This is a genomic window from Streptomyces sp. NPDC036815 (assembly GCF_055609205.1).
The window spans coordinates 1,302,089-1,356,285 of sequence record NZ_JBVJPW010000001.1; the positions used below are offsets into that span (position 1 = coordinate 1,302,089).

Annotated in this window: 58 protein-coding genes; 32 read left to right on the plus strand and 26 right to left on the minus strand. The window is 71.3% G+C overall.

Going from position 1 to position 54,197, the window contains the following annotated elements; genetic code table 11:
- Positions 1-17 precede the first annotated feature (17 nt).
- Positions 18-821, plus strand: coding sequence for an enoyl-CoA hydratase/isomerase family protein (locus ACZ69I_RS05840; RefSeq protein WP_467681989.1), 804 nt, complete (start codon positions 18-20; stop codon positions 819-821).
- Between the two features lie 35 nt (positions 822-856).
- On the opposite strand, the gene ACZ69I_RS05845 is transcribed toward ACZ69I_RS05840, so the two are convergent.
- Complete coding sequence (locus ACZ69I_RS05845; RefSeq protein ID WP_470830594.1) at positions 857-1,639, minus strand: nucleopolyhedrovirus P10 family protein; 783 nt, start codon at positions 1,637-1,639, stop codon at positions 857-859.
- A gap of 113 nt (positions 1,640-1,752) precedes the next feature.
- On the opposite strand from ACZ69I_RS05845, the gene ACZ69I_RS05850 reads away from it, so the two are divergent.
- Genes ACZ69I_RS05850 through amaP form a run of 5 tightly spaced genes read left to right on the plus strand, consistent with a single transcriptional unit; the run spans position 1,753 to position 4,052 of the window.
- The gene (locus ACZ69I_RS05850) at positions 1,753-2,238 is read left to right on the plus strand and encodes an Asp23/Gls24 family envelope stress response protein (RefSeq protein ID WP_467681985.1); all 486 of its coding nucleotides are present in this window, start codon (positions 1,753-1,755) and stop codon (positions 2,236-2,238) included.
- 34 nt (positions 2,239-2,272) lie between these two features.
- Positions 2,273-2,458 carry a hypothetical protein gene (locus tag ACZ69I_RS05855; protein WP_404756833.1) on the plus strand — a complete coding sequence of 62 codons (186 nt, stop codon included), beginning with the start codon at positions 2,273-2,275 and terminating at the stop codon, positions 2,456-2,458.
- 3 nt (positions 2,459-2,461) lie between these two features.
- Complete coding sequence (locus ACZ69I_RS05860; protein ID WP_467681983.1) at positions 2,462-2,806, plus strand: Asp23/Gls24 family envelope stress response protein; 345 nt, start codon at positions 2,462-2,464, stop codon at positions 2,804-2,806.
- The gene (locus ACZ69I_RS05865; RefSeq protein WP_470830595.1) at positions 2,803-3,468 is read left to right on the plus strand and encodes a DUF6286 domain-containing protein; all 666 of its coding nucleotides are present in this window, start codon (positions 2,803-2,805) and stop codon (positions 3,466-3,468) included. The genes ACZ69I_RS05860 and ACZ69I_RS05865 overlap by 4 nt, the downstream gene beginning before the upstream one ends.
- Before the next feature lie 5 nt (positions 3,469-3,473).
- The gene (amaP, locus tag ACZ69I_RS05870) at positions 3,474-4,052 is read left to right on the plus strand and encodes an alkaline shock response membrane anchor protein AmaP (protein WP_470830596.1); all 579 of its coding nucleotides are present in this window, start codon (positions 3,474-3,476) and stop codon (positions 4,050-4,052) included.
- A gap of 63 nt (positions 4,053-4,115) precedes the next feature.
- On the opposite strand, the gene ACZ69I_RS05875 is transcribed toward amaP, so the two are convergent.
- The 6 genes from ACZ69I_RS05875 to ACZ69I_RS05900 form a co-directional block, all read right to left on the minus strand.
- A complete protein-coding gene (locus ACZ69I_RS05875; RefSeq protein WP_470830597.1) occupies positions 4,116-4,871 on the minus strand; it encodes an SDR family oxidoreductase in 756 nt (251 codons plus the stop codon).
- Positions 4,872-4,876: 5 nt separating this feature from the next.
- On the minus strand, positions 4,877-6,661 hold the full coding sequence (locus ACZ69I_RS05880; RefSeq protein WP_470830598.1) for a glycoside hydrolase family 15 protein: 1,785 nt from the start codon (positions 6,659-6,661) through the stop codon (positions 4,877-4,879).
- 87 nt (positions 6,662-6,748) lie between these two features.
- Entirely contained in the window at positions 6,749-7,537 is a 789-nt protein-coding gene (locus tag ACZ69I_RS05885) for an SURF1 family cytochrome oxidase biogenesis protein (protein WP_470830599.1), read from the minus strand.
- Between the two features lie 81 nt (positions 7,538-7,618).
- Positions 7,619-7,852, minus strand: coding sequence for a hypothetical protein (locus ACZ69I_RS05890; RefSeq protein WP_361727257.1), 234 nt, complete (start codon positions 7,850-7,852; stop codon positions 7,619-7,621).
- 114 nt (positions 7,853-7,966) lie between these two features.
- On the minus strand, positions 7,967-8,962 hold the full coding sequence (locus ACZ69I_RS05895; protein ID WP_470830600.1) for a DEDDh family exonuclease: 996 nt from the start codon (positions 8,960-8,962) through the stop codon (positions 7,967-7,969).
- Between the two features lie 31 nt (positions 8,963-8,993).
- Positions 8,994-9,668 (minus strand): TetR/AcrR family transcriptional regulator, encoded by a 675-nt coding sequence (locus ACZ69I_RS05900; RefSeq protein WP_467681968.1) that lies wholly within the window; start codon positions 9,666-9,668, stop codon positions 8,994-8,996.
- Positions 9,669-9,750: 82 nt separating this feature from the next.
- On the opposite strand from ACZ69I_RS05900, the gene ACZ69I_RS05905 reads away from it, so the two are divergent.
- From ACZ69I_RS05905 to ACZ69I_RS05930, 6 genes are all read left to right on the plus strand, one after another.
- Positions 9,751-10,548: an acetoacetate decarboxylase family protein gene (locus ACZ69I_RS05905; protein ID WP_470830601.1), complete on the plus strand. Its 798-nt coding sequence runs from the start codon at positions 9,751-9,753 to the stop codon at positions 10,546-10,548.
- Between the two features lies 1 nt (position 10,549).
- Entirely contained in the window at positions 10,550-11,434 is an 885-nt protein-coding gene (locus tag ACZ69I_RS05910; protein WP_470830602.1) for an SDR family NAD(P)-dependent oxidoreductase, read from the plus strand.
- A 10-nt stretch (positions 11,435-11,444) separates the two neighbouring features.
- A complete protein-coding gene (locus tag ACZ69I_RS05915) occupies positions 11,445-12,728 on the plus strand; it encodes an amidohydrolase family protein (protein ID WP_470830603.1) in 1,284 nt (427 codons plus the stop codon).
- Complete coding sequence (locus ACZ69I_RS05920) at positions 12,725-13,963, plus strand: amidohydrolase family protein (RefSeq protein WP_467681960.1); 1,239 nt, start codon at positions 12,725-12,727, stop codon at positions 13,961-13,963. Before ACZ69I_RS05915 ends, ACZ69I_RS05920 begins: the two co-directional genes overlap by 4 nt.
- A 177-nt stretch (positions 13,964-14,140) precedes the next feature.
- Positions 14,141-15,037 carry a sterol desaturase family protein gene (locus ACZ69I_RS05925; RefSeq protein ID WP_467681958.1) on the plus strand — a complete coding sequence of 299 codons (897 nt, stop codon included), beginning with the start codon at positions 14,141-14,143 and terminating at the stop codon, positions 15,035-15,037.
- Complete coding sequence (locus ACZ69I_RS05930) at positions 15,034-15,753, plus strand: lysoplasmalogenase (protein ID WP_470830604.1); 720 nt, start codon at positions 15,034-15,036, stop codon at positions 15,751-15,753. The genes ACZ69I_RS05925 and ACZ69I_RS05930 overlap by 4 nt, the downstream gene beginning before the upstream one ends.
- Here the strand turns inward: ACZ69I_RS05930 and ACZ69I_RS05935 are convergent.
- The 4 genes from ACZ69I_RS05935 to ACZ69I_RS05950 all read right to left on the minus strand — a co-directional run bounded on the left by ACZ69I_RS05935 (position 15,722) and on the right by ACZ69I_RS05950 (position 20,659).
- The gene (locus tag ACZ69I_RS05935; protein WP_470830605.1) at positions 15,722-16,777 is read right to left on the minus strand and encodes a CopD family protein; all 1,056 of its coding nucleotides are present in this window, start codon (positions 16,775-16,777) and stop codon (positions 15,722-15,724) included. The genes ACZ69I_RS05930 and ACZ69I_RS05935 overlap by 32 nt on opposite strands.
- Positions 16,778-16,878: 101 nt before the next feature.
- Positions 16,879-17,448: a hypothetical protein gene (locus tag ACZ69I_RS05940; protein ID WP_470830606.1), complete on the minus strand. Its 570-nt coding sequence runs from the start codon at positions 17,446-17,448 to the stop codon at positions 16,879-16,881.
- An 80-nt stretch (positions 17,449-17,528) separates the two neighbouring features.
- A complete protein-coding gene (locus ACZ69I_RS05945) occupies positions 17,529-19,025 on the minus strand; it encodes a S8 family peptidase (protein ID WP_470830668.1) in 1,497 nt (498 codons plus the stop codon).
- 89 nt (positions 19,026-19,114) lie between these two features.
- Complete coding sequence (locus tag ACZ69I_RS05950) at positions 19,115-20,659, minus strand: S8 family peptidase (protein ID WP_470830607.1); 1,545 nt, start codon at positions 20,657-20,659, stop codon at positions 19,115-19,117.
- A 354-nt stretch (positions 20,660-21,013) separates the two neighbouring features.
- Here ACZ69I_RS05950 and ACZ69I_RS05955 point away from each other — a divergent pair, with 354 nt between their 5' ends.
- The 3 genes from ACZ69I_RS05955 to moaA all read left to right on the plus strand — a co-directional run bounded on the left by ACZ69I_RS05955 (position 21,014) and on the right by moaA (position 24,200).
- Entirely contained in the window at positions 21,014-21,400 is a 387-nt protein-coding gene (locus tag ACZ69I_RS05955) for a DUF485 domain-containing protein (RefSeq protein ID WP_467681948.1), read from the plus strand.
- Positions 21,397-23,034, plus strand: coding sequence for a solute symporter family protein (locus tag ACZ69I_RS05960; RefSeq protein WP_470830608.1), 1,638 nt, complete (start codon positions 21,397-21,399; stop codon positions 23,032-23,034). Before ACZ69I_RS05955 ends, ACZ69I_RS05960 begins: the two co-directional genes overlap by 4 nt.
- A gap of 158 nt (positions 23,035-23,192) precedes the next feature.
- Positions 23,193-24,200 carry a GTP 3',8-cyclase MoaA gene (gene moaA / locus ACZ69I_RS05965; RefSeq protein WP_470830609.1) on the plus strand — a complete coding sequence of 336 codons (1,008 nt, stop codon included), beginning with the start codon at positions 23,193-23,195 and terminating at the stop codon, positions 24,198-24,200.
- Here moaA and ACZ69I_RS05970 read toward each other — a convergent pair.
- Together ACZ69I_RS05970 and ACZ69I_RS05975 are read right to left on the minus strand one after the other, a co-directional pair.
- Positions 24,197-24,427, minus strand: coding sequence for a hypothetical protein (locus tag ACZ69I_RS05970; protein ID WP_470830610.1), 231 nt, complete (start codon positions 24,425-24,427; stop codon positions 24,197-24,199). The genes moaA and ACZ69I_RS05970 overlap by 4 nt on opposite strands.
- 187 nt (positions 24,428-24,614) lie before the next feature.
- Positions 24,615-25,001, minus strand: coding sequence for a DUF3099 domain-containing protein (locus tag ACZ69I_RS05975; RefSeq protein WP_389712490.1), 387 nt, complete (start codon positions 24,999-25,001; stop codon positions 24,615-24,617).
- A 223-nt stretch (positions 25,002-25,224) separates the two neighbouring features.
- Between ACZ69I_RS05975 and ACZ69I_RS05980 the strand changes: the two genes are divergently transcribed.
- Complete coding sequence (locus tag ACZ69I_RS05980) at positions 25,225-25,500, plus strand: GlsB/YeaQ/YmgE family stress response membrane protein (RefSeq protein WP_389712489.1); 276 nt, start codon at positions 25,225-25,227, stop codon at positions 25,498-25,500.
- 61 nt (positions 25,501-25,561) lie between these two features.
- Here the strand turns inward: ACZ69I_RS05980 and tyrS are convergent, their stop codons facing one another.
- The 5 genes from tyrS to ACZ69I_RS06005 all read right to left on the minus strand — a co-directional run bounded on the left by tyrS (position 25,562) and on the right by ACZ69I_RS06005 (position 31,877).
- Complete coding sequence (gene tyrS, locus ACZ69I_RS05985; RefSeq protein WP_470830611.1) at positions 25,562-26,830, minus strand: tyrosine--tRNA ligase; 1,269 nt, start codon at positions 26,828-26,830, stop codon at positions 25,562-25,564.
- Between the two features lie 56 nt (positions 26,831-26,886).
- On the minus strand, positions 26,887-28,287 hold the full coding sequence (locus ACZ69I_RS05990) for a metallopeptidase TldD-related protein (protein WP_470830612.1): 1,401 nt from the start codon (positions 28,285-28,287) through the stop codon (positions 26,887-26,889).
- A 195-nt stretch (positions 28,288-28,482) separates the two neighbouring features.
- Positions 28,483-29,229, minus strand: coding sequence for a GAF and ANTAR domain-containing protein (locus tag ACZ69I_RS05995; protein ID WP_470830613.1), 747 nt, complete (start codon positions 29,227-29,229; stop codon positions 28,483-28,485).
- Between the two features lie 65 nt (positions 29,230-29,294).
- Complete coding sequence (locus ACZ69I_RS06000) at positions 29,295-29,975, minus strand: ANTAR domain-containing protein (protein ID WP_470830614.1); 681 nt, start codon at positions 29,973-29,975, stop codon at positions 29,295-29,297.
- 375 nt (positions 29,976-30,350) lie between these two features.
- Complete coding sequence (locus tag ACZ69I_RS06005) at positions 30,351-31,877, minus strand: TldD/PmbA family protein (protein ID WP_470830615.1); 1,527 nt, start codon at positions 31,875-31,877, stop codon at positions 30,351-30,353.
- A 208-nt stretch (positions 31,878-32,085) separates the two neighbouring features.
- On the opposite strand from ACZ69I_RS06005, the gene fabG reads away from it, so the two are divergent.
- The 3 genes from fabG (at position 32,086) to ACZ69I_RS06020 (ending at position 34,056) form a co-directional block, all read left to right on the plus strand.
- Positions 32,086-32,805, plus strand: coding sequence for a 3-oxoacyl-[acyl-carrier-protein] reductase (fabG, locus tag ACZ69I_RS06010; protein ID WP_389712483.1), 720 nt, complete (start codon positions 32,086-32,088; stop codon positions 32,803-32,805).
- A 5-nt stretch (positions 32,806-32,810) separates the two neighbouring features.
- On the plus strand, positions 32,811-33,572 hold the full coding sequence (fabI, locus tag ACZ69I_RS06015) for an enoyl-ACP reductase FabI (RefSeq protein WP_467681930.1): 762 nt from the start codon (positions 32,811-32,813) through the stop codon (positions 33,570-33,572).
- A 160-nt stretch (positions 33,573-33,732) separates the two neighbouring features.
- Positions 33,733-34,056 (plus strand): hypothetical protein, encoded by a 324-nt coding sequence (locus tag ACZ69I_RS06020; RefSeq protein WP_467681928.1) that lies wholly within the window; start codon positions 33,733-33,735, stop codon positions 34,054-34,056.
- Here ACZ69I_RS06020 and ACZ69I_RS06025 read toward each other — a convergent pair.
- Complete coding sequence (locus ACZ69I_RS06025) at positions 34,040-34,750, minus strand: FadR/GntR family transcriptional regulator (RefSeq protein ID WP_470830616.1); 711 nt, start codon at positions 34,748-34,750, stop codon at positions 34,040-34,042. The genes ACZ69I_RS06020 and ACZ69I_RS06025 overlap by 17 nt on opposite strands.
- A gap of 120 nt (positions 34,751-34,870) precedes the next feature.
- Here ACZ69I_RS06025 and ACZ69I_RS06030 point away from each other — a divergent pair, with 120 nt between their 5' ends.
- The 4 genes from ACZ69I_RS06030 to ACZ69I_RS06045 all read left to right on the plus strand — a co-directional run bounded on the left by ACZ69I_RS06030 (position 34,871) and on the right by ACZ69I_RS06045 (position 37,352).
- The gene (locus ACZ69I_RS06030; RefSeq protein WP_470830617.1) at positions 34,871-36,178 is read left to right on the plus strand and encodes a CynX/NimT family MFS transporter; all 1,308 of its coding nucleotides are present in this window, start codon (positions 34,871-34,873) and stop codon (positions 36,176-36,178) included.
- A 43-nt stretch (positions 36,179-36,221) separates the two neighbouring features.
- Positions 36,222-36,338 (plus strand): SGM_5486 family transporter-associated protein, encoded by a 117-nt coding sequence (locus ACZ69I_RS06035; protein WP_107059069.1) that lies wholly within the window; start codon positions 36,222-36,224, stop codon positions 36,336-36,338.
- Positions 36,339-36,496: 158 nt separating this feature from the next.
- Entirely contained in the window at positions 36,497-36,712 is a 216-nt protein-coding gene (locus ACZ69I_RS06040; protein WP_467681922.1) for a hypothetical protein, read from the plus strand.
- Positions 36,713-36,833: 121 nt separating this feature from the next.
- On the plus strand, positions 36,834-37,352 hold the full coding sequence (locus tag ACZ69I_RS06045) for a SixA phosphatase family protein (RefSeq protein ID WP_467681920.1): 519 nt from the start codon (positions 36,834-36,836) through the stop codon (positions 37,350-37,352).
- A 70-nt stretch (positions 37,353-37,422) separates the two neighbouring features.
- Here the strand turns inward: ACZ69I_RS06045 and serB are convergent, their stop codons facing one another.
- Together serB and ACZ69I_RS06055 are read right to left on the minus strand one after the other, a co-directional pair.
- Positions 37,423-38,637: a phosphoserine phosphatase SerB gene (gene serB, locus ACZ69I_RS06050; protein WP_467681918.1), complete on the minus strand. Its 1,215-nt coding sequence runs from the start codon at positions 38,635-38,637 to the stop codon at positions 37,423-37,425.
- A 172-nt stretch (positions 38,638-38,809) separates the two neighbouring features.
- Positions 38,810-40,579 carry a streptophobe family protein gene (locus ACZ69I_RS06055; RefSeq protein WP_470830618.1) on the minus strand — a complete coding sequence of 590 codons (1,770 nt, stop codon included), beginning with the start codon at positions 40,577-40,579 and terminating at the stop codon, positions 38,810-38,812.
- A 330-nt stretch (positions 40,580-40,909) separates the two neighbouring features.
- On the opposite strand from ACZ69I_RS06055, the gene ACZ69I_RS06060 reads away from it, so the two are divergent.
- Complete coding sequence (locus tag ACZ69I_RS06060) at positions 40,910-43,579, plus strand: ABC transporter ATP-binding protein/permease (protein ID WP_470830619.1); 2,670 nt, start codon at positions 40,910-40,912, stop codon at positions 43,577-43,579.
- A gap of 156 nt (positions 43,580-43,735) precedes the next feature.
- Here the strand turns inward: ACZ69I_RS06060 and ACZ69I_RS06065 are convergent, their stop codons facing one another.
- Complete coding sequence (locus ACZ69I_RS06065) at positions 43,736-44,455, minus strand: transglycosylase SLT domain-containing protein (RefSeq protein ID WP_467681912.1); 720 nt, start codon at positions 44,453-44,455, stop codon at positions 43,736-43,738.
- Positions 44,456-44,938: 483 nt separating this feature from the next.
- On the opposite strand from ACZ69I_RS06065, the gene ACZ69I_RS06070 reads away from it, so the two are divergent.
- The 4 genes from ACZ69I_RS06070 (at position 44,939) to ACZ69I_RS06085 (ending at position 47,523) form a co-directional block, all read left to right on the plus strand.
- A complete protein-coding gene (locus tag ACZ69I_RS06070; RefSeq protein ID WP_467681910.1) occupies positions 44,939-46,084 on the plus strand; it encodes a GAF domain-containing sensor histidine kinase in 1,146 nt (381 codons plus the stop codon).
- Positions 46,077-46,739 (plus strand): response regulator, encoded by a 663-nt coding sequence (locus tag ACZ69I_RS06075; RefSeq protein ID WP_467681908.1) that lies wholly within the window; start codon positions 46,077-46,079, stop codon positions 46,737-46,739. Before ACZ69I_RS06070 ends, ACZ69I_RS06075 begins: the two co-directional genes overlap by 8 nt.
- Positions 46,740-46,889: 150 nt before the next feature.
- On the plus strand, positions 46,890-47,135 hold the full coding sequence (locus tag ACZ69I_RS06080) for a chaplin (RefSeq protein WP_467681906.1): 246 nt from the start codon (positions 46,890-46,892) through the stop codon (positions 47,133-47,135).
- A 139-nt stretch (positions 47,136-47,274) separates the two neighbouring features.
- Positions 47,275-47,523, plus strand: a complete 249-nt coding sequence (locus ACZ69I_RS06085; protein WP_467681904.1) for a chaplin — start codon at positions 47,275-47,277, stop codon at positions 47,521-47,523.
- Positions 47,524-47,649: 126 nt separating this feature from the next.
- Here the strand turns inward: ACZ69I_RS06085 and ACZ69I_RS06090 are convergent, their stop codons facing one another.
- Positions 47,650-48,438 (minus strand): hypothetical protein, encoded by a 789-nt coding sequence (locus ACZ69I_RS06090; RefSeq protein ID WP_470830620.1) that lies wholly within the window; start codon positions 48,436-48,438, stop codon positions 47,650-47,652.
- Positions 48,439-48,559: 121 nt separating this feature from the next.
- Between ACZ69I_RS06090 and ACZ69I_RS06095 the strand changes: the two genes are divergently transcribed.
- The 3 genes from ACZ69I_RS06095 (at position 48,560) to ACZ69I_RS06105 (ending at position 50,869) form a co-directional block, all read left to right on the plus strand.
- Complete coding sequence (locus tag ACZ69I_RS06095) at positions 48,560-49,357, plus strand: ABC transporter ATP-binding protein (protein WP_467681900.1); 798 nt, start codon at positions 48,560-48,562, stop codon at positions 49,355-49,357.
- A 45-nt stretch (positions 49,358-49,402) separates the two neighbouring features.
- Positions 49,403-49,831, plus strand: coding sequence for an NfeD family protein (locus ACZ69I_RS06100; RefSeq protein ID WP_467681898.1), 429 nt, complete (start codon positions 49,403-49,405; stop codon positions 49,829-49,831).
- 99 nt (positions 49,832-49,930) lie between these two features.
- On the plus strand, positions 49,931-50,869 hold the full coding sequence (locus tag ACZ69I_RS06105) for an SPFH domain-containing protein (protein WP_389712465.1): 939 nt from the start codon (positions 49,931-49,933) through the stop codon (positions 50,867-50,869).
- A gap of 65 nt (positions 50,870-50,934) precedes the next feature.
- Here ACZ69I_RS06105 and ACZ69I_RS06110 read toward each other — a convergent pair whose 3' ends face one another.
- From ACZ69I_RS06110 to ACZ69I_RS06120, 3 genes are all read right to left on the minus strand, one after another.
- On the minus strand, positions 50,935-51,441 hold the full coding sequence (locus tag ACZ69I_RS06110) for an HNH endonuclease (RefSeq protein ID WP_467681896.1): 507 nt from the start codon (positions 51,439-51,441) through the stop codon (positions 50,935-50,937).
- 163 nt (positions 51,442-51,604) lie between these two features.
- The gene (locus ACZ69I_RS06115; RefSeq protein WP_467681894.1) at positions 51,605-52,144 is read right to left on the minus strand and encodes a YbhB/YbcL family Raf kinase inhibitor-like protein; all 540 of its coding nucleotides are present in this window, start codon (positions 52,142-52,144) and stop codon (positions 51,605-51,607) included.
- A 37-nt stretch (positions 52,145-52,181) separates the two neighbouring features.
- A complete protein-coding gene (locus ACZ69I_RS06120; protein WP_467681892.1) occupies positions 52,182-52,964 on the minus strand; it encodes a sporulation protein in 783 nt (260 codons plus the stop codon).
- A gap of 162 nt (positions 52,965-53,126) precedes the next feature.
- Here ACZ69I_RS06120 and ACZ69I_RS06125 point away from each other — a divergent pair, with 162 nt between their 5' ends.
- Positions 53,127-53,768, plus strand: a complete 642-nt coding sequence (locus ACZ69I_RS06125) for a DNA-3-methyladenine glycosylase (protein ID WP_467681890.1) — start codon at positions 53,127-53,129, stop codon at positions 53,766-53,768.
- Positions 53,769-54,197 lie beyond the last annotated feature (429 nt).

A 54,197-nucleotide genomic window follows, 5' to 3' on the forward strand; every position in this document is an offset into this window, starting at 1 on the left:
CCCCATCGGAGGCACCCATGGCTTCGTCCGACAGCGAGCTCGCACCGGTTCTCGACAAGGACGGCGTACGCCTCACCATCGACGAGGCCGTCGCCACGGTGACGCTGACCAATCCGGCCAAGCGCAACGCCCAATCTCCCGCGCTGTGGAGGGCGTTGACGGAGGCAGGTCAGCTGCTGCCGGGCAGTGTCCGCGTCGTGGTGCTGCGCGGTGAGGGCAAGTCCTTCTCCGCGGGCCTCGACCGGCAGGCGTTCACGCCCGAGGGCTTCGACGGCGAGCCGTCCTTCATCGATCTGGCACGCGGTGAGGACGGCCTCCTCGACGCCACGATCACCGAGTACCAAGAGGCGTTCACCTGGTGGCGGCGGAGCGACATCGTGTCCATCGCCGCCGTCCAGGGCCACGCCATCGGCGCCGGCTTCCAGCTCGCGCTCGCCTGTGATCTGCGGATCGCGGCGGACGACGTGCAGTTCGCCATGCGCGAGACCAGCCTGGGCCTGGTCCCCGACCTCACGGGCACGCATCCGCTGGTGGGGCTCGTCGGCTATGCCCGCGCGCTGGAGATCTGCGCCACCGGCCGCTTCGTCCACGCGGACGAGGCCGAGCGGACGGGCCTCGCCAACCTCGTCGTACCCGTGGACCAGCTCGACGCGACCGCCAAGGACCTGGCCGCCGCGCTCATCGCCGCGCCGCGCGACGCGGTCATCGAGACCAAGGCGCTGCTGCAGGGCGCCGCGGGGCGCACCTACGAGGAGCAGCGCGTCGCCGAGCGCGCCGCCCAGGGCCGCCGTCTGCGCGACCTCGCGGGCCTCGGCGACTGAGGTACGGACCACGCCGCTGACGACGACGGACCGCTTCAGGCCCCGCCCACCCCGGTGACGAGCACGGCCACCGTCGGGTGGTCGGGCAGGGCGGCGCCGACCGCCGCGCGCACCGCGAGCGCCACGTCCAGCGGGCGGTGCCCGCGGTCCGTCGCGAGCTCCACGCGCGCGTGGCGGCGCGGCAGTGCGCCCGTCGCCGGGCGCTCCTCGATGTGGACCGCCCGCCCGAGCACGCCGGTCAGCCGGGCCACGCCGGGCACGGACAGGACGGCCCGCCCGACGCGCGCCGCGTCTTCGTCGCCCGCGTCGTCGCCCGGCCCTGCGTCCGGCCCCTCGCTCGTCCCGCCGTCCGGTCCGCCACCCGTCTCGCCACCCGTGCCGTCGCCCGTGGCGTCCTCGGCGGGCGGCTTCGGGGCGTCGGCGCCCTCGTCGAGCAGGGCCGTCACCTTCAGATCCACCGCCTCGGTCACCAGGCCGAGCCGGTCCGCCGCTCCGGTCAGCGCGGCACGCAGCCGGTCCGCCGCCGCGGGCAGCGGACCGGTCGCCGCGGCCGCGAACTCCGCGGTGATCCGCAGCGGCCCCGGCGCCAGCGCGCTCGGCGGCGCCGGTACCGCCGCCACGTACACCCGGTCCGGCCGGGCCGACGCGATGCGGACGGTGCCCAGGCGCACGCCGACGACCCCGTCAGCCATCTGGCGCAACGCGGCGTTCACCGCCGATTCCGTCACCCAGGCGCCGTCCTGCGCGCCGCCCAGCGGCAGCACCCGGCCGAGCCCCAGCTGTCGTCGTACCGCCTGGGTCCATCCCTCGCCCGTCATGGCTTCAGCCTGCCCCATCCCGGGCGCGCGAGCGCGGGGCCGCGCTTAATGTGGGCGCAGAAGCAGCCTCATTCGACGGAGCAGATCCCCCTGTCGAAAGGAACGGGACGGCGATGACCGACACCGGACAGCGCAAGGCGTCTCAGACGCTGGAGAAGAACTCCCCCGACGAGAGCGCGGCGAAGTCCGCGCCGGGACGGGGCGGCGGTGATCCCGCGAGCCGGGGCCGCACCACCATCGCGGACGGCGTCGTCGAGAAGATCGCCGGGCTCGCCGCACGCGACGTCGAGGGCGTGCACGCCATGGGCGGCGGCCTCGCACGGACCTTCGGGGCCGTGCGCGACCGGGTCCCCGGCGGCTCGAAGTCCGTCTCGCGCGGCGTGAAGGCCGAGGTCGGCGAGGTACAGACCGCCCTCGACCTGGAGATCGTCGTCGAGTACGGCGTATCGATCGCGGACGTCGCGCAGGACGTACGCGAGAACGTGATCACGGCCGTCGAGCGCATGACCGGGCTCGAGGTCGTCGAGGTCAACATCGCCGTCAGCGATGTGAAACTGCCGGACGAGGACGACGACGAGCCCCAGGGACGCCTTCAGTAGGACGTACCGCTGACGTACCGCTAAGGAGCGCACGATGAGCATGGCCGTGATCGGCATGGTGGCCGGAATGGCCCTCGGGTTCGCCGGATACTTCGGCGGATTCGGGGCGTTCCTGCTGGTGGCCGCCTTGGGCGCCATCGGTTTCGTGGCCGGCAGGTTCCTCGAGGGGGACCTGGAGCCCGGCGACTTCTTCCGCGGCCGCGGCGACCGGGGGCGGTGAGAGGTGGCGGAACAGGTCGCACCGGGCGAGCGCGGCGCGACCCGGATCGCCGACCGGGTCGTCGCGAAGATCGCCGCGCAGGCGGCCCGCGAGGCGGTGGACGCGGTTCCGCCCGACGGCCCGCCGCCGCGCGCCACGGTCTCCGTCCGCCATGAGGCGGCCCGCGTCCGGGTCAGCCTCGAACTGGACTACCCCTGCGACATCGGCGGTCAGTGCGGCGCGGTGCGTCGCCACGTCGCCGAGCGGGTAAAGGCGTTGGCGGGGATGGACGTGCCGGAGGTGGCCGTCCAGGTGGAGCGGCTGCACTCGGCGCAGGTACGCGCCGCGGCACAGGGGAGGATCCGATGAGTGAACCCCAGGGCGGCGCCACCCGACCGCTGCCGGTCGTCGAGCAGGCCGGGAGTGACCTCGACCAGTCGGCCTCCGCCTCCGCCTACCAGCCGCTGCCCACGCTCCCCGAGGGGGAGAAGGCCCGCCGCTTCTGGTCGGCCCGCCGGGTGCCCGCGGCCGTCCTCGCGCTCCTCGTGCTCGGCGGCTGCGGGCTGCTCCTGTACGACGTCGTCGCGGTCCGGGCCGACCATCCGGCGATGCGGTGGCGGCGCGAACTGGCCCGCCAGCTCGGCGAGCGGCCCCTCGACGACACCACCGTGCTCGTCGGCGCCGCTGTGGCGACCCTCGCCGGACTCTGGCTCCTGGTGCTCGCGGTGACGCCCGGACAGCGTGCCGTCCTGCCGATGCGACGCACGCACTCCGACGTGCGCGCGGGTCTGTACCGGGGCGCGGCCGCCATGGTCCTGCGCGACCGGGCCATGGACGTGCCGGGCGTGCAGTCGGTGCGGGTCCGCATGAAGCGTTCCAAGGTGGACGTGCACGCCGTGTCGCACTTCCGCGAACTCGACGACGTACGCCGCGACCTGGACACCACACTCACCGACGGCATCCACGAACTGGGCCTCGCGCGGGCCCCCGGCCTCTCCGTCCACGTCGCCCGGCCCGGCAGGAAGGGGTGAGCGCGATGCCGCGCACCGTCAACCGCGTGGTCCTCGCCCTCGCCGGGCTCGTACTGCTCGTCCTCGGGGGCTCCGTGCTCGCGGTGGGCCTCGGCGCGTCCCCGCCCTCGTGGTGGATCCACGACGGGCGGCACGACGTGCTGGTCAGCGCCGCCGACCGGGCGCGTTGGCGGGACGAGGACTGGTTCTGGCCCACGGTCATCGCCGTCCTCGCGGTGGTCGTCCTGCTCGCGCTCTGGTGGCTCTCCGCCCAGCTGCGCAGGCGCCGTCTCGCCGAGGTCCTGGTGGAGACCGGGGACGGCGAGGGCGCGCTGCTGCGCGGCCGGGCCATGGAGAACGTACTGGCGGGCGAGGCCGAGGCGCTGGACGGCGTCGACCGCGCCCGGGTCGCCCTGACCGGGCGGCGCCGCACACCGAAGGCGCGCGTGGAGCTCGTCCTGGAACCCCACGCGACACCGTCCGACGCGCTGCACCGGCTCTCCGCCCAGGCCCTCGCGCACGCCCGTGACTCGGCGGGGCTCGCGAGCCTGCCGGCCACGGTGCGGCTGCGCGGGGTCAAGCACCGCGCCGAACGCGTGAGTTGAGCCACGCGGCCGAGACCGCGGCGGATTCCCGGCGCGGACTCTCTGCGCGGATCTCCGGCGCGGTCAGAAGCCGCTGCGCGATCCGCCGTCCACCGGCACCATGATGCCGGTCAGGTACGAGGCGGCGGGCGAGAGCAGGAACGCCGCCGTGCGGCCGAACTCCTCGGGAGTGCCGTAGCGGCGCAGCGGGATGCCCGCCTCGTTCGCGGCGCGGGTGGCCTCCGGGTCGGGGGAGAGACCGTCCAGCTGGCGCATGCGGTCGGTGGCGATCCGGCCGGGGAGCACGCCGAGGACACGGATGCCGCGCGGGCCGAGCTCGTCGGCGAGGGACTTGGCGAATCCGGCGAGGCCCGGGCGCAGGCCGTTCGAGATCGTCAGGCCCGCGATCGGCTCGTACACCGAACCCGAGAGCACGAAGCCGATGACGCCGCCCTCGCCGAGTTCGGCGGCCGCGGCGCGGGCGAGTCGCACGGCGCCGAGGAAGACCGACTCGAAGGCCGCCTGCCACTGCTCGTCGGTGTTGTCCGCGACGAAGCCCGGGGCGGGCCCGCCGACGCTGATCAGTACGCCGTCGAAGCGGCCGAAGCGCTCGCGGGCCGCGGCGACGAGCGTGGCCGCCGAGGCCGGGTCGGCGTTGTCGGCGGCGACGCCCACGGCCCGCTCGCCGAGCTCGGCGGCCGCCTCGGCGACGGTCTTCTCGTCGCGGCCCGTGATCACGACCTTCGCGCCGTCCGCGACCAGTTCGCGGGCGGTGGCGTTGCCCAGGCCGCGGGTGGCGCCGGTGACTACGTACACACGGTCCTTCAGTCCAAGATCCATGGCCCCTATCCTCCCGCGTCCTCCCCGAAGAGCGCGAGGGCGGTGTTGACCAGACCGATGTGGCTGAACGCCTGCGGGAAGTTGCCCAGCTGGAGGCCGGACGCGGGGTCGAACTCCTCGGCGAGCAGCCCCACGTCGTTGCGGAGCGAGAGGAGGCGGTCGAAGAGGTCGCGTGCCTCCTTGGTGCGGCCCGTCATGTGCAGGGCGTCCGCCAGCCAGAACGAGCAGACCAGGAAGACGCCCTCCTGGCCGGGCAGCCCGTCGATGGCGGTCTGGTCCGCGGTGTAGCGGCGCAGGAAGCCGTTGTGGCCGAGCTCGGCGTGGACCGCGTCGATGGTGCCGATGACGCGCGGGTCGTCGGGGGGCAGGAAGCCCACGCGCGGGATGAGGAGCAGCGAGGCGTCCAGTTCGGCGGAGCCGTAGGACTGCGTGAAGGTGTTGCGGGCCGGGTCGTAGCCGCGCTCGCAGACCTCCTGGTGGACCTCGTCGCGGAGCCGGCGCCAGCGGTCGACGTCGCCGCGCAGCTTCGGGTTCTCCTCCAGGGCGCGCACCGTGCGGTCGACGGCGACCCACACCATCACCTTCGAGTACACGAAGTGGCGGCGCGGGCCGCGCACCTCCCACAGCCCCTGGTCCGGTTCCCGCCACTTCTCGTGCAGGAATTCGAGCAGGGACAGCTGGAGGTGCCAGGCGTGGGGAGGCGTGTCGAGGCCCGAACGGTCCGCGAGGGCGAGGGAGTCGACGACCTCGCCGTACACGTCGAGCTGGAGCTGTTCGACGGCTTCGTTGCCGATGCGCACCGGGGCGGAGTCCGCGTAGCCGGGCAGCCAGGGGATCTCGTACTCGGGCAGGCGCCGCTCTCCGGAGAGGCCGTACACGATCTGCAGGTCGGCCGGGTCGCCCGCGACCGCGCGCAGCAGCCAGTCGCGCCACGCCTCGGCCTCCTCGGAGTAGCCGGCCGCGAGGAGTGCGCCCAGGGTGAGGGTGGAGTCGCGCAGCCAGCAGAAGCGGTAGTCCCAGTTGCGGACGCCGCCGGGCTCCTCGGGGAGCGAGGTGGTCGGGGCGGCCACGATGCCGCCCGTGGGGGCGTAGGTGAGGGCCTTGAGGGTGATGAGGGAGCGGACGACGGCGTCGCGGTGCGGGCCGTCGTAGTCGCAGCGCGCCGCCCAGGCCTGCCAGTCGGCCAGGCTGTCGCGCAGCGACTCGTACGGGTCGACGAGCGGTGGGCGCGGCTCGTGCGAGGGGTGCCAGGTGAGGACGAACGCGACCTTCTCGCCCTCCTCGACGGTGAACTCGGAGTGGGTGCCGAAGTCGTGGCCCCAGGTGTGCACGGCCGGTTCGCTGCGCAGCCACACGGAGTCGGGGCCCGCCACCGCGATGCGGTGGCCGTCCCTCTTGCGCATCCACGGCACGACCGAGCCGTAGTCGAAGCGGAGCCGCAGCGTGCTGCGCAGGGTGACGGTGCCCTTGAGGCCCTCGACGATGCGGATGACGTCGGGGGCGCGGTCGCGCTGCGGCATGAAGTCCGTGACGCGGACGGAGCCGTCCTCGGTGTCCCACTCCGTGTCCAGGACGAGGGAGTCGGGGCGGTAGGCGCGGCGGGTGCAGGCGCCCGCTCCCTCGGGGGCGAGGCGCCAGTGGCCGTTCTCCTCGTCGCCGAGCAGCGCGGCGAAGCAGGCGGGGGAGTCGAATCGGGGCAGGCAGAGCCAGTCCAGGGAGCCGTCCCTGCCGATCAGGGCGGTGGTCTGGTGGTCGCCGATGAGCGCGTAGTCCTCGATGGGGTGATGCACGGGGAACGGTTTCCCGGGAAGGGGCCCGGCCAATCCGGGCGGTGATCCGGTCCCGTGGCGGCCCCGCGGGGGTGCCGGGCGGCCGGTTCAGGCGCCGGCGGGCACGGCCTCGTCGGCGGTGGTCTGCGCGGCGGCCGCGCGGTCGCGCCGCTCCCTGCGCACGAGGATGACCCAGCCGATGGGCACGCCGGAGGCGAACAGCCACCACTGGACCGCGTACGCCATGTGCGGGCCGATGCCGCTGTGGTCGGGCTCGGCGATCAGCTGGGGCGAGTTGTCGGGCGGCTCGGGCGAGGTCTGCTCGACGTATCCGCCGAGGACCTGCTTGCCGAGGCTGTCGGCCTGCTGCCCGCTGCTGATCAGCATGATCTGACGGTCCGGCAGGCCGCGTACATTCTTGATGCCGCTGGCCGCGGAGGTCTCGTCGGCCTTCAGCCTGCCGGTGATGGTGACCTCGCCCCTGGGGGCGGCGGGGATCTTCGGGAAGGCGGTCTGCGGGCCGTCCGCGGGGATCCAGCCGCGGTTGACGAGCAGGACCTTGCCGTCGGCCAGGACGAACGGGGTCAGGACGTGGAAGCCGACCTCGTCGTCGGAGTTGGTGCGGCGGCGCACGACGACCTCGTGCTTCGTGTCGTACGTCCCCTTGGCGCTCACCCGGCGGTACAGGTCCGACTTGGGCACTTCGTGGCCGGGCGAGGTGATCTTCTCGGCGGGCACCGGGTCGGCGGCCAGCGCCTCGGTGACCCGCTGGTTCTGCGCGACGCGGTGCTCATGACGGTGCAGCTGCCAGAAGCCGAGCTCGACCATCACGGGGATGAGGACGAGGGCGATGAGGGTGAGGATCACCCACTGCCGGGACAACAGGAAGCGGTACACCCCACGACCGTACATCCAGGGTCGTGGGGTGCCGGGAGAGGGGTCGGGATGAGCGCGGGACCGGCCCGGACGGTGTCCGGCTCAGACGTTGTCGACGATGCCCACCATCCCCTCCGCGCGCGAGCAGTGGGCGCCGCAGTACCAGTGACCCTCCACCTCGACGCCCTGGCCGATGATGCGGCACCGGCAGTGCTCGCAGATGGGCGCCATGCGGTGGATGGCGCAGGAGAAGCAGTCGAAGACGTGCACCGCACCTTGTGCGTGCACCTCGAAGGACATGCCGTAGTCGTTTCCGCAGACCTCGCAACGTGCCATGCGCCACAGGGTGGGGCGCGGCGGTGGTGCGGGGCGAGCGGTCGGCGGGCGAGTCGTGCGGCAATCACCCGTCTGACACCGGGCGGCGTGCCCTGTCGAGGAACGCCTGTGCGGTTACGGCTCCGTGGCGGGTGTCACGTCCTGGAGGAGCTGTCCGAAGGCCGCCTCGTCGATCACCGGCGTGCCGAACGAGCGCGCCTTGACGGTCTTGGAGGTGCCGGACTCCGGGTCGTTGGTGACGAGGAGGCTCGTGAGGCGGGACACACTCGTCGCGATGTGCAGCCCGGCCTCCACCGCCCGGTCCTCCAGGAGTTCGCGCTCCACGGAGGTGTCCCCGGAAAAGGCCACTCGCATGCCCTGCTTGAGTGGTTTGCCCGGTTCGTACCGCCCCGGGTTCGGGTACGGGCACGGCTGCCGCTTGCGCGAGGGGCGCCAACTCCCTGGCCGGTACGAGGAGGCGGGCGCCGGACCCGTCGACTGGCGGCCGATGCGGGGCGCGCCGTCGGACCACTCGGTGAGCGGCCGGCACTCCAGGAGCGGCAGGCGGACGTTGCCGCCCGCCGCCGCGAGCAGGCTGGGCCTGAACGCCTCGGCGAGCACGCGCGCGTCGTCCAGGGCGTTGTGCGCGTGGCGCTGCTCGACGCCGAAGTGCGCGGCCAGCGACTCCAGCTTGTGGTTGGGCAGCGGGAGCGCGAGCTCCTTGGAGAGCGCGATGGTGCACAGCCGCTGGCGCACCGGGGCGGTGCGCTCCGCGCGTGCGTACTCCCTGGAGATCATCGACCAGTCGAAGACGGCGTTGTGCGCGACGAGGACGCGGCCGTCGAGGCGGGCGGCGAACTCCTCGGCGATGTCCCCGAAGAGAGGGGCGTCGGCGAGCATGGCGGTCGTGAGGCCGTGGATCCAGACCGGGCCCGGATCGCGCTGGGGGTTGACCAGCGTGTACCAGTGGTCCTCGATCTCGCCCCGGGCGTCCACGCGGTAGACGGCGGCCGACACTATGCGGTCGTCGCGGGCCAGGCCGGTGGTCTCCACGTCGACGACCGCGTACCCCGTTGGGTACGCGGCCGGCCAGGGGGCTGCGGACGCTGCGGTCGTGCGGTCTTCGAGCATGGTCCATGAGGATACGGGCCGCGACTGACAGTCAGGGCGCCGGTCCGAGCAGTCCGGTCACCAGAGCCTTGACGGAGACGTCGAACAGTGCGGCCGGATCGTGCGGTCCGGCCAGCGCGCGGGCGAGCGCGCCGTCCTCCTCCGCGGTCCGCGCCGTCCACAGCTCCTCCTCGCCCGGGTGCTGTTCCGGGGCGCGTTCGCGGTTGCGCTCGACCAGGACATGGCCGACGACATGGACCTGCACGGCGCGCACGGCATCGGCGGCACGGGCGCCGCGCAGCCCCGCCCCGTGCACCTCGTGCACGAGGGTCCGCTGGGCGGGCAGGAACATCCGTTCCGTCAGGCCCCTTTCGTGGACCATCGCGACGAGGTGCGGGTGGTCCAGGAGCTGGTGGCGCAGGGCGCGGGCCACGGAGGCGACGCGCTGCACGGGGGTGCGGCCGGTGGCGCGGATCTCACCGAGGTCGGCGAGGGTGCGCTCGACGAGGGCGTCCAGGAGCGACTCGCGGTTGCCGACGTGCCAGTAGATCGAGGTGACGGCGGTGCCGAGCTCGGCGGCGAGCGCCCGCATCGTGAGGGCCTCGGGGCCGTGCCGCTTGACGAGGCGCGCCGCGGTGGCGAGGACCTGCTCCCGGTCCAGATGCCCGCGGGCCTCCTTGGCCGGACGGGTCCGCGGTTCCTCGCGCTCTGTCTCTTTACCCTTCACGCGTCCTGTTGTAACTGTGTTACAGAACCGCCGCAAGTCCCGGCCGCGGACCCGATTCCGCGCTGACGAAGGGTGGTACGACATGGCACGCGTTCGCTACGGAGCGCGCGACGAGGCGGAGATCGCCGCCGCGCGCACCGCGAGTTCCAAGCTCCCCGACATCTGGTCGACGGGGGTGGTGGCCCTCTGGGAGAGCGATCCGGACGCGGTCGCGGCGGTCCTGCCGCCGCCGCTGAAACCCACCGGGCGCCCCCTGGTGCGGGCGAACATCAGCAAGGTCGACCTGCCCGGCTATCCGCTGGGCGCGGGCTCGGTCGCCGTCGCCGCCGAGCACGGGGGAGTGCGGGGCTGGTACCCGCTGGTGATGCCCATGACCCACGAGCGGGCGCTGATCGGGGGGCGCGAGGTCTTCGGGGAGCCGAAGAAGCTCGGCGAGGTGGAGGTCGAGCGCGACGGTCTGGTCGTACGGGCCCGCCTCGCCCGCCACGGCATCGCGTTCGTGGAGGTGCGCGGCGCGGTCGGCGGCGCCCTGCCGCTGCCCGAGCCGACCCGGAAGACCGACTTCTACTTCAAGTTCCTGCCCGCGGTGGACGGTTCGGGCTTCGACGCGGACCCGGTGCTCGTGCACTGCGTACGCAACGAGAAGGTCCGCAAGCTGGAGGCCGTCACCGGCGACGTCGTCCTGCGCGAGTCGATGTACGACCCGGTGGCCGACCTGCCCGTGCTCGCGCTCGTCGAGATCACCATCGGCGAGAAGACCACCGACCAGCGGGGCCGCGTCGTCGAGCGCGTCGACGCCCAGGCCCTGCTGCCCTACATCCACCAGCGCTACGACGACCCCGCGCAGATCCTCGACGGGCCGCCCGAGGGGAGCGCCTGAGATGGAGCTGCGCGCGGGACAGGTCGCCGTCGTCACCGGCGCGGCGGGCGGCATCGGACTCGCCATGGCCCGGCGGTTCGCCGCGGACGGCCTGAAGGTGGTCCTCGCGGACGTCGAGGAGGGCGTCCTGGAGAAAGCGGCCGCCGCCCTGCGGGAGGACGGGGCGACGGTGCACGCGCGCGTGGTCGACGTCGGGGCGCGCGAGCAGGTCTTCGCCCTCGCCGAGGAGGCGTACGAGAAGTTCGGCGCCGTCCACGTGCTGTGCAACAACGCCGGGGTCGGCTCGGGCGCCGAGGGCCGCTTGTGGGAGCACGAGCCGAACGACTGGAAGTGGGCCTTCGAGGTCAATGTCTGGGGCGTCTTCCACGGCGTCCAGGCCTTCGTGCCGCGGATGATCGCGGGCGGCGAGCCGGGCCACGTCGTCAACACCTCCTCCGGCGACGGCGGCATCGCGCCGCTGCCCACCGCCTCCGTGTACGCGGTCACCAAGGCGGCCGTGGTGACGATGACCGAGTCGCTGTACGCGCACCTGAAGGCGGAGCACGCGCGCGTGGGCGCCTCCGTGCTCTTCCCCGGCCCCCACATGCTCCGCACCGGCCTCTGGGAGTCGCACCGCAACCGCCCCGAGCGCTACGCCAAGTCCCGCCCCCGCAGGACCCCTTACCGCAGCCTCGACCAGTGGGAGGCCGCGATGAAGGAGGCCGGCCAGGAGGTGGAGTTCACGCCCGTCGAGGAGGTCGCGGACTTCGTGGCGGAGGGCATCGCGGCCGGCCGCTTCTGGCTGCTGCCGCCGAGCGAGCACAGCGACCGGCAGATCGAGGCCAGGTCGCGCTCGATGCTCGACCGCGCGAACCCGGCGTATCTGGAGAGCTTCATTCTGGACTGAAGGGCACGTCATGACCGACCAGGACCCCTACCTGATCATCTCCTCCGACTGCCACGCCGGGCTCCCCACCGAGGAGTACCGGCCCTACCTCGACAGCCGTTTCCACCGGGACTTCGACGCCTTCCTCGGCGAGCGCGACGCCCGCCGCGGGGAGGCCACCCGGCTCGGCATCCGCAACGACGCCTTCGCCGCCAAGTGGTTCAAGGACAACGAAGAGGGCCTGCGCGGTGGCTGGGACGCCGCGCAGCGCCTCAAGGAACTGGACGGCGACGGCGTGGCCGCCGAGGTCGTCTTCCCCGACGCGGACGCCGTCGACAGCCGGACCGCCGCGCCCTTCGGCGTGGGGCTGGGCCTCTCGGGCGACCAGGACCCCGAGCTCGGCATGGCGGGCGCCCGGGCGCACAACCGGTGGCTCGCCGACTTCGTCTCCGATCATCCCGAACGGCACTGCGGCGTCGCCCTGCTGCCCATCACCGGGGAGGTCGACCGCGTCGTCGCCGAGGTGCACCGCGCCAAGGAGTCCGGGCTCGGCGCGCTGATGATCCCCTCCATGTGGGTCGACAAGGCGCCCTACCACGACCGGCGTTACGACCCCGTGTGGGCCGCGGCCGCCGAGTGCGCCATGCCCGTGGTCACGCACTCCGGGGCGGCGCCCCGCCACGAGTACGGCGACCACCTCGGGATCTACGTCTCCGAAGTGACGTGGTGGCCCGCCCGTCCGCTGTGGTTCATGCTCTGGTCCGGCGTCTTCGAGCGCCATCCCGGGCTCAAGTTCGGCGTCGCGGAGTCGGGTTGCTGGTGGCTGCCGAACCTCCTGTGGTTCATGGACCGCCTCTACCTGGGCGCGCACGGCGGCAAGAAGCTCTCCCCCTTCGCGGAGCTGAAGCGCCCGCCGCACGCCTACCTCGACCGGCAGATCTTCGTCTGCGCCACCAACACCAAGCGCCGCGAGCTCGCCCAGCGGTACGAGATCGGCGTCGACAACATCCTCTGGGGCAGCGACTTCCCGCACCCGGAGGGCACTTGGCCCGACACGCGCGCGTGGCTGCGGAAGACCTTCCACGACATCCCCGTGGCGGAGACCCGCCGCATGCTCGGCCTCGCCGCCGCCGAGGTCTTCGGCTTCGACACGGCGAAGCTCGCGCCGCTGGCCCGCCGCATCGGCCCGACACCGGCCGACCTCGGCCAGGACGGCGACCAGCGGGCCGTCGAGGCCGCCTGGGCGCGCTCGCGCGAGGTGGGCCGCCACTGGCTGACCGACCACGACTTCCCGACGCTGGGGGTGACCCGATGACCGAGGACCGCTACACCGTCATCTCCGCGGACTGCCACGCGGGCGCCGATCTCCTGGACTACCGGCCCTACTTGGAGTCGCGCCACCACGACGCGTTCGACGCGTGGGCGGCCACCTACGTCAACCCGTACGAGGACCTCCTCGCGGACACCGCCGACCGCAACTGGAACTCGGACCGCCGCGTCGCCGAGCTGGAGGCGGACGGCATCGTCGCCGAGGTCGTCTTCCCCAACACCATCCCGCCGTTCTTCCCCTCGGCGTCCCTGATGGCCCCGGCGCCGACCCGCGAGGAGTTCGAGCAGCGCTGGGCGGGCCTGCGCGCCCACAACCGCTGGCTCGCGGAGTTCTGCGCGGCCGCCCCGGGCCGCAGGGCGGGCGTCTTCCAGATCCTCCTGAACGACGTCGACCGGGCCGTCGAGGAGATCCACCGGTCGGTGGCGGCGGGTCTGACGGGCGGCCTCATGCTGCCCGGCACCCCGCCGGGCTCCGGCCTGCCCGAGCTCTACTCGGCGGCGTACGACCCGATCTGGGCGGCCTGCGCCGAGCTGGGCGTGCCGGTCAACCACCACGCGGGTTCGGCCTCGCCGCCGCTCGGCGAGGAGCCGGCCGCGCGCGCGGTGTTCATGGTCGAGACCACGTGGTTCTCGCACCGGGCCCTGTGGCACCTCGTCTTCGGCGGCGCCTTCCGCCGCCACCCGCAGCTCAGGCTGGTCCTCACCGAGCAGGGCTCGGGGTGGATACCCGGCGTGCTCGACATGCTGGACTACTACCACGAGCGGCTCGTCGCGGCGGCGCGGAAGGCGGGCGCCCCGGACACCGCCGAGGCCAAGTTCGGTGCCGGTCTCGCCGACGCGATGGGCAAGGGGCCCTCCGAGGTGTGGCGCGAGAGCTGCTTCGTGGGAGCGAGTTTCATGCGCCCCCACGAGGCGGCCCTGCGCGAGCGGATCGGCCTCGACAAGATCATGTGGGGCAGCGACTACCCGCACGACGAGGGGACGTACCCCTACTCGCGCGAAGGCCTGCGCATCTCCTACGCGGGCCTGCCGCAGGAGGAGATCGCGGCCATGGTCGGCGGCAACGCGGCCCGCGTCTACGGCTTCGACCTGGAGCGCCTCGGGAAGATCGCCGCGCGCGTGGGACCCACGGTCCGGGAACTGGACGAACCCCTCAAGGAGCCGCCCGCCGCCGCGACGAGCCCGGTGTTCGCGACGGGAGGGTCGGTGCGGGTCTGGTGACGGGGCGCCGTCCAGGGCCCGCGGTGGCCGAGGGCTCCTGGGCGGCGTGCCGGGCGGCGTGCCGGGTTTGAAGCCCGGCCTTTGGCGAGGATCACCAACATCCACTCCCGTACCGCCGGTAATACTTGTCGGTAACAACCCCTAGTCGTGGACGAATAGCCGTTCTACGGTGCACGCATGTCCCCGAACCTGCCCGATGTCGTGCTGTGGTCCATCCCCGCCTTCGTGCTGCTGACCGTCGTCGAGATCGTGAGCCACCGGATCCATCCCGACGACGACGCCGCGGGGTACGAGACCAAGGACGCCGCCACCAGCATCGGCATGGGACTCGGCAGCCTCGTCTTCGACTTCCTGTGGAAGATCCCGATCGTCGCGATCTACACGCTGGTCTACGAGCTGACCCCGCTGCGCGTGCCGGTCCTGTGGTGGACGGTCCCGCTGATGCTCCTCGCCCAGGACTTCTTCTACTACTGGTCGCACCGGGGCCACCACGTCATCCGCATCCTGTGGGCCTGCCACGTCGTGCACCACTCCAGCCGCAAGTTCAACCTCACGACGGCGCTGCGCCAGCCCTGGACGAGCCTCACCGTGTGGCCGTTCTACCTGCCGCTCATCGCCTGCGGCGTCCACCCGGCCGCGCTGGCGTTCTGCTCGTCGGCCAACCTGGTCTACCAGTTCTGGATCCACACCGAGCGCATCGGGAAGCTGCCCCGCCCCTTCGAGTACGTCTTCAACACGCCCTCGCACCACCGCGTGCACCACGCGTCCCAGGGCGGCTACCTGGACCGCAACTTCGGCGGCATTCTGATCATCTGGGACCGGCTGTTCGGCTCCTGGGTCGCCGAGACCGACCGTCCCGTGTACGGACTGACGAAGAACATCGACACGTACAACCCGCTGCGCGTCGCGACCCACGAGTACGCGGCCATCGCCAAGGACCTGAAGGCGGCGACCGGTTGGCGCGAGCGGGCCGGGCGCGTCTTCGGCGGTCCCGGCTGGCAGCCGAAGACCCCCGAGGCGCACCCGGCGGCCGTGCCCGCCCCCGATGTGAGCGTCCCGGAGCGCGCGGCGTGACGCGCCGGCCGGCGCCGGGACTCCTGCTCGCCGCCTTCGGCGTCGCCGCGGCCGGCGATCTCGTCGCGCTCCTCGCGGACTCCGGCCCCGGACACGCCGCCCTCAAACCGCTGCTCATGCCCCTGCTCGCCGGGTACGCCGCCACGCTCGGCGGCCCCCCGCTGCTGATCGCGGCCCTCCTCTTCGGCTGGGGCGGCGACACGCTCCTGCTCTTCGACGCCGAGCCCGCCTTCCTCGCCGGAATGGCCTCCTTCGCCGCCGGACACGTCTGCTACCTGGTGCTGTTCAGGCGGTACGGGGACATCCGGCGGTACGCGGCGTACGGAGGCACCGGCTCGCCCCGCGCGCGGGGAGCGGGCCTCGTCGCCGTGTACGCCCTGGCCCTCGCCGGCACCGTCACCCTGCTCTGGCCCGACCTGCCCGCCGACATGCGGGGCCCGGTCGCGGGCTACAGCCTGCTGCTCACCGCCATGGCCTTCGGCGCGACCACACTCGGCGCCACGGCCGCCGCCGGAGGGGCCCTCTTCCTGCTCTCGGACACCCTCATAGCCACCGGCGTCGCCGACTGGCCACAGCTGCCCCGGCCCGACTTCGCCATCATGATCACGTACATCGCGGCCCAGTTCCTGCTGGCCCGAGCGGTGCTCCGGACCGGCGCCGGGACGCGACCGCGCCCGGCGGAACTCACCAGCGGATCGGTACCGGCACCGCGGTGAGCAGCGCCGAGAGCGCCACGACGAGGCCCAGCGCGATCACCTCGGCGCGCGCCGGAACGTACGCCGACACGCGGTCCGCCGCCCGGTGCAACCGGCGGCGGGCCAGCAGCGCGAGCGCCGCGACGGCGGCGACGAGCAGCAGTTTGGCGAGCAGGGCGCGTCCGTAGGCCGTGCCGGTGAGCTGGTCGACGACCGTCTCCGGCGGCATGCGGCGCAGCGTGCTGCACACGCCGGTCGCCGTGATCGTGGCGAACAGGACGGCCGCCACGCGCGCGTAGAGACCCAGTACCGCGACGGCCTCCCGCGGAGCGGACGTCCGCCACCGGCGCAGCAGGCGCAGGACGTACAACAGGCCGCCCGCCCACAGCGCCCCGCACGCCAGGTGCACCAGGGTGAGGCCGCTGCCGGCGAGCGGGGAGTCCTCCACCGGAGGGTGGGCCCGCAGCGCCTCCGCGACGATGACCGCGGCCGACGGGAGGGCCGCGCAGGCCGGGCGCCGGGAGCGTGCGCAGAGGGCGGCCACGATGAAGGCGTTGACCTCCAGGAGGGCGAGTCTGCCGTCGCGGGTGTCGTAGAGGCGGCCGATGTCCAGGTCGGCGAGCTCCCGCGGGACGAGGTTGCCGTTGGCCACGATCGCGGCGAGCCCGAGGGCCGCGGCGCACCCCGCCCACGCCGCGTACGGCGCCCAGCAGCGGGGCGCCCGGTCCAGCGGCGCCCCCGGGACCCGACGGGCCAGGCGGACGGCGAACACCTCGCCCAGCGGCACGGAGAGGGCGGCGAACAGGACCGCCCGCAGGAACGTGATCACGGCCGTGCCCGGTGCCTGGGCCTCACCCGTGCCGCGCAGCGCCGCCGAGGGGCCGAACAGGGGAATCAGCGCGGCGACGAGCACCAGGGCGAGGGCGGTGGCGGCGCGTCCCGCGGACGGGCGGCGGCGCGGGGCGTGGCGCGAGACGGGGGCGGGGGCCGGTATGCCGCTGGTGGCGTCGCCTCCGGACTCGACGGACGGTCGTACGGAGCTCACCACTGGATCTTCACCAGGGGTCCCGCGTCGGGCAAGTCCTGCGGGACGACCGGGGCAATACCGTTGCGATCGGGCGCAAAGGTCCGGACGGGACATCCGGCCTAGGCCGGGCGCGCGGTTCCCTCCGGCGCGGAGGCCGCCGACCACCACAGCCTGATCGACTTCTCCGGCTCCGACGGCCGCAGTTCCCACCCCTGGGCGGCCGCGGCCCGCACGACGTAGTGGCCGCCGACACCGCGGTAGACGCGGCGCGGGATCTCGCACTCGGTGGGCGGCAGCGGCTTCCTGGGCTCGCGCGGGGCCGAGGCCCTGGCGGTCCACCGGGCGAGGTGCTTGTCGACCTCGGCACGGTAGTGCTCGGTGTCCCCCTCGTACCGCGCCTCGGACCAGAGCACGCACCAGCGGGGGAGCGTGGTGACCCGCCCCAGCGCGCTGTCCATGAACCGGTCGAAACCCTTCTCGTACGAGGAGCTCACGGCGGCGATGACCTCGGTGAGCAGGCCGATGGCGAGGGTGGCACAGAAGACCACGATCCCGAACGCGATCCAGAGCGGCATGAACACCACGGTCGCGGCGAACCGGAGCATCAGCTGCCACCGGGGCCGGACGGGCCAGGCCACCCACGCCTCCGTGCTGGATCCGACGAACTGACCGTCCCTGTATTCGTACATGGTTCGACATCCTCTCCCGTGCCCCTCACGCAGGGCCGGGCGGCCCTTCTCCGCCCGGCCCGAACCACCGCGAAACGGCGCTACTTGCGCACGGCGTCCAGGGCGTCGGCCATGCCCACGCCGTAGAAGCCGTTCTTGTTCCGGCCGCCCTCGCAGACCGCGTCGACCTTGCCGTCACCGTCGTAGTCGTACGGATCGGTGCACGCCATCCGGTCCGCCTGGCGGTACATGAGCTCCTTCACCCGCGCCGCGGACGCGTGCGGGTGCGTGGACTTGACCAGCGCGGCGAGGCCCGCGACGTGCGGGGACGCCATCGACGTACCGGCCTTGTAGCCGAACTTGCCGCCCGGCAGCGTCGACAGGATGCGGCCGTCGACGGCCGGTGCCTGCGGGGGCTGGTACTTGGTGGAGTCACCGCCCGGCGCCGCGATGTCGATGACGCCCTTGCCGTAGTTCGAGTACGACGACTTGATGCCCTTGGCGCCGGTGGCGGAGACCGTCACGACACCGGGCAGCTGCGACGGGATGTCGAAGCAGTCCTTGGTCTTGACGGTCCGCGGCACCGGGGTGGTGTCGTCGGGGCTGGAGTCGTCGAGGATCTCGTCCTGGGCGAGGTCGGTCTTCGCGTTGCCCGCGGCCGCGACGTTCACCGCGCCCTTGCGCTCGGCGTACCTGGTCGCCCGGCCGACCGCGTCGACCAGTGCCTTCTGGTCGTCGTCCGTCGTGCAGTTGAACAGCCACGGGTCGGTGTAGTAGCTGCTGTTGGTGACGTCGACGCCGTGGTCGGCCGCCCACACGAAGCCGCAGACGACGGCCTCCGTGTAGTACATGCCGGTCGCGGGCTCGGCCACCTTCAGGCTCGCCACCTTCACGCCGGGCGCGATCCCCGTGACGCCGGTGCCGTTCTTCGCGGCGGCGATGGTGCCCGCCACGTGCATGCCGTGGTCGCTCTCGCCGGACACCGGACGCCAGGCGTCGCCCTTCTGGACGGGTATGCCGCCCAGGCAGCTCGCCGAGGCCCCCCGGTCGAAGTTCGGCGCGATGTCGGGGTGCGTGTCGTCGACACCCGAGTCGAGCACGCCGACGGTGACCTTGCGGCTGCCGAGCGAGATCTCGTGCGCCTTGTCCGCCTTCATGGCGGGCAGGTCCCACTGCAGGGGCTCCAGCTCGTCCTGGCCCGCCGAGGCCCGGCCCGCCGCGGCCTTCGCCTCGGCGGCGGTCAGCGGCCGCTCCGACTCCAGGGCGTCGTCCGCCTGCGCGGAGAGCGGCGCGGTGCGGGTCGCGCCCGCCGAGTCGACGCCCTTGACCTCGCGGATCGTCTTCGCGAAGTCCGGGTTCGCCGAGTGGACGACGATGACGCCGATGCGGTCGTAGGCGATGACGACGGAGCCGCCGGCCTTGGCGATGGCCTTCTCGACGCGCGCCGAAGTGCCCTTGCCGGGACGGACGTTCACGACGTAGCTCATCGAGGCGGCGTCGGACGCGGAGGCCGGGGCAGAGGCCGCGGCCGGGGTGTCCGGCAGCGCCGCGGGGCGGGCCGACGCCGTGCCCGGCAGGAAGGCGACGGCGCAGACCATCGCACCGCCGAGGGGCAGGGCGAGCGCGCGCCGCGAGCGCAGGAAGGCGGCGGCCGTGGTGTGGGACCTGGTCACGAGCTGTCTCCTCTTCACTTCTTCTTCACGGCGTCGAGCGCGTCGACGAGGCCGCTGCCGTAGAAGCCGTTCTTGTTCCTGCCACCGCTCTGGCAGACCGCGTCGATGTCGCCGTCACCGTCGGGGTCGTACGCGGTCGGGCACTCCAGGCGGTCCGCCTGCTTCTTCAGGAGCCGCTGGAGCTCGGCCGGGCCCGCCTCGGGGTGCGTGGACTTGATGAGCGCGGCGACGCCGGCGGCGTGCGGCGAGGCCATCGAGGTGCCCTGCAGCCAGCCGTACTCGCCGCCCGGCATGGTGGAGAGGATGCGGCCGTTCTTCGACGGGGTGTCGGCCGGGATCTGGAACTTGTCGCCGCCGGGGGCCGCGATGTCGACGACGCCCTTGCCGTAGCTGGAGTAGATCGACTTCAGGTTCTTCACGCCGGTCGCGCTGACGGTGACGACACCGGGCAGCTGGGTCGGCACGTCGAAGCACTCGTGCGGGTCGATGGTGCGGGGCACCGGAGTGGAGTCGTCCGGGCTGGAGTTGTCGACGATCGCGTCCGAGTCCAGGTCGTGGTTGGAGTTGCCCGCGGAGGCGAGGTTGAGGGTGCCCTTCTTCTGGGCGTACAGCTGGGCGCGGTTGACCGCGTCGAGGATGGCCTTCTGGTCCGGGTCGTCCTCGCAGTTGTACAGCCACGGGTCCACGTAGTAGCTGTTGTTGGTGATCTCGACGCTGTGCTCGGCGGCGAACACGAACGCGCAGACCACGTTCTCCGGGTAGAACAGCTCGTCGACCGGGTCGGCCACCCTGATGGCGGAGATCTTCACGCCGGGCGCCACGCCCGCGACGCCGACGCCGTTGCGCGCGGCGGCGATCTCACCGGCCACGTGCGTGCCGTGGTAGCTGTCCTTCGACGACGGGCGCCAGGCCCCTGCGGTGGTGTCCGCCTTGCCGCCGACGCAGCTCGCGGACTGCGAGGCCGAGAAGTTGGGGGCGAGGTCCGGGTGGGTGTCGTCGATGCCGGTGTCGATCACGGCGACGGTGACCTTCTTGCTGCCCGGGTTGATCTTCGCCGCCTTGTCGGCGCCGATCGCCCGGAGGTCCCACTGGTCCGCTTCCATGGGCTCGTCGCCCGGCGCGGCCTGCTGCTTCAGGGACTTGGCCGCGGCCTTGCCGAGGAGCTTCGCCGGGCCGTCGTCGGTGGTGCCCGCCGCCTTCAGCGGCGACGTGTGGGTCGCGCCCGCGGACTGCACGCCGCGGACGCCGCGTATCCGCTCGCCGAACTCCGGATCGGCGGAGTGCACGACGATGACGCCGATCTTCTCGTGGGTGACGACGACGGTGCCGCCGGCCCTGGCTATCTCCCGCTTGACGGCCGCGATCGTCTTGCGGTCCGTACGGGTGTTGACGACGTACGCGAGGACGGGGGCGTCCTGCGCGGCCCGCGCCGACACGGGGGACGGGGAGTCGTCCGGGGCCGCGGTGGCGGCGCCGGGCATGAAGCCGACCGAGGCGGCGAGGGCGAGGCCGAGCGGCACGGTGAGCGCCGTACGACGTCTGGAACGCAGATGAGCCATGGGATCTCCACATCATCCGGAGACGAGAACCGCATGCGGAATTGCATACGGAACTGCCCGAACACGACCGGTGCTCGGGCAGGTACATGACGGGTGGTTCAGGGTGAAGCTAACCCTGAAACTCCCAGGCCATCAATGACTTGCCGAAGAAATGCGGGAGTTCGGCCACGTCGCGGGCCCCGACAGGACGTTGAGCAGAGAACGGAAGCAACATCAACCCCCTGTCGGATCACGTCCCGTGGCCCTAGCATCGCCATCCGTGGCCCACGTGATCCGCGTCACTCCGGATGTGAGGCCCGAGAGCTCATGGAACAACTGTCCGTCCCCACCCCACCCGCCCCACGAGGAGACTCCGTGGCCACCGACGCACCGCCCCCTTCGAAGGGTGGCGCAGGAAAAGAACCCGCTCCCCACGCGCCCTCCACGGAGGAGTTCACCGAGGTGCAGGAGAGCGCGGACTTCGCTGAACTGCGCAGCTCACACCGCTCGTTCGCCTTCCCGCTCACCATCGCCTTCATCGCCTGGTACCTCGGGTACGTCCTGCTCTCCAACTACGCGGGCGACTTCATGGGCACCAAGCTGTTCGGCAACATCAACGTCGCCCTGGTCCTCGGCCTCGGGCAGTTCCTGACCACGTTCCTCATCGCCTGGTTCTACTCGCGGCACGCCGCCGCGAAGCTCGACCCGAAGGCCGAGGCGATCAAGTCCCGCATGGAGACCCGCATGGAGGGCGACGCATGAGCCCCGCGCACCCCGCCGTCATCGACCTGGCCGCGGCGACCGACGCCTCCGAGCACCGGACGCTGATCATCAGCCTCTTCGCGGCGTTCGTCGTCGCGACCCTCTTCATCACCGTGTGGGCCGGGCGGCAGACCAAGAGCGCCGCCGACTTCTACGCGGGCGGCCGCCAGTTCACCGGCTTCCAGAACGGCCTGGCGATCTCCGGCGACTACATGTCCGCCGCGTCCTTCCTCGGCATCGCGGGCGCCATCGCCCTCTTCGGATACGACGGCTTCCTCTACTCCATCGGCTTCCTGGTCGCCTGGCTGGTGGCACTCCTCCTGGTCGCCGAACCCCTGCGCAACTCCGGCCGGTACACGATGGGCGACGTCCTCGCGTACCGCATGCGCCAGCGCCCGGTGCGCACCGCGGCCGGCACCTCCACCATCGTCGTCTCGATCTTCTACCTGCTCGCGCAGATGGCGGGCGCGGGCGTCCTCGTCTCGCTGCTCCTCGGCATCACGTCCGACGCCGGCAAGATCCTCATCGTCGCCCTCGTCGGCGTGCTGATGATCGTCTACGTCACCATCGGCGGCATGAAGGGCACCACCTGGGTGCAGATGGTGAAGGCCGTCCTGCTCATCGCGGGCACCATCCTCATCACCTTCCTGATCCTCCTGAAGTTCGACTTCAACGTCTCCGACCTGCTCGGCACCGCCGCCTCCAACAGCGGCAAGGGCTCCGCCTTCCTGGAGCCCGGCCTCAAGTACGGCGCGAGCGGCACCACCAAGCTGGACTTCATCTCGCTCGGCATCGCCCTGGTCCTGGGCACCGCCGGCCTGCCGCACATCCTGATCCGCTTCTACACGGTGCCCACGGCCAAGGCCGCCCGTAAGTCCGTGAACTGGGCCATCGGCATCATCGGCGCCTTCTACCTGATGACGATCGTCCTCGGCTTCGGCGCCGCCGCCCTGCTCAAGCCCGGCGACATCATCGCCTCCAACAAGGCGGGCAACACCGCGGCGCCGCTCGCCGCCATGGAGATCGGCGGCGGTGGCGACTCCACCGGCGGCGCGCTCCTGCTCGCGGTGATCTCCGCGGTCGCCTTCGCCACGATCCTCGCGGTCGTCGCGGGCCTCACCCTGGCCTCGTCGTCCTCGTTCGCGCACGACATCTACGCCAACGTCATCCGCAAGGGCAAGGCCACCGAGAAGGAGGAGATGAAGGCCGCCCGCTGGGCGACCGTCTTCATCGGCGTCGTCTCCATCGCGCTCGGCGCCCTCGCCCGCGACCTCAACGTGGCGGGCCTGGTCGCCCTCGCCTTCGCGGTCGCGGCCTCCGCCAACCTGCCGACGATCCTCTACAGCCTGTTCTGGAAGAGGTTCACGACGCAGGGCGCGCTCTGGTCCATCTACGGCGGCCTCGTCGCCGCCGTCGGCCTGGTGCTGTTCTCACCGGTCGTCTCCGGCAAACCCAGCTCGATGTTCCCCGACGCGAATTTCGACTACTTCCCGCTGGAGAACCCGGGCCTGATCTCCATCCCGCTCGGCTTCCTGCTCGGCTGGCTCGGCTCGCTCCTGTCCAAGGAGGAGCCGGACAAGGGCAAGTACGCGGAGCTGGAGGTCAAGTCCCTCACCGGCGTCGGAGCCCACTGACGGCCACTTGTTCACACGGCCGTAGCGGCCGCGTCGTAGAGTCCTACGACGCGGCCGCATCGTTCCTCGTGGCAAATGGCCCATGGCGTTGTCAGAGGTCTGGCGTAAGGTCGAAAGCAGTCGGGAACATCAGCACCAACCGCCGGGGAGGGGCCGCAGTGCTCATCGACACGTATGGCCGCGTAGCCACTGACCTGCGCGTATCACTGACCGACCGCTGCAATCTGCGCTGTACGTACTGCATGCCGGAGGAAGGCCTGCAGTGGCTGGCCAAGCCCGACCTGCTCACCGACGACGAGATCGTCCGCCTCGTGCGCATCGCCGTCACGCGGCTCGGCATCACCGAGGTCCGCTTCACCGGCGGCGAGCCGCTCCTGCGCCCCGGCCTCGCCGGCATCGTCGAGCGCTGCGCCCAGCTCGAACCCCGCCCGAAGATGTCCCTGACGACCAACGGCATCGGCCTCAAGCGCACCGCAGAGGCCCTCAAGGCCGCGGGCCTCGACCGGGTCAACGTCTCCCTGGACACCCTGCGCCCCGACGTGTTCAAGACACTCACCCGCCGTGACCGCCACAAGGACGTCATCGAAGGCCTCGAAGCGGCCCGCGACGCCGGCCTCACCCCGGTCAAGGTCAACACCGTCCTGATGCCGGGGCTGAACGACGACGAGGCCCCCGACCTCCTCGCCTGGGCCGTCGAGAACGAGTACGAGCTGCGCTTCATCGAGCAGATGCCCCTCGACGCCCAGCACGGCTGGAAGCGCGACGGCATGATCACGGCCGGTGACATCCTGACGTCCCTGCGCACCCGCTTCGAACTCACCGAGGAAGGCTCCACGGAGCGCGGCTCGGCCCCCGCGGAGCGCTGGATCGTCGACGGCGGCCCGCACCGCGTCGGTGTCATCGCCTCGGTGACCCGCCCGTTCTGCTCGGCCTGCGACCGGACCCGGCTGACCGCCGACGGACAGGTGCGCACCTGCCTCTTCGCCACCGAGGAGACCGACCTGCGCGGGGCCCTGCGCGCGGCCCCCGAGGACACCACGGACGGCTCGGACGAGACGATCGCCCGCATCTGGAAGCTCGCGATGTGGGGCAAGAAGGCGGGCTCGGGCCTGGACGACCCCTCGTTCCTGCAGCCGGAGCGCCCGATGTCGGCGATCGGCGGCTAGCGCTCTTCGTTCGGACCGGGCCGGGCGTCCCATTCGTCAAGGGCGACGACTTCCTTCAACATCCCGCGCACACCCAGGAATTGGGCGAGATGCTCCCGGTGCTCCTCGCACGCGAGCCACGTCTTGCGCCGCTCCGGCGTGTGGATCTTGGGGTTGTTCCAGGCGAGCACCCAGACCGCGTCGACGCGGCAGCCCTTGGCGGAACAGATGGGGATTTCGTCACTCACAGTCGCGTCCAAGTGCTTCACAACAAGGCGACGCCGAGCAGCCACGGGGGGAGCTGCCCGGCGTCGGTCTGTCGCTCCGACGGGGGATGCGGAGCGCGTACGAAGTATGTCATGGGGGACCCGGTGACTGGCACCGGAACTACATGATTGATCTGAGGTTTTCTTGAGCTTGGCGCAACGTCGACGGTCAGCTCTGTTCGCTCGCCGCGCCCCGCCGCTGGTCGTGCGAGGGCTCCAGGGGATCTTCCTGGGCCGATTCCGCGGCACCGGCGGCGACGGGCGGCGCCAGCATTGGCCGAGAAGGAGCGGGCACGAACGTCGACGGCAAGGACGGAATGTTCTCCCGGCCGGCGTTGGCGATCACGACCGAGACGTACGGCAGGAGGATGCCGAGTACCAGAGCGACGAGCGCGACGTGCCGCTCGACGTTCCACAGCACGGCCGCGGCCACCACGGACACGGTCCGTACCGACATGGAGATCACATACCGGCGCTGCCTGCCCCTGACATCCTCCGCGAGACCCTGCCGGGCCCCCGTGATCCGGAAGACCTGGCCGCTGCTCTGCTTCCGCATCACGCTCCACCGCCCTGTCCGCTGTGCCGGACTCTCCGTGAGACATGCCCCGGTCCGACCGGCTCAACGTTACGCCGCGGCTGCGCAGCCTACGAGACCGGGGCAGCCCTCACCTCGCTGCTCCTGCTGCGCCGTGCCACGTATGGCGGTGCCCGACATGCGCCGTATGGCGGACCGGACGACACTGTCCGTAACGCTCATCCAGAGCTACGAGGAGGCAGCTATGGGCTGGTTGTGGGCGATCATCGTGGGATTCGTGCTGGGGCTGATTGCCAAGGCGATCCTGCCCGGGAAGCAGCACAGTCCGCTCTGGCTGACCACGGTGTTCGGCATCATCGGAGCCGTCCTGGGCAATTGGCTCGCGACGCAGTTCGGCATCAACGAGACCAAGGGCATCGACTGGGGCCGTCACGCGTTGCAGCTGGTGGCGGCGGTGGTCGTCGTCGGCCTGGGTGACGCGGCGTACAAGATGATCCGGGGCAATCGACGAACGGCCTAGCAGCACGCACGGAGAGGGCCGGGTCCGCACGGACCCGGCCCTCTCGTGTGCGCGGAGCCGGTCAGCCGGCCGTGACCTCGACCGCGGCCAGGTTCTTCTTGCCGCGGCGCAGCACCAGCCAGCGGCCGTGCAGCAGCTCCGAGCGGTCCGGCACGGCGTCCTCGGCGGCGACCTTCACGTTGTTCACGTAGGCACCGCCCTCCTTGACCGTGCGCCGGGCGGCCGACTTGCTCGCCACCAGGCCGACCTCGGCGAGCAGATCCACGACCGGGCCGAGCTCGGCGACCTCGACGCGCGGGAGCTCGGAGAGCGCCGCGGCCAGCGTCGCCTCGTCCAGCTCGGCGAGCTCGCCCTGGCCGAACAGCGCCTTCGACGCGGCGATGACCGCGGCGCACTGGTCCGCGCCGTGCACCAGCGTGGTCAGCTCCTCGGCGAGCGCACGCTGCGCGGCACGCGCCTGCGGACGCTCCTCGGTCTGCTTCTCGATCTCCTCCAGCTCCTCGCGGGACTTGAAGGAGAGGATCCGCATGTACGTCGAGACGTCCCGGTCGTCCGTGTTCAGCCAGAACTGGTAGAACGCGTACGGCGTGGTCATCGCCGGGTCGAGCCAGACCGCGCCGCCCTCGGACTTGCCGAACTTGGTGCCGTCCGACTTGAGCATCAGCGGCGTGCCGAGCGCGTGGACCGCGGCGTCCGGCTCCAGGCGGTGGATCAGGTCGATGCCCGCCGTGAGGTTGCCCCACTGGTCGCTGCCGCCGGTCTGCAGCGTGCAGCCGTACCGCCGGTAGAGCTCCAGGAAGTCCATGCCCTGCAGGAGCTGGTAGCTGAACTCCGTGTAGGAGATGCCCTCCTGGGACTCCAGGCGGCGGGCCACGGAGTCCTTGGTCAGCATCTTGTTCACGCGGAAGTGCTTGCCGATGTCGCGCAGGAACTCGATCGCGGACATGCCCGCGGTCCAGTCGAGGTTGTTCACCATCGTCGCGCCGTTCTCGCCCTCGAAGGACAGGAAGGGCTCGATCTGCGAGCGCAGCCTGGCCACCCAGTTCGCGACCGTCTCCGGGTCGTTCAGGGTGCGCTCGGCGGTCGGCCGCGGGTCGCCGATCTGGCCCGTTGCCCCGCCGACCAGGGCGAGCGGACGGTGCCCCGCCTGCTGGAGCCTGCGGACGGTGAGGACCTGCACCAGATGCCCGACGTGCAGGCTCGCCGCGGTCGGGTCGAAGCCGCAATAGAACGTGACGGGACCGTCCGCGAGCGCCTTGCGCAGTGCGTCTTCATCGGTGGACAGGGAGAAGAGTCCCCGCCACTTCAGCTCGTCGACGATGTCCGTCACGGTCTCGTGTCTCCTTGGGTGTGCCAGTGCGTCGCACGGAAGTGCAAGGTCCGAGGTTATACGCCCTGGCTGATGGAACTCATATTGAAATCCGGGACGCGCAGCGCGGGCATCGCGGCCCGGGTGAACCAGTCGCCCCACTCGCGCGGCAGCGTCTTCTCGGTGCGGCCCGCCTCGGTGGCCCGTCCGAGCAGGTCGACCGGCGACTCGTTGAACCGGAAGTTGTTCACCTCGCCCACGACCTCGCCGTGCTCGACGAGGTACACGCCGTCCCTGGTCAGGCCGGTGAGCAGCAGCGTCGCCGGGTCGACCTCGCGGATGTACCAGAGGCAGGTCAGGAGCAGCCCGCGCTCGGTGGCCGCGACCATCTCCGCCAGGGAGCGGTCGCCGCCGCCCTCCAGGACGAGGTTGTCGACGGCCGGTGTCACCGGCAGCCCGGCCAGGCCCGCGCTGTGCCGGCTGGTGGCCAGGTGAGCGAGGTCACCGGCGCGGATCCACTCGGTGGCGGTCAGTGGCAGACCGTTGTCGAAGACGGAGGAGTCACCGCCCGAGGCGTGCGCGAGCACGAACGGCGCCGACTCCAGACCCGGCTCGTGCGGGTCGCTGCGCATCGTCAGCGGCAGCCCGGCGATCCGCTCGCCCAGGCGGGTCGCGCCGCCCGGCTTGGAGAACACGGTGCGGCCCTCCGTCGCGTCACGGGCCGACGAGGACCACATCTGGTAGATCAGCAGGTCCGCGACGGCGGTCGGCGGCAGCAGCGTCTCGTACCGTCCGGCGGGCAGGTCGACGCGCCGCCGCGCCCATCCGAGGCGCTGCGCGAGCTCCGCGTCGAGCGCCGCCGGGTCCACGTCCTTGAAGTCGCGGGTGGCCCGCCCCGCCCACGCCGACCTGGTGCGGTCGGGCGACTTGGCGTTGAGTTCGAACGTGCCGGTCGGCTGGTCGTGGCGCAGCCGCAGCCCCGTCGACGTACCGAGGTAGCTGGAGACGTACGTGTGGTGCGCGAAGCCGTACAGCTCGCGGCCGCCCGCGCGCGCCCTGGCGAACGCCTCGCCGAGCGCCGGGGCGAAGTCCGCGAAGACGGCGGACGAGGTCTCGGCGGGGGCCTCGGTGAAGTCGGGGGACGCGGCGGTGCCGGTCACCAGGGGCTGCGCGTCCTCGGCGGGGCCCGCGCCGCGCGCCGCCTCCTCGGCGGCCCGCACCAGCGTCTCCAGGTCGTCCGCGGTCACGGCCGAGCGCGTCACGACGCCGGAGGCGGTGCCCTCCTTGCCGTCGACGGTCGCGATGACGGTGAGGGTGCGGCCGCGAGTGACGCCGTTGGTGGTCAGCGCGTTGCCCGCCCAGCGGAGGTTGGCCGTCGACTCCTCGTCGGCGATCACCACGCAGCCGTCCGCGGTGGACAGTTCGAGGGCGCGCTCGACGATCTCGTGCGGCTTGGGTTTGCCCATCGACGGGCTCATCGGCCGGCCTCCTTGCGGGTACCGCTCGGCGGTGAACACGGATGTGGCGGGACCAGTACGGTCGCGGTCGCTATGTGCACGCGGTCAGCCATGCCGGTGAGCGTAGCCGCCCGGGGGCGCGGACACGGCGAAAGACCTTTCCGCTCTCCGTACGGGAGGGGCGCCGCCCGCGGCATCGGCAGCGTGGCCCCGGGCCTACCCCTCCGCTGCCGACTCCGGCCGGGCGGGCGGGACGTCGGGCAGCAGCCCGGCGTCGATGACGTCCAAAGCGACCTTGCTGAGCAGGATCCGGTGGTGGCGTGCGTACCTGCGCATGGAGTCGAAGGCCTTGTTCAGGGGAATGTTCCTGCGGGCCGCCAGGATGCCCTTGGCCTGTTCGATGGTGATGCGGCTCTGCAGGGCGGAGTGCAGCTGGGAGTTGACGACCTCCTGCCGTCCGACGGTGCGGGCGTGCAGCAGGCCGATGGTCGCCGCGTCGGCGAGCGCCTGGGCGAGCCGCAGGTCGTCGGCCGCCAGCGTCCGGTCCCCGGTGTGCAGGAGCAGCAGGCTGCCGATGCTGTCCTCGCGCAGCCGCATCGGCACGGCGCTGGGCGGCGCGTACCCGGCCTGCTGGATCTGCGTGGTCAACCGCGGCCAGCGCGAGGCCGTGTCGTCGGCCGAGACGTCGGGCACGACCTGCTGGGCCGTGCGGTACGCCTCCACACCCGGGCCCTCCTCCACGGCCGCTTCCAGGACGCGCTGCAGTCCGATGCCGGGGTCGCAGGGTGCGGGGCTGTACAGACGGGACCCGGGGTGGGTGAGGAGGACCGCGGCGTCGGTGATGTCCAGGAGTTCGGTGCAGCGGATGGTCATCTGCTGGAGGAAGTCGATGAGGTCGAAGCCCGCTACCAGGGTGTCGGCCAGTTCCACGAACGTGCGTGCAATGTGCTCTTCCCTGCTCATGCTCCTTCTTCCCACATCCCGCTCGGGGGATGGCCGCCGCCCCGAAAGGCCGGAGTTCCCGGCGTTCACCAAGGCAGTTCTCGATCGATCACGGCGCGGGCGGCGTCCGTCAGGGACTGGCCGGAGGAATAGGCCTGTCCCCGCAGCCTGATGAGGGCCTCGGACATCGCGACGCCGAGCCGCTCGCTCAGGACGCCGGTGGCCTGATGGACCTCGGCCCGGTGCAGGTCCACCGCGCCCGCGTGCCCGGGACCGTCCTGACCATTGGTCGACTCCGGCCAGTGCCTCAGCAGATGTGCCGCCAGTGTGTCGGCCACGAACCATCCGTCGGTGAGCTGTTTCTCGCTCAGCGCGCCCACGGAGCGCCGGTAGCCGGTCAGTGTCCCGAGGGGCGCCACTCCCACGCGTACCGGCCAGACGAACATGGCCCCCACACCGAGCTCCCGCGCCTCGGGCACGAACTGGGGCCAGTACTTCATCAACAGGCGGTCGAGGTCGGGTACTTCCCGCGCTTCCGTTCCTTCCGGGAGGAACAGACCGGGCCCCTGTCCCAGGACGAACTGCACGTCTTCCAGACGCGCGCTGGTCTGGTCGCTGAACCAGATCAGCTCGCCCCTCATGGAGACGGCCACGCCATCAAGTCCCAGGGCATGCGCACAGTCGACCGCCCATGCCCGGCGCTGTTCCTCGTTCTCCGCCGAATCCAGGCTGCCCAGCAACTCCTGCACCGTCGCACCATCGTTCACACAGGCTCCCCCTCGGACGTCCCGAACGGACCTGACGCGTCGTATCCACGGTGCAGCGCCGGCCGCCACGTCCACCGTATCCCCGGCCCGCGGCACCCGGAGGGTCTTCCTCCCAACGTCCGCTCCCCACCACCGGGAAGAGGGAACGATCAGAACACGTGAGCCTCGGGAACGCCCCGTTCGAGGGATTGATCGGCCCCGCTGCCACCGTCAGAGCCTGTGTCATATCCCCGGCCGGGCGGGCGGCGTCTGGCACGCACGCTCGCCGCGTTGCCGAAAAGCCCTAGTAGCTCCGCTACGAGGACTTCCCGGCGCCTTGCGATCGCACGCACCAGACGCCGCCCGCTGATCCGACCGGGGATATGACACAGGCTCTCAGGACCGCCCGGACTCCTCGGACGTGTTCAGGATGTTCACCCCGCGGAACACCGCGGTGGGGCACCCGTGCGACACCGAAGCGACCTGGCCGGGCTGGGCCTTTCCGCAGTTGAAGGCGCCTCCCAGGACGTAGGTCTGGGGGCCGCCGACCGCCTGCATGGAGCCCCAGAACTGGGGGGTGATTCCCTGGTAGGCAACGTCCCGGAGCTGCCCGACAAGGCGGCCGTTGCGGATCTCGTACGCCCTCTGCTGGGTGAACTGGAAGTTGTAGCGCTGCATGTCGATGGACCACGAGCGGTCGCCGACCACGTAGATCCCGCGGTCGACGCCCGCGATCAGGTCGTCCGTGGAGAGCCCGGCCGGGTCCGGCCGGAGGGACACGTTCGCCATGCGCTGCACCGGCACGTGGGCGGGGGAGTCCGCGTACGCGCAGCCGTTGGAGCGCTCGAAGCCGGTGAGCTTCGCCATGCGGCGGTCCAGCTGGTAGCCGACCAGCGTGCCCTCCTTGACCAGGTCCCAGGACTGCGCGGCCACCCCCTCGTCGTCGTACCCGATGGTCGCGAGGCCGTGCTCGGCGGTCCGGTCGCCCGTCACGTTCATCAGCGACGAGCCGTACGCGAGCGTGCCGAGCTGGTCGAAGGTGGCGAACGACGTTCCCGCGTACGCCGCCTCGTAGCCGAGCGCGCGGTCCAGCTCGGTGGCGTGCCCGATGGACTCGTGGATCGTCAGCCAGAGGTTGGAGGGGTGGACGACCAGATCGTACGAACCGGCCCGGACGCTCGGCGCCCGCATCTTCTCGGCCAATTGCTCGGGAATCATGGAGAGTTCGCCCTCCCAGTCCCAGCCGGTACCCGTGAGGTACTCCCAGCCGCGGCCGGCCGGCGGCGCGATCGTCCGCATCGACTCGAACTCACCGCTCGTCCTGTCGACGGCCACCGCGGTCAGCTCCGGGTGCAGCCGCACGCGCTGCTGCGTGGTCACCGTCCCCGCCGTGTCCGCGTAGAACTTGTTCTCGTGCACGGTGAGCAGCGAGGCGTCCACGTGCGCGACACCGTCCGCGGCGAGCAGCCGCGCGCTCCAGTCGGCGAGCAGCCCCGCCTTCTCCTCGTCCGGCACCGTGAACGGGTCGATCTCGTACGAGGAGATCCACGTCCGGTCCGCGTGCACCGGCTCGTCCGCGAGCTCGACCCGGTCGTCCGTGCCCGCGGCCTTGCCGACCTGCGCGGACAGCTTGGCCATCGCCACCGCCTGGGAGGCGACCCGGGCCGCCGCGTCCATGGTCATGTCGACGCCCGAGGCGAAGCCCCAGGTGCCGCCGTGCACCACGCGCACCGCGTACCCGAGGTCCGTGCTGTCGGAGGAGCCGGACGGCTTGGCGTCGCGCAGCCGCCAGGACGCGCTGCGCACCCGCTCCAGGCGGAAGTCCGCGTGGTCGGCGCCGAGCGCCCTGGCGCGGGCCAGCGCGGCGTCGGCGAGCGCCCGCAGCGGCAGCGCCGTGAAGGCTTCATCGATGGAATGAGGCACGCGTGTCTCCCCTGCTTTCGGCACCGGTCGCGTCCGATCATGTCGCCCCGGCGGCCCGGGGGCCAGGGGTCCCGGCCCTTGAGGCCAGGGCTTTCTGTAGGGATCTGACAGCGAGGCCTCTGCGCCACTGTCGGTCGTCGATTCTCCGTATCGAGGACGGTACCGATAGGTTTTCGAGGTACCAGACAGCTATCGAAAGGGTGATCCGTTGAGCCGCTCGGTTCTCGTCACCGGAGGAAACCGGGGCATCGGCCTCGCCATCGCCCGCACCTTCGCCGACGCCGGCGACAAGGTCGCGATCACCTTCCGCTCGGGTGAGCCACCGCAGGAACTCACCGACGCCGGTGTCCTCGCCGTCAAGTGCGACATCACGGACCCCGAGCAGGTGGAGCAGGCCTACAAGGAGATCGAGGAGAAGCACGGGAACGTCGAGGTCCTGGTCGCCAACGCCGGCATCACCAAGGACCAGCTCCTGATGCGCATGACCGAGGAGGACTTCACGTCCGTCCTCGACACCAACCTCACCGGCACCTTCCGTGTCGTCAAGCGCGCCAACCGCGGCATGCTGCGCGCCAGGAAGGGCCGCGTCGTCCTCATCTCCTCCGTCGTCGGCCTCCTCGGCGGCGCCGGGCAGGCGAACTACGCCGCCTCGAAGGCGGGTCTGGTCGGCTTCGCCCGCTCGCTCGCCCGCGAGCTCGGGTCGCGCAACCTCACCTTCAACGTCGTAGCCCCCGGTTTTGTCGACACCGACATGACCAAGGTGCTGACGGACGAGCAGCGCGAGGGCATCGTCGCCCAGGTGCCGCTCGGCCGCTACGCGCAGCCCGAGGAGATCGCCTCCGCGGTGCGGTTCCTCGCGTCCGACGACGCCTCGTACATCACTGGAGCCGTCATCCCCGTTGACGGCGGATTGGGCATGGGTCACTGATCACCATGAGCGGAATTCTCGACGGCAAGAAGATCCTGATCACGGGCGTTCTGATGGAGTCCTCCATCGCGTTCCACGCGGCCAAGGTCGCGCAGGAGCAGGGCGCCGAGGTCATCCTCACCGCCTTCCCGCGCCCCACGCTCACCGAGCGCATCGCCAAGAAGCTGCCCCGGCCCGCCAAGGTCATCGAGCTCGACGTGACCAACCAGGAGCACCTGGACCGCCTCGCGGGCCTGGTCAAGGACGAGCTCGGCGGCCTGGACGGCATCGTCCACTCCATCGGCTTCGCCCCGCAGGGCGCCTTCAACTTCCTGGAGGCGACCTTCGAGGACGTCTCCACGGCGATGCACGTCTCGGCGTTCTCCCTGAAGTCGCTCACCATGGCCTGCCGCCCGCTGATGCCGAACGGCGGCTCCGTCGTGGGTCTGACCTTCGACGCGCAGTACGCCTGGCCGAAGTACGACTGGATGGGCCCGGCCAAGGCCGCCCTCGAGGCGACCTCGCGCTACCTCGCCCGCGACCTGGGCAAGGAGAACATCCGCTGCAACATGATCTCCGCGGGCCCGATCGGCTCCATGGCCGCCAAGTCCATCCCGGGCTTCGGCGACCTCGCGGACATCTGGAACACCCGCTCCCCGCTGAGCTGGGACATGGCCGACCCGGAGCCCGCGGGCCGCGGCATCGTCGCCCTGCTCTCGGACTTCTTCCCGAAGACCACCGGCGAGATCATCCACGTCGACGGCGGCGTGCACATGATGGGCGCCTGACCAGGGACTTCGACAGGCACCTCGCCCGGCACACGGGACGTTTTCGAGGCCTCGTCCCCCGCGGCGCGCGGGAGGCGGGGCCTCACCCGTTCGGCCCCCCGGCCGGGCGGCGGCGGGGGAGCGGCGCGCACTCTGGAGTGTGCGTCCTTCCGGTGCCGCGGTGCTCGTGGCTCTCGCTCTTGTGGTCGCCGCGCCGAGCGGCCCGCCGCAGGGAGCGCCCCACGCGCGCGGGGCGGCGGACAAGCCCAGGCCCCGGCCCTTCGGTTCGGAGTGCCGTACGGGTGTGGCGGGCCCCGACGTCGTCGCGTACTGCCACAACCCCTACCCCGAGACCGACCGGGTCCGGCTGCACGTGGAGTGCGCCCGGTGGTGGGACATCGACAGCGACTCGCGCCCCGTCGAGGCCGGGCCCGCGATGACGGTGCGGCTCACCGGGCGGTGCTGGAAAGAGGTCCGCTCGGTCTGGGTCAGCCACCAGAAGTAGCGTCGGCCGCGCCGGCCTCGGCGAACCGCTCCGGGCGGCACAGGAACGGATAGCCCGCGGCCTCGGTGGCGGCAGCCTCCGCGTCGCCCGTACGGATCGCGTCGACCAGCCGGGCGTGGTCCATGTGCGACTCGGGGGTCAGCTCCTCGCCGATGTCCTCGCGCAGCCAGTCCCGCAGGACCTCGCCGAGGTCCGCGTACAGCGCCGTCATGACGTCGTTGTGCGACGCCGCGACGACGGCCATGTGGAACGTCGCGTCGGCCGTCACGAACGCCTCCGCGTTCCCCGACGCCCAGGCCTCCTCGCGGCGCGCGAGGAGCGCGTCGAGCTGCTTGAGATCGCGCTCGGTACGGCGCTGCGCGGCCAGTTCGGCGGCGCTCGACTCCAGCGTGCTGCGCAGCTCGGCGATGTGGCGCGGGTCCGCGTCGGCGAACCTGCGCTGCATCACGCCCGCGAGCTCGCTCGTCGCGACCACGTACGTGCCCGAGCCCTGCCGGATGTCGAGCAGACCGTTGTGCGCGAGGGCGCGGACGGCCTCCCTGACGGTGTTCCTCGCCACGCCCAGCTGCTCCACCAGCTCGGGCTCGGTGGGGATGCGGGAGCCCACCGGCCACTCGCCCGAGGAGATCTGGTTGCGCAGCTCGGTGATGACCTGCTCGGAGAGTGCCGAACGGCGAGGAGTGGTCAGCGGCATGACGTTCCTTCGTACGGGGCGGGTGAGAGGAGCCGGGGCGGGGTGAGCGGGGCGGGTGCGGACGGAGTGTGACGTATTCGGATTGGACAGCCAATCATCCCATGATTCTATGATGGCTCCATGGCTAGTGAGGAAACCGGGACGACGACAGCACCGACAGCGATACCCCCCGTACGGACCGGGGCCGCGGAGAAACAGGCCCCCACGCGCGCGTGGGCGACGCGACTGGTCATCGTCGGCATCGTCCTCGCGGCCATGAACCTGCGCCCCGCCATCACCAGCCTGGGCGCCCTCCTCGAAGACGTGCGCGACGGCCTCGGCATGAGCGGCACCCTCGCCGGACTGCTCACCTCCGTACCGCCCCTCTGCTTCGCGGTCTTCGGAGTGATGGCCCCCCGCTTCGCCCGGCGCTTCGGGCCCAGCGCGGTGGTCTGCGTCGGCATGGCCGCGATCGCCGCGGGCCTGGTGATCCGGCCTTTCGTCGGCGGCACCGCGGGCTTCCTCGCCGCCACCGCGCTCGCCCTCATGGGCATCGCGGTCAGCAACGTCCTGATGCCGGTCATCGTCAAGCGCTGGTTCCCCGACCGCGTCGGTTCGATGACGGGCCTGTACTCGATGGCCCTGGCCCTCGGCACCTCCCTCGCCGCGGCCCTCACGGTCCCGGTGGCCGACGCGCTGGGCCAGGGCTGGCAGGGCGGACTCGTCGTCTGGGCCGCGCTGGCCGTCGTCGCCGTCGTGCCGTGGATCCCGCTGGTCCGCGAGCGGGGCCCGGTCTCCGCCGCCGCCCCGGAGCACATCAGCGCCACCGTCCGGCAGGAGGACGCCGGACTGCGCATCACCCACAGCCGCACCGCCTGGGCGCTCGCCGTCTTCTTCGGGCTCCAGGCCACGGCCGCGTACATCACGATGGGCTGGATGCCGCAGATCTTCCGTGACGCGGGCGTCCCCGCGGGCGAGGCGGGCGTGCTGCTCGCCGTCACGATGGCCATGGGCGTGCCGCTCGCCTTCGTCATCCCGCGGGTCGCCACGCGGCTGACCAACCAGGGCCCCGTCGTCATCGTCCTCGGCACGTGCGGCCTCGCCGGTTACGCGGGCCTCTACCTCGCCCCGGAGGGCGGCGCGTGGGCCTGGGCACTGTTGCTCGGCATCTCCAACTGCGCCTTCCCGCTCGCCCTCACCATGGTCGGGATGCGGGCCAAGAGCAGCGTCGGCGTGGCCAAGCTGTCGGCCTTCGCGCAGAGCACCGGCTACCTGATCTCGATCCCCGGGCCGCTCCTCGTGGGCGTGCTCTACCAGCACAGCGGCGGCTGGGGTCTGCCGCTCGCGCTCATGGCGGGCCTGATGGTGCCGCAGATCGTCGTCGGCACCCTCGCGGGCCGCAACCGCACGGTCGAGGACGAGGTGGCGGCCAGGGCCGCCGCGGCCTGACCCCGACGGCGGGGGGACGGGCAAAGGGTGCGAGACTGACCGCATGCCCGTCCTCGACCCGAACCCCCAGAACGGCCAGAAGAAGCTGCTCATCGTGCTCGGCGCGATGCTGGCCATCACCGTGATCATCGGCATCATCGCCTCCATCGCCTCACCCTGAACCGACGCCGATGGTGGGGCTAGCACCCCCATCCCCTAGGGGGTCAGTGTCAGGGTCAAGTGGGTGGATCTCCGGATGGGCCGAGGGTCGCCGATCGCCTAACTTCGAGTTGTGCCCGCGACGACGCGGCACGGACACCCGAGGACCACGGAGGCGGCATGTCGGCCCGATCGCACACCCGGCGCGACCCGGCGGAGTCCGGCAGCGTCGAGATCCAGCTCCCGTGGTGGGCGATCGCCCTGCCCGCCATCGCCTTCGCGGCCCTGCTCCTGCTCGTCCTGAACCCGGTGGACGCGCATGCCGCGACCGGCGACCCGGCCGTCACCAACCTGCTGGAGCGCATACAGGCGATGATCCTGCGCACGGCCCCGTGACCCCACCGGGCCCTGCGAGGGGACGTCCGGCACGGGCCCCGGCGCCGGTGCCGTCACTCCTGGCGGGAGACCGCACCAACTCCCTGCGCCCCATGGCACGTTTCATGCGAAGCTGGGACGCATGAGCGTCGCAGAACCCCGCAGGATTGTTCTCTTCCGGCATGCGAAGGCCGACTGGCCGGACGTTTCCGACCACGAGCGGCCGCTCGCCGATCGAGGCCGCAGGGACGCCCCCGTCGCCGGGCGCAAGCTGGCCGACAGCGGCATCCCCTTCGACCTGGCCCTCTGCTCGACCGCGGCACGGACCCGCGAGACCTGGAAGCTCGCCGTCCAGGAGCTGCCGCAGCGGCCGAAGACCGTTTACGAGGACCGGCTGTACGAAGCCTCTCCCGGCGAGCTGATCGCCGTGCTCAACGAAGTCCAGGACGACGTGCAGAACCTCGTCCTGATCGGCCACAACCCCTCGGTCCAGGGCCTGGCGGACGTCCTCTCCGGAGACTCCGAGGGCGACGCCGGGACGCGGCTGCACCGCCGGGGCTTCCCCACCGCCGCCTTCGCCGTGCTGACGTACTCCGGCTCGTGGAAGGCGCTGGAGCCCGGCGTGGCCACCCTCGTCGACTACTGGGCGCCGTCCGAGTAGCTCTTCCCTCACCCATGCAGAAGGGGCCCGGCACCGTAGCGGTGCCGGGCCCCTCGACGCGCGGGGGGACTCAGTCCAGGTGCATGTCCGCCGCCTCGACCTCTTCGCGGGTGATGCCGAGGAGATAGAGGACGGTGTCCAGGAAGGGGACGTTCACCGCGGTGTGCGCGGCCTCGCGGACCACGGGCTTGGCGTTGAAGGCGACGCCGAGGCCCGCCGCGTTCAGCATGTCGAGGTCGTTCGCGCCGTCGCCGATCGCGACGGTCTGCTCCAGCGGGACCCCGGCCTCCGTGGCGAAGCGGCGCAGCAGCCGCGCCTTGCCCGCCCGGTCGACGATCTCGCCGGTCACCTTGCCGGTGAGCTTGCCGTCGACGATCTCCAGGGTGTTGGCCTGGGCGAAGTCGAGGCCGAGACGTTCCTTCAGATCGTCGGTGACCTGGGTGAACCCGCCCGATACGACGCCCACTTGGTAGCCGAGGCGCTTCAGGGTGCGGATGAGGGTGCGGGCGCCCGGCGTGAGCCGGACCTCCGAGCGCACCTTGTCGACGACCGACGCGTCGAGGCCCGCCAGCAGCGCCACCCGCGCGTGCAGCGACTGCTCGAAGTCCAGCTCGCCGCGCATCGCGGCGGACGTCACCTCGGCGACCTCGTCCTCGCAGCCGGCGTGCGCGGCGAAGAGCTCGATGACCTCGTCCTGGATGAGCGTCGAGTCGACGTCCATCACCACGAGGCGCTGGGCCCGGCGGTGCAGGCCCGCCGCGACGACCGCGACGTCCACACCGAGCTTCGCCGCCTCGATCGCGAGGGCCGTGCGCAGGGTCTCGGTCTCCGTGCCGGACACCGCGAACTCGACGGCGGTGACCGGGTACTTGGCGAGCCGGAAGATACGGTCGATGTTGCCGCCGGTGGCCGTTATCCGGGCGGCGATCGCGGCCGTCGACTCCGAGGTCAGCGGGTGGCCGAGGACCGTCACGAGCGAACGCCCGAGACCTCGCGGCCGGTTGTCGCCGATGCCCGAGATGATCTCGGCCTGCATCTTCATGGACTCCGCCCAGCTGTGGACGGTGGCGCGCAGGTCGCCCTCCAGACCGGCGGGCGGCTCGGTCACGAGCGCGCACAGCACGATCCGGCCGCGGGTGACGACCTGCTCGATGTCGACGACGTCGACGGAGTAGGCGGCGAGGGTGTCGAAGAGACCGGCCGTGATACCGGGGCGGTCCTTGCCGAAGATCTTGACGAGAAGCGTCGGGATGTCGGCGGGCTGAGGGGGCTGCGAGGCACTCATGGTGATCCCTACGGTATCCGCACGCTCCCCGCGGACGCGGGCACGGTCCGCGTGCCGGACAGTACGGGTTCCGCCGTGGCGCGGCTTGCCCCTGTCCCGCCCCTTCTGCCCGTTGTGGGCAGGCGTTCCCGCACGCTCCCGGTGTCGGCAGGGGGCGGAGTGGGGGCCTCGGTCAGCGTGGTTTGCGTGGCCCGGGTGGTGGTGGGGGAGGCGGTGGCGGGGGAGGCCAGTCCGTCGAGCGGGAGCGTGGCCGCCGCGCGGAGGGTGGCGGCGGCACGACCGGGCCCACCTCGGTCGGCGCGCCGGAGAGGTCCCGGGGCGGCCGCAAGTAGGGGTTGGTGTCGGGGTTCGGCGGCCGGTGCGGGGTGCCGGGGCGGTACGGGCCGGGGCCGGACGGGGCGCCGGGATCGTACGGGCCGCCGGGTCCGGCCGGGGCATCGGGACCGTACGGCCCGGCACCGTACGGAACACCGGAGGCCGCCTCGTCCGGAGCCTGAGCCCCGGCCCCGGCCCCGGCCCCGGCCCCGGATACGGCTCCGACCCCGACTCCGGCGAGGACCGAAGCCCGGCCCCCCGCCGCCCCCGTCGCCACCGCCAGCAACGCCCCCGCCGCCCCGGCCCCGAGCCCCCACGCCGCCCCGAGCAGAGCCGCCGCCCCCAGCCGCCCGTGCAGCTCGATCCCCGCGCCGAACGCGTCGAAGCCGAGGAGGGAGAGCGAGGCGTCGGCGGACACCTCGGTCAGCCATGCCAGGAGGGGAAGCCCGAGCGCCGTCACGACCCCCAGGCGCACCCCGCACCGCCCCGCGAGCCCGACCGCGGACACCGCACCACGGACCCACGGCGTCCGCACCGCCGTCAGCACTCCCGCGAACAGCATCATGGCGGCCGTCGCGACGCCCAACAGCCATACCCTGCTGTCGAGTTCGGCCAGCCTGCCGAGCGTGAGCGCCTTGTCCGACGGGCCTGTCAGGAGATCGTCCACCGGGTCCGGCAGGAACCGCGTGAGGGCGCCCGTCGCCCTGCCGTCCCACGGCACGAAGAGCCCGACGGGGATACCGAGCCACACGCCGTTCGGCGCCCCGAGGAGCGCGGCGCCCGCGATCCGCTTGGGGTGGTCGTCGCCCACCATCGCGTACGCGGCCGCGGCGAGCCCCGCGGCGACCGCCACGAGCACCACCGTGACCAGCGCGGACGCGGCGGGCCGCACCACCCGGTGGAGCCCGCGCAGGCGGGCGGGGAGCGGAGTCCGCCGCGACGCGAGCAGCGCGACGAGCAGCACCCCGGTCACCCAGAGCGCCCCGCCGAGCAGCGTCGGGCCGGTGTCCACGGTGAACCCGACCGCCGCCTTCGCCTTCGTCAGGTCCCCGAGGCGGTCGGGCAGGAGGCCGCCGATGTCCCCGATCCCGCCGGGCAGCTTGTCGCCGATACCGCCCGGCAGCCGGTCGAGCCCGTCCTCGATCCCCTTGTCGACGCCGAGCCGCTCACCGTCGATCGTGATGAGGTCGTGACCGGCCCAGGCGAGCCCCGCGAGCATCGCCACGAAGAGGGCGATCACGGCCGCCGCGCGCGCGACGAGTTCGGCGGGAGCGATCACGACCCCCGCTCCACGCAGGGAACGCAGGAAGAAGTGGGCGAGGAGCAGCGCCCCCACCAGGCCCACGCCGAGTGGCGCGATATCGATCGTCGTGGTCGCCTCGGCGCCCTTCAGACCGAACGCCGAGACGTCGCCGGACGGTGTGACCGAACCCCCTGCGCCCAGCGCGACGGTGGCCGCCGTCATCGGTCCCAGCGAGCCCACCGCGTCGGCGCCGAGCAGGTGCAGACCGAGCGCGGCGGCCCCCGTCATACCGATGAGCGCCCAACTCACCGCGGCGACCGCGGAGAGCAGCACATCACCCCAACGAAGGCCCTGGCCTTCACTTTTGTATGCGCCGGTAGCCATGAGAAACCCCCGAACCGCGGTGCTCCGCCCCATCGCGCGGCGCAGGCGTTTCATGCGTTACACAGAAGTCATGGGACACATGGCCTTGATAAACGCGATGGGTGAAATGCGCCGAATGAGCATGATCCGTATGCACTGATGGGTTCTTACCACTCTCCGGGCCGGTATCTTCCCCGTCAACGGGGCAACCCGTCACGCCCGTACGCAGTCTTCACAAGGCCCGACTTTCGGTCAGAGGCCTCCGCCTGAAATAGTTCCTCCCGATGTTCGACATCCCTAGACTCCCCATCGATGGGGGCTAGCTCGGGGGACAACTCAGTGGGGCATGGAGTGCCGGAACTCGTACTGGAATTGAATGGCAGGACCTGGACGCTGGACGCGTCCAGGCCGTACACCCTCGGACGTGATCCGCAGGGGGATATCTCGCTCGACGACGCCAGGGTCTCCTGGCGGCACGCGTCGATCAGCTGGAGCGGGCGCAGTTGGGTCATTGAGGACCACGGCAGCACCAACGGCACCTTCGTGCAGGGCCAGCGGATCCATCAGATGGAGATCGGCCCGGGTTCGGCCGTACACCTCGGCAACGCGACCGACGGTCCGCTGGTGAACGTGTCCGGTGGCGTTGCGGGCGCGGCCGCCGTCTCCGCGCCGCAGCACGCCCAGCAGCCGCAGCACGCCCAGCAGCAGGCCGCACCGCAGCACGCGCCCCAGCAACAACAGCACTATCAGCAGCACCAGCAGGAGGCACCGGGCTGGGCCGCGCAGGCATCTCAGCAGCAGGCCGCTCAGCCCCAGGCACCCCAGCAGCACGCACCCCACCAGCAGGCCCCGTACCAGGCGCAGCAGCAGGGCTGGCCGCAACAGCAGCAGCACCAGCCGCCGCAGCAGCACCAGTCGCACGTGCCCCAGCAGCAGGGCGGGCCGTCCGAGGCGTACGCACAGAAGACTCCGGGTTCCGGCGGCGCTGCGGGGGCCCCGCCGGTCTACGGGGACCGCAGCCCGACGACGTTCCACCAGCTGGCGCTCGGCCGCAAGATGCGCATCGGCCGTGCCCTGGAGAACGAGCTCGTCGTCTCCGACCTGCAGGTCTCGCGCCATCACGCCGAGTTCACCGCGACGCCCGACGGGCGCTTCGAGCTGCACGACCTCGGCTCCCACAACGGCACGTACGTCAACGGCCAGCCGATCGCGAAGTCCTCGACGGTCCTCATCGGCCCGAACGACATCGTCGGCGTCGGCCACTCGACCTTCCGCATCGTCGGCGGACAGCTCGAGGAGTTCGTCGACACCGGTGACGTCTCCTTCTCGGCCCGCCACCTGACGGTCACCGTCGACGGCGGCAAGCAGATCCTCAAGGACGTCTCCTTCGGCGTCCCCGAGAAGTCGCTCATCGCGGTCATCGGACCCTCGGGTTCCGGCAAGTCCACCCTGCTCAAGGCGCTCACCGGCTACCGGCCCGCCAACCAGGGCGACGTCCTCTACGACAACCGCAACCTGTACAAGCAGTTCGCCGAGCTGCGCCAGCGCATCGGTCTGGTCCCGCAGGACGACATCCTGCACAAGGAACTGACCGTCAAGAAGGCCCTCAAGTACGCGGCCAAGCTGCGCTTCCCCGCGGACACCACCGAGGCCGAGCGCGAGTCCCGCATCGACGAGGTCCTGCGCGAGCTGAAGCTGGACATCCACAAGGAGAAGAAGGTCACCTCCCTCTCCGGTGGCCAGCGCAAGCGCGTCTCGGTCGCCCTGGAGCTCCTGACCAAGCCCTCGCTGATCTTCCTGGACGAGCCGACCTCCGGCCTCGACCCGGGCATGGACCGCGACGTCATGCAGCTGCTCCGCGGCCTCGCCGACGACGGCCGCACGGTTCTCGTCGTCACGCACTCGGTCGCCGAGCTGGCGATCTGCGACAAGCTCCTGGTGATGGCGCCGGGCGGCTCGGTGGCGTACTTCGGACCGCCGGAGGAGGCGCTGAACTTCTTCGGCTACAGCACCTGGGCCGACGTCTTCTCCGCCTTCGAGAACTACCGCGACTACGACTGGGCGGGCCGCTGGAAGGGCTCGCAGCACTACCAGATGTACGCCGCGGACATCGACGCCGTCGCCGCGCAGTCCGTACAGATGCCGCCGCCGCAGGCGGTGCGACCGCCGAAGCCGCAGGGCTGGGGTTCGCAGCTGTGGACCCTGATCCGCCGCTACGTCTCGGTGATCGCCTCCGACAAGGGCTTCATGGGCCTGATGGTGATACTGCCCGCAGTGCTCGGCATCGTCAGCGTCGTCATCCCGGCCGACTTCGGCCTGGCCCCGCCGAAACCGCCGGTCAAGTTCAACGGCGACGCCGGCACGATCATGCTGATCCTCGCGGTCGGCATGTGCTTCTCCGGAGCGGCCAACTCCGTACGTGAGCTGATCAAGGAACGGGTCATCTACGAACGGGAACGGGCGACCGGCCTCTCCCGCTCGGCGTACCTGATGTCCAAGGTCATCGTCCTCGGCGTCATCACGGCCATCCAGGGCGTCATCATCTGCGGCATCGGCTTCGCCCCGCGCGACCTGCCGGAAGAGGGCCTGATCATGCCCCCGGCCGCGGAGATCTGCCTGACGATCATCGCGCTCGGCTTCACGTCGATGATGTTCGGCCTGGTCATCTCCTCGCTGGTGAAGACCTCCGAGAAGACCATGCCGCTCCTGGTGATGTTCGCGATCGTCCAGGTCGTCTTCACCGGCGTCCTCTTCCAGGTCTACGGCTCGCCCGGCCTGGAGCAGTTCGCCTGGCTGATGCCGTCCCGCTGGGCCATCGCGGGCGCGGGCGCCACGCTCGACCTCGGCCACCTGATGCCGCCGTGGGACCCGAAGAAGCCGGGCGACCTCGACCCCCTGTGGGAGCACTCGGCCACGCAGTGGGGCATCAACATCACGATCCTGCTCGCGCTCGGCGTCATCTGCGGCGTCGCGGTCGCGCGGCTGCTGCGCCGGCACGAGCCGGAAGTCATGCGCAAGTAGCGGATCCCGGTACGCGGAGAACGAGTACGCGGAGAACCGGTACGCGGAGAAGGGCGGCACCCCGTGCGGGGTGCCGCCCTTCGGCGTCCGTGGGCCTCAGCTTCGGCTGAAGAGGTCCATTGATCAGGCGATCAAGGCTCAGGAGGCGCCGTTCGCTCAGTAGGCGCTGTTCACGTTGTCCATCGAGCCGTACCGGTCGGCGGCGTAGTTGGCCGCGGCCGTGATGTTGGCGACCGGGTCGTAGATGTTCGTGGACGTGCCGTCGACGTGGTACGCGTCGAACGTCGGCTTGATGACCTGGAGCAGGCCGATCGACGGGGTGCCGTTGATGGCGTTGATGTCCCAGCCGTTCACGGCCTGCGGGTTGCCCGCGGACTCACGGATGATGTTGCGGTGCAGACCCTCGTAGGAGCCGGGGATGCCCTTGGACTTCATGATGTCCAGGGACTGGCGGATCCAGCCGTCGAGGTTGTTGGCGTAGACGGGCTTGCGGGCGGCGGCGCGGCTCGCGGCCTCCTGGGCCTTGCGCTCGTCCTCGGCCTTCTTCTTCGCGGCGGCCTCGTCGGCCGCCTTCTTGGCGTCCTCGGCCTTCTTCTTCTCCTCGGCGGCCTTCGCGGCGTCGTCCTTGGCCTGCTTGTCGGCGCTGCTGTGCTGCTTGATGACACCGGCGCGGACGGCCTGCTCGGCCTCGACGTTCTGCTTGAAGGCCACCGGGGCGGCATCGAGGCTCTGGGTCTCGGTGCCCGCATCGGCGCTGCCCGGCACGAGGGAGAACGCGAGGGCGGCGGCGCCGAGCGTGGCGACACCGGCGATCGAGAACTTCTGCGTCTTGGTCACGGCGGAGCGACTATGACCAGGGGTGGTGTGCTTGGACATGCGAGATGGACCTCTTCGGATAGCGGAGGTCGCTCTGGTCCGGCGGGGGGACAGATTGCTTCTCCGGCACAAACGCCGCGGTGGTCAGACCGCGGCGCCGAGCGACGGGAGCAATTGTTAGCGGGCGCAAAATTCGGTGGCAAAGCCGTGACGTACGATGCCGGGTAGTGGATCAGGGGGTCGGGGGAGGCCCGCAGCGGGCCCGGATCCCTGCCCCGTAAAGGGAACTCTCATCCACTAGGGGTCTTCGTACGTGACGTTGGTCCTATGCGCGGGCTCACATCGGCCAGGTAACAGTCTCACCGTGCGTTGCTGACGCAACGCTCTCAGTGAGCACCCTGCTCCGGGAGGACGAGGCGGCCGCCACCCGCCCCGCGAGGGCCTTTGCCCCGGTCCCGGACCATCGGACTAGGGCCCGGGGCCTAGGCGGAGGCCGCCACAGGTCGGATACGCACGGTCACACCCCGCCGGTACGGTGTGACCATGAGTCAAGGACCCCGATCCGGCCTGACCGCGGTGAGTTCCGCGCTCCTCGCCATGAGCAGGCACCTGGAGGTGCGCGACGTCCTCAAGACGATCGTCGCCTCGGCCCGTGAGCTGCTCGATGCCGAGTACGCCGCGCTCGGAGTCCCCGACGACCACGGAGGCTTCGCCCAGTTCGTCGTCGACGGCGTCAGCGAGGACCAGTGGAAGGCCATCGGCCCCCTGCCCCGGCAGCATGGCATCCTCGCCTCGATGCTGCAGAAGGGCGAGACCGTCCGGCTCGGCGACGTGCGCGAGGACCCCCGCTTCGGCGGCTGGCCCTCCGCCCACCCGGAGATGTCCGACTTCCTCGGCGTGCCCATCCACTCCGACGACGAGACGCTCGGCGCCCTCTTCCTCGCCAACAAGAACTGCCCCAAGCCCCAGGGCGGTTGCGGCTTCACCGAGGACGACACGGAGCTCCTCTCCATCCTCGCCCAGCACGCCGCCATCGCCCTCACCAACGCCCGCCTGTACGAACGCAGTCGCGAGCTGACCATCGCCGAGGAGCGCTCGCGCCTCGCCCACGAACTGCACGACGCCGTCAGCCAGAAGCTGTTCTCGCTGCGCCTGACCGCGCAGGCCGCCACCGCCCTGGTGGACCGCGATCCGTCCCGGGCCAAGGGTGAACTGCACCAGGTGGCGGTGCTCGCGGCGGAAGCCGCCGACGAACTGCGTGCGGCCGTCGTGGAGTTGCGCCCGGCCGCGCTCGACGAGGACGGCCTGGTCGCCACGTTGCGCACCCACATCCAGGTGCTGCACCGCGCACACGGCGCGGAGGTCACCTTCGAGAGCCACGGCGTACGGGCCCTGCCCGCCTCGCAGGAGGAAGCCATGCTGCGGGTCGCCCAGGAGGCCCTGCACAACGCCCTGCGCCACTCCGGCGCGGAGCACGTCTCGGTGACCCTGGGCAAGCGCGGCTCCGGAGCCGTCCTGCGCGTCACCGACGACGGCACGGGATTCGACACCAAGGGCGTACGCCGCGCGGGACGCCACCTGGGCCTGGTCTCCATGCGGGACCGGGCGAGCGGGGTCGGCGGGCGGCTGACCGTGCAATCGGAGCCCGGCGAGGGCACCACGATCGAGATGGAGGTCCCCGGTGGCTGACGCGGTGCTCAACACGAGGACAGGGATCCGGGTACTGCTGGTCGACGACCACCAGGTGGTCCGCCGGGGCCTGCGCACGTTCCTGGAGATCCAGGACGACATCGACGTCGTCGGCGAGGCGGCCGACGGCGCCGAAGGCGTCGAGCAGGCCGAGGAGCTGAAGCCGGACGTCGTCCTGATGGACGTCAAGATGCCCGGCATGGACGGCGTGGAGGCGCTGCGCAAGCTCCGCGAACTGGCCAACCCGGCGCGCGTCCTCATCGTCACCAGCTTCACCGAGCAGCGCACGGTCGTCCCCGCCCTGCGCGCGGGCGCCGCGGGGTACGTGTACAAGGACGTCGACCCGGAAGCCCTCGCCGGCGCCATCCGCTCCGTGCACGCGGGCCACGTCCTGCTGCAGCCGGAGGTGGCGGGCGCGCTGCTGTCCCAGGAGGAGGCGGGCCACAGCCACGGCAGGGGAGGCTCGCTCACCGAGCGCGAGCGCGAGGTCCTCGGCCTGATCGCCGACGGCCGCTCGAACCGCGAGATCGCCCGTGCCCTCGTCCTCTCCGAGAAGACCGTCAAGACCCACGTCTCGAACATCCTCATGAAGCTGGACCTGGCCGACCGGACCCAGGCGGCGCTCTGGGCAGTCCGCCACGGTGCGGCGGGCTGAGGGGGAGCGCGGCCGGAGCGTCGCCTTCCGGACTGAGATTCATACCGTCGTGTAGATGTCCCCCGATTGGCGTATCCCTCCGGGTGCTCCGGCGTTCTCCAGTGCGTGCTGCGGCGGCTGGCCGCAGTTTCCGCTCAGGAGGACGTAGAAGTGAAGAACCTGAAGAAGGCCGCTGCCGTCACGATGGTGGCCGGCGGCCTGGTCGCGGCCGGCGCCGGTATGGCCTCGGCCCACGGTGGCGCGCACGCCGACGGTGTCGCCAAGAACTCGCCCGGCGTCGTCTCCGGCAACCTGGTCCAGGCTCCGGTCCACATCCCGGTGAACGCCTGCGGCAACACCGTCACCGTCATCGGCGCCCTGAACCCCGCGTTCGGGAACGTCTGCGCGAACGTCTGACCGCAGCCCCGCGACCCACCGGCCGCTCCCCGGCGGCCGGTTCCGGGCGGCAGGTCCCGTTCCCGGCAACCCCAGCGCGCCGCGCACCCTTTACGACCCCGCAGTCGGGGTCGCCATGTCAGCAGGAGGAGCACTTCCCATGAACAGCATCGCCAAGAAGACTGCCCTGGCCGTCGTCGCCGCCGGTCTCGCCGCGGGCGCTTCCGCCGGAGCCGCGTCCGCCACCTCCGACGCCCAGGCCAACGGCGCCGCCACCAAGTCGCCGGGCGTCGGCTCCGGCAACCTCGTCCAGGCCCCGGTCCACGTCCCGGTCAACGTGACCGGCAACAGCGTGAACGTCGTGGGCCTGCTCAACCCCGCTTTCGCCAACGCGACCGTCAACCGCTGACGCACCGGTCCCGGCACGGGCCCCGCGGACCACTGAGGCCCGCGGGGCCCGACGCACTGCGTGCCCCGCGACACGGGCTCGCGGAGCCTGCGCCGCCGCGGCCTACCGGGGGCATGACACAGGCTCTCAGCGCCCGCCCCGCTCCCGCTCCTCGACGGCCGAGTCGTACGCGGCCACCTGCGCCCGCCGCGCGGTGCGCTCCACCGGCCGCAGAGCCTCCACCCGCGCCGCCATCTCCGACGCGCTGACGGCCCCGCCGGGCCCGTTGCCGTACGCCAGCGAGATCAGCAGACCGACCCGCTGCGCCAGCTCCAACACCCGCACCGCGCGCGGCGGATAACCGGGAGCGAGCACTTCACGGCCCCGCTCCGCCCGCGCCCGGTACGCGTCCAGCGCCGCCTCCGCGACCGGACCCGACCCCGCGACGTCCAGCCGGGACAGCACCTCCGTCGCCTCCCGCAGCGCCTCCGCGAGCTCGCGCTCCGCCTCACCGAGCGAGGGCACGTCGGCGGGCGGCCCCTCGCGCACGGGCAGGCAGTGCCAGACGACCTCCACGTGTACGTCGCCCTCGGGCCCCGCCTCGTACACCTCGGGCACGAGCCCGTACGGCGCGCCGAACCCGACGACCGCCTCCTGCGCCTCCAGGGCGCGCGCGTTGAACTCGGGCGGCCCGCTCAGCCCGAGCGGATGCCCCGGCGCGGGCAGCGCCACCCGCAGGCCGGTCACCCCCAGCGAGCGCAACCGCCCCAGGGCGAGCGTGAGCCCGACCGGGCCCGACTCCCCGGGCAGTCCTTCGACCCGGTGCACCGCGTCGTCGCCGACCATCGCGAGCACCGCGTCATCCGGAGAAACAAGTCCGACCAAAAGGGCATTTCCCCATGCGGCCAGGCGTCCTGAGCGTGGTTCCGAGAGCATGCACACAGCCTAAGGACCGGGCTCGCGACAGGAACCGTCGGCCGGTGGCGTAGGTTTTATCCGGGGGCCGCGTCCACAGGCGCGAGCGACGACCGAGACTGCAATGGGAGACAGCGCGCTCATGAGCGATGTACTGGAGCTTGAGGACGTATCTGTGGTCCGCGAGGGCCGGGCTCTGGTGGACCAGGTCTCCTGGTCGGTGAAGGAGGGGGAGCGCTGGGTCATCCTCGGCCCGAACGGCGCGGGCAAGACCACCCTCCTCAACGTCGCCTCCAGCTACCTCTTCCCGAGCACCGGCAGCGCCACCGTCCTCGGCGAGACCCTCGGCAAGCCCGGCACCGACGTCTTCGAGCTCCGCCCGCGCATCGGCGTCGCCGGCATCGCGATGGCCGAGAAGCTGCCCAAGCGCCAGACCGTCCTCCAGACGGTCCTCACCGCCGCCTACGGCATGACCGCGGGCTGGCGCGAGGACTACGAGGACGTGGACGAGCAGCGCGCCCGCGCCTTCCTCGACCGCCTCGGCATGAGCGACTACCTGGACCGCAGGTTCGGCACCCTCTCCGAGGGCGAGCGCAAGCGCACCCTGATCGCCCGCGCCCTGATGACCGACCCCGAGCTGCTGCTCCTCGACGAGCCCGCCGCCGGCCTGGACCTCGGCGGCCGCGAAGACCTCGTACGCCGCCTCGGCCGCCTCGCCCGCGACCCGATCGCCCCCTCGATGATCATGGTCACGCACCACGTCGAGGAGATCGCCCCCGGCTTCACGCACGTCCTCATGATCCGGCAGGGCAAGGTCCTCGCCGCGGGCCCGCTGGAGCTCGAACTCACCTCCCGCAACCTCTCCCTCTGCTTCGGCCTCCCGCTGGTCGTCGATCAGAAGAACGACCGCTGGACCGCCACGGGCCTTCCGCTCAGCTGATCGGCGCCCTGTCCCCGAGGGGACCGGCGGTCCTACGATGGTCTCGTGGACATCGACGCATGGGTGTGGTGGCTGATCGGCGCCGCCGCGCTCGGAATTCCGCTCGTACTGACCGCGATGCCGGAGTTCGGCATGCTGGCCGTGGGCGCCGTCGCGGCGTCCGTGACCGCGGGCCTCGGCGGCGGCACCGTGCTGCAGGTCGTGGTCTTCTCGGCGGTCTCCGTCGCGCTCATCGGCGTCGTACGTCCCGTGGCGGCCAGACACCGCGCCCAGCGCCCCGAACTGGCCACCGGGGTCGACGCGTTGAGGGGCAGATCCGCCGTCGTCCTCGAACGGGTCGACGGTTCGGGCGGCCGCATCAAGCTCGCGGGGGAGATCTGGTCGGCCCGCGCGCTCGACACCGACCGTGCCTACGAGGCGGGCCAGGAAGTGGACGTCGTCGAGATCGACGGAGCGACGGCCGTCGTCATGTGAATGCCCCACGGGCGGTACGACGGTCTGACAGACTCGACCAGCAAGATCTTTGAGATCCCGCGGACAACCTCCGAGTCATGAAGGGTACGGGGAGCCACGATGGAACCCATCATCATCGTCCTGATCATCCTGGTGGTGCTGGTCTTCATCGCCCTGATCAAGACGATCCAGGTCATCCCACAGGCCAGCGCGGCCATCGTCGAGCGCTTCGGCCGCTACACACGGACGCTCAACGCGGGCCTGAACATCGTCGTCCCGTTCATCGACTCGATCCGCAACCGGATCGACCTCCGCGAACAGGTCGTCCCCTTCCCGCCCCAGCCGGTGATCACCCAGGACAACCTGGTGGTCAACATCGACACCGTCATCTACTACCAGGTGACCGACGCACGGGCCGCCACCTACGAGGTCGCCAGCTACATCCAGGCGATCGAGCAGCTCACCGTCACCACGCTGCGCAACATCATCGGCGGCATGGACCTGGAGCGGACCCTGACCTCCCGCGAGGAGATCAACGCGGCCCTGCGCGGCGTCCTCGACGAGGCCACCGGCAAGTGGGGCATCCGCGTCAACCGCGTCGAGCTCAAGGCCATCGAGCCGCCGACCTCCATCCAGGACTCGATGGAGAAGCAGATGCGCGCCGACCGTGACAAGCGCGCCGCGATCCTCCAGGCCGAGGGTGTCCGGCAGTCGGAGATCCTCCGCGCCGAAGGTGAGAAGCAGTCCGCGATCCTGCGCGCCGAAGGTGAGGCCAAGGCGGCCGCCCTGCGCGCCGAGGGCGAGGCCCAGGCGATCCGCACCGTCTTCGAGTCCATCCACGCCGGCGACCCGGACCAGAAGCTCCTCTCCTACCAGTACCTCCAGATGCTCCCGAAGATCGCCGAGGGCGACGCGAACAAGCTCTGGATCGTGCCCAGCGAGATCGGCGACGCGCTCAAGGGACTGGGCGGCGCGCTCGGCAACTTCGGCCCCATGGGCGGCGGTTCGGGCAGCGGTTCGTCCGGCAAGGAACGCCGCGAGCAGCCGACGATCGACTGAGCGGACGTCCCGTAAGGGGCGTGGGTAACCGCGCGACCGGCCACGACGGCCCGCGGCCAGGAGCGTCAGGCCGCGGGCTGCGACAGCCAGTGAGGCAACGAGGCCAACTCCTCCCGCCCGAGCGCCAAGAGCATCGCATCCGCGGGCGTCGGCTCGAACGGCTGGCGCAGCAACGGCATCCCGGCCTCCTCCGGAGTCCGGTTCGCCTTGCGGTGATTGTCCTGGGCGCAGGAAGCCACCGTATTGAGCCAGGAGTCCGCGCCCCCCTGCGACCTCGGCACCACGTGGTCCACCGTCGTCGCGCGCCGGCCGCAGTACGCGCACCGGTGCCGGTCCCGGACCAGCACACCCCGCCTCGACCACGGAGCCTGTCTTCGGAACGGCACCCGTACGTATCTGCAGAGCCTGATCACCTGCGGTACGGGTATGTCGATCGCGGCCGCGCGCACACGGAGTCCGGGGTGGGCGTACTCGACCACGGCCTTGTCCTGGAGCACCAGAACGACGGCCCGGTTGAGCGACACCGTCGAGAGCGGCTCGAAGCTCGCGTTCAGCACCAGCGTGTCCCGCATCAACCTGCCCACCTCCCGTATGCACCGGCCCACCGCCTGGCGGGCTTGGATCAACTCTGGCCGGGCACGCCGAGATGGACAACGCAATAAAAAATGCCCGCCTCTGATCACTTCCATGACCAGAGGCGGGCAAACAATCGGTGAATGCTCAGTGCACGACCGCTCAGCTCTCCGCGGGAGCGGCGTACTCGGCGATCACCTGCGCACGCGCGAGCGTGTGGAACCGGAGGTTGAACCCGACGAACGCGGGCGCGGCGTCCGCGTCGGGACCCAGCTTCTCCTGGTCCACCGCGTACACGGTGAACACATAGCGGTGCGCGCGGTCACCGGGCGGCGGCGCCGCACCCCCGAAGTCCCTCGTCCCGAAGTCGTTGCGCACCTGCACCGCGCCCTCGGGCAGCCCCTCGAACTTGCCGCTGCCCGCACCGCCCGGCAGCTCGGTCACCGAGACCGGGATGTCGAAGACGGTCCAGTGCCAGAACCCGCTCCCCGTAGGGGCGTCCGGGTCGAAGCACGTCACGGCGAAGCTCTTGGTCTCCGGCGGGAAGCCCTCCCACCGCAGCTGCGGCGAGGTGTTCCCGGCCGCGTAGACCTGAGCGTCCTTCAGGACCGCACCCGGTTCGAAGTCCTCGCTCACGACCGTGAACGACGGTACGGACGGGTGGAAGTCGTGGGGAAGCGGCGGCCTCTTGAGCTCGGTCACGTCGGCACCTCCTGGTTGATTGCTGTCCGCCCCGAGCCTAGAACCAGTTCCGCTTGCTGCCGACCTGGGACAGCCACTCGTTCAGGTACGCGGCCCAGTCCGTGCCCTGGAAGTCGTTGAGCCCCACCGTGAACGAGCGGAAGGAGTCACTGCCCTCGCTGAACAGACCCGGCTTCTTGTCCATCTCCAGGACGACGTCCATCTCCCGGTCGTCGGCGACGAAGCTCAGCTCGACCTGGTTGAGACCGCGGTACTGCTGCGGCGGGAAGAACTCGATCTCCTGGTAGAACGGCAGCTTCTGCCGCGTACCGCGGATGTGACCGCGCTCCATGTCGGCGCTCTTGAAGCGGAAGCCGAGCTGGATGAAGGCGTCCAGGATGGCCTGCTGCGCCGGCAGCGGGTGCACGTTGATCGGGTCCAGGTCGCCGGAGTCCACGGCGCGCGCGATCTCCAGCTCGGTGGTCACACCGATGTTCATCCCGCGCAGCTGCTGCCCGTCGATGCTCGTGACCGGGGTCTCCCACGGGATCTCCAGCCCGAACGGCACCGCGTGCACCTGGCCGGCCCGCAGCGTGAACGCGCCGCCGAGCCGGACCTTGGTGAACTCGATGTCCTGCTTCGTCTCCTGGTCGTTGCCCTCGACCTCGACCCGCGCCTGCAGACCGACGGACAGGCCCTCGATCTCCTGGTCCACGGACCCGCCCTGGATCCGCACCTCACCCTGGACCACGCCGCCCGGCACCACGTTGACCTCGGTCAGCACGGTCTCGACCGAGGCACCCCCGGCCCCCAGACTCGCGAGCAGCTTCTTGAACCCCATGACTCTCCTCCCCCAGGCCGCCGCCTGCGGTTCGTCTCGACGTGAATCCTTGATCCGTACAAACGCGAGGGGACCGTACCCGGTTCCGCCCCATCACCCTGACGACCGAGCGGCCCGAAGGCCACCGCCGTTCCGATACCACCTGTACTACGCTCGTACGGCATGATCGTGGCCACTGACCGTACGCCCCTGACCCGAGACTTCTTCGACCGCCCTGTCCTGGAGGTCGCCCCCGACCTGCTCGGACGGATCCTCGTACGGGACTCGCCGGACGGCCCCATCGAGGTCCGCCTGACAGAGGTCGAGGCCTACGCGGGAGAGGTCGACCCCGGCTCGCACGCGTACCGCGGCCGCACCGCCCGAAACAGCGTGATGTTCGGACCGCCCGGCTATATGTACGTCTACTTCACCTACGGCATGTGGCACTGCATGAACCTGGTGTGCGGACCCGAGGGCAAGGCCGGCGCGGTCCTGCTGCGCGCGGGCGAGGTCACGGAGGGGGCCGAGCTGGCCCGCACCCGTCGACTCTCGGCCCGCAAGGACAGAGAACTGGCCAAAGGCCCCGCCCGCCTGGCCACCGCACTCGACGTGGACCGCCGACTGGACGGCAGCGACGTCTGCGGGGACCCGGACTCCCCGTTCACCGTGTTGACGGGCACTCCTACCCCTTCCGACCAGGTCATGAACGGTCCGCGTACAGGAGTGGCGGGGGAGGGCGGCGTCCACCCGTGGCGCTTCTGGACGGCCAACGACCCTACGGTGAGCCCTTATCGGGCCCATACGCCCCGGCGCCGACGAACTTGACGCGGCCCTGGCCCCTCCGTAATGTGGTCCGAGTCGCCTGAACCGGGCACGGCACTCTGCCGGCACGGAAGCGGCCAACCACTACCAAACAACTTCCCCTCGGCGGGGTCTCATTCAGCGTGTCCGCATGTCTGAATTCGAACTCGCGAAACTCGATTATGAGTTGCGGAGGGGATCCGCTAAAGTAGTGAACACGCCGAAAGGCAAAGGCCCTCCAACGGCCACCGGAAATGAAATCCGAACCGGAAACGGAACGGAAAACGGATCTGGTAAGGTTGGAAACACGAAATACCGAAGGGAAGCGCCCGGAGGAAAGCCCCAGAGAATGTTCTGCGGGTGAGTACAAAGGAAGCGTCCGTTCCTTGAGAACTCAACAGCGTGCCAAAAGTCAACGCCAGATATGTTGATACCCCGACTTGCTTCGGCGAG

What these genes read in the sequence shown, in the direction of transcription:
- ACZ69I_RS05905 (WP_470830601.1), top strand. Translation starts at nt 9,751, where the DNA reads ATGGCACGCGTTCGCTACGGAGCGCGCGACGAGGCGGAGATCGCCGCC.
- ACZ69I_RS05850 (WP_467681985.1), top strand. Translation starts at nt 1,753, where the DNA reads ATGACCGACACCGGACAGCGCAAGGCGTCTCAGACGCTGGAGAAGAAC.
- ACZ69I_RS06125 (WP_467681890.1), top strand. Translation starts at nt 53,127, where the DNA reads ATGATCGTGGCCACTGACCGTACGCCCCTGACCCGAGACTTCTTCGAC.
- ACZ69I_RS06090 (WP_470830620.1), bottom strand. Translation starts at nt 48,438, where the DNA reads ATGCTCTCGGAACCACGCTCAGGACGCCTGGCCGCATGGGGAAATGCC.
- ACZ69I_RS06025 (WP_470830616.1), bottom strand. Translation starts at nt 34,750, where the DNA reads ATGCCGCTGACCACTCCTCGCCGTTCGGCACTCTCCGAGCAGGTCATC.
- ACZ69I_RS06095 (WP_467681900.1), top strand. Translation starts at nt 48,560, where the DNA reads ATGAGCGATGTACTGGAGCTTGAGGACGTATCTGTGGTCCGCGAGGGC.
- fabI (WP_467681930.1), top strand. Translation starts at nt 32,811, where the DNA reads ATGAGCGGAATTCTCGACGGCAAGAAGATCCTGATCACGGGCGTTCTG.
- ACZ69I_RS05895 (WP_470830600.1), bottom strand. Translation starts at nt 8,962, where the DNA reads ATGCTCGAAGACCGCACGACCGCAGCGTCCGCAGCCCCCTGGCCGGCC.
- ACZ69I_RS05995 (WP_470830613.1), bottom strand. Translation starts at nt 29,229, where the DNA reads ATGAGCAGGGAAGAGCACATTGCACGCACGTTCGTGGAACTGGCCGAC.
- ACZ69I_RS06030 (WP_470830617.1), top strand. Translation starts at nt 34,871, where the DNA reads ATGGCTAGTGAGGAAACCGGGACGACGACAGCACCGACAGCGATACCC.
- ACZ69I_RS05920 (WP_467681960.1), top strand. Translation starts at nt 12,725, where the DNA reads ATGACCGAGGACCGCTACACCGTCATCTCCGCGGACTGCCACGCGGGC.
- amaP (WP_470830596.1), top strand. Translation starts at nt 3,474, where the DNA reads ATGCCGCGCACCGTCAACCGCGTGGTCCTCGCCCTCGCCGGGCTCGTA.
- ACZ69I_RS06065 (WP_467681912.1), bottom strand. Translation starts at nt 44,455, where the DNA reads ATGTCCAAGCACACCACCCCTGGTCATAGTCGCTCCGCCGTGACCAAG.
- ACZ69I_RS05940 (WP_470830606.1), bottom strand. Translation starts at nt 17,448, where the DNA reads ATGTACGAATACAGGGACGGTCAGTTCGTCGGATCCAGCACGGAGGCG.
- ACZ69I_RS05980 (WP_389712489.1), top strand. Translation starts at nt 25,225, where the DNA reads ATGGGCTGGTTGTGGGCGATCATCGTGGGATTCGTGCTGGGGCTGATT.
- ACZ69I_RS05915 (WP_470830603.1), top strand. Translation starts at nt 11,445, where the DNA reads ATGACCGACCAGGACCCCTACCTGATCATCTCCTCCGACTGCCACGCC.
- ACZ69I_RS05925 (WP_467681958.1), top strand. Translation starts at nt 14,141, where the DNA reads ATGTCCCCGAACCTGCCCGATGTCGTGCTGTGGTCCATCCCCGCCTTC.
- serB (WP_467681918.1), bottom strand. Translation starts at nt 38,637, where the DNA reads ATGAGTGCCTCGCAGCCCCCTCAGCCCGCCGACATCCCGACGCTTCTC.
- ACZ69I_RS06110 (WP_467681896.1), bottom strand. Translation starts at nt 51,441, where the DNA reads ATGCGGGACACGCTGGTGCTGAACGCGAGCTTCGAGCCGCTCTCGACG.
- ACZ69I_RS05855 (WP_404756833.1), top strand. Translation starts at nt 2,273, where the DNA reads ATGAGCATGGCCGTGATCGGCATGGTGGCCGGAATGGCCCTCGGGTTC.
- ACZ69I_RS05875 (WP_470830597.1), bottom strand. Translation starts at nt 4,871, where the DNA reads ATGGATCTTGGACTGAAGGACCGTGTGTACGTAGTCACCGGCGCCACC.
- ACZ69I_RS05865 (WP_470830595.1), top strand. Translation starts at nt 2,803, where the DNA reads ATGAGTGAACCCCAGGGCGGCGCCACCCGACCGCTGCCGGTCGTCGAG.
- ACZ69I_RS05910 (WP_470830602.1), top strand. Translation starts at nt 10,550, where the DNA reads ATGGAGCTGCGCGCGGGACAGGTCGCCGTCGTCACCGGCGCGGCGGGC.
- ACZ69I_RS06055 (WP_470830618.1), bottom strand. Translation starts at nt 40,579, where the DNA reads ATGGCTACCGGCGCATACAAAAGTGAAGGCCAGGGCCTTCGTTGGGGT.
- ACZ69I_RS05945 (WP_470830668.1), bottom strand. Translation starts at nt 19,025, where the DNA reads ATGGTCTGCGCCGTCGCCTTCCTGCCGGGCACGGCGTCGGCCCGCCCC.
- ACZ69I_RS06035 (WP_107059069.1), top strand. Translation starts at nt 36,222, where the DNA reads ATGCCCGTCCTCGACCCGAACCCCCAGAACGGCCAGAAGAAGCTGCTC.
- ACZ69I_RS06070 (WP_467681910.1), top strand. Translation starts at nt 44,939, where the DNA reads ATGAGTCAAGGACCCCGATCCGGCCTGACCGCGGTGAGTTCCGCGCTC.
- ACZ69I_RS05975 (WP_389712490.1), bottom strand. Translation starts at nt 25,001, where the DNA reads ATGCGGAAGCAGAGCAGCGGCCAGGTCTTCCGGATCACGGGGGCCCGG.
- ACZ69I_RS06045 (WP_467681920.1), top strand. Translation starts at nt 36,834, where the DNA reads ATGAGCGTCGCAGAACCCCGCAGGATTGTTCTCTTCCGGCATGCGAAG.
- ACZ69I_RS05845 (WP_470830594.1), bottom strand. Translation starts at nt 1,639, where the DNA reads ATGACGGGCGAGGGATGGACCCAGGCGGTACGACGACAGCTGGGGCTC.
- ACZ69I_RS06085 (WP_467681904.1), top strand. Translation starts at nt 47,275, where the DNA reads ATGAACAGCATCGCCAAGAAGACTGCCCTGGCCGTCGTCGCCGCCGGT.
- ACZ69I_RS05960 (WP_470830608.1), top strand. Translation starts at nt 21,397, where the DNA reads ATGAGCCCCGCGCACCCCGCCGTCATCGACCTGGCCGCGGCGACCGAC.
- ACZ69I_RS06040 (WP_467681922.1), top strand. Translation starts at nt 36,497, where the DNA reads ATGTCGGCCCGATCGCACACCCGGCGCGACCCGGCGGAGTCCGGCAGC.
- ACZ69I_RS06105 (WP_389712465.1), top strand. Translation starts at nt 49,931, where the DNA reads ATGGAACCCATCATCATCGTCCTGATCATCCTGGTGGTGCTGGTCTTC.
- ACZ69I_RS05950 (WP_470830607.1), bottom strand. Translation starts at nt 20,659, where the DNA reads ATGGCTCATCTGCGTTCCAGACGTCGTACGGCGCTCACCGTGCCGCTC.
- ACZ69I_RS05990 (WP_470830612.1), bottom strand. Translation starts at nt 28,287, where the DNA reads ATGAGCCCGTCGATGGGCAAACCCAAGCCGCACGAGATCGTCGAGCGC.
- ACZ69I_RS06120 (WP_467681892.1), bottom strand. Translation starts at nt 52,964, where the DNA reads ATGGGGTTCAAGAAGCTGCTCGCGAGTCTGGGGGCCGGGGGTGCCTCG.
- ACZ69I_RS05890 (WP_361727257.1), bottom strand. Translation starts at nt 7,852, where the DNA reads ATGGCACGTTGCGAGGTCTGCGGAAACGACTACGGCATGTCCTTCGAG.
- ACZ69I_RS05840 (WP_467681989.1), top strand. Translation starts at nt 18, where the DNA reads ATGGCTTCGTCCGACAGCGAGCTCGCACCGGTTCTCGACAAGGACGGC.